The following is a 57,671-nucleotide window of genomic DNA, read 5'->3' as shown; positions in this document are numbered from 1 at the left end:
AAATGACTGATTTCGTAATCAAAGCTGAAGCCCGTACAGACGAAGGGAAAGGTGCGAGCCGCCGCCTGCGTCACGCTGGCATGATCCCTGCCGTTGTATACGGTGGTGCTAAAAACAAGAAGCCTGTTTCCATCACTCTGGAAAACCGTGCTCTGGTTAAGCAGATCGAAGATCCTACTTTCTTCTCTTCTATCCTGACTCTGGACCTGAACGGTAAAGAAGAAAAAGTTATCGTACGTGACTTCCAGCGTCACCCTGCACGTAACACTGTTCTGCACGTTGACTTCCAGCGTATCACCAAGTCCAACAAGATCCAGATCCTGGTTCCTCTGAACTTCACTGGCTTCGCTAAGTCTCCGGCTGGTAAAGCGTCCGGTAAATTCGCTGTTCAGCAAAACACTGTTCAGGTTCTGTGTCTGCCAGACAAACTGCCAGAGTCTCTGGAAGTTGATATGTCCAACGTTGAAATGGGCCAGATCCTGCACCTGTCTGACATCACTATGCCTGCTGGCGTTGAGATTGTTCAGCTGCGTCGCGGCGCTGACCACGATCAGGGCATCGCTCAGACTTACGCACCACGTGGTGCTAAAGCAGCTAAGTAATTTAGCCTGCTAAAGGTACCGGCATGAAAGATCGGATTCAGTTAATTGTTGGCCTGGGTAACCCCGGACAACAGTACGACCAGACCCGTCATAATGCCGGTGCTGATTTTGTCGCTCAGCTCGCTGAGCGACAAATGACCCCTCTTAAGACCGACAATAAATTTCACGGTCTGTACGGGAAAATCACCCTGAACCAGCAACCGGTTCACCTGCTGATCCCGAACACCTTTATGAACCTCAGCGGGCAAGCGGTTGGCGCACTGGCCAACTTCTACAAAATCCCCCCTGAAGGCATATTAGTTGCCCACGATGAACTCGACCTTCCACCCGGTGTAGCCAAGCTCAAACAGGGCGGCGGACACGGTGGCCACAACGGTCTGCGAGACATCATCAGCAAGCTGGGTAACAACAAAAATTTCTACCGTTTACGCTTAGGTATCGGCCATCCCGGCAGTGCCAGCCAGGTCAGCGGATTCGTGCTGAAGAAAGCACCGTCCAGCGAACGCGACCTGACTCAGGCCGCCAGTGATGAAGCCCTGCGGGTACTGGAACAGGCCTGCAGTGGTGACTGGCTGAAAGCGATGAACACTTTGCACTCTTTCAAAGCATAAATCTTTAACTACAGGATACTGTCATGGGTTTCAAATGCGGCATTGTTGGCCTGCCTAACGTCGGCAAATCGACACTATTTAATGCTCTAACGAAAGCCGGTATTGGCGCTGAGAACTTCCCGTTCTGCACCATCGAACCGAACGCAGGCGTTGTACCTATGCCGGACCCGCGTCTGGACGCCCTGGCAGACATTGTTAAGCCGGAACGTGTACTGGCTACCACCATGGAATTCGTTGATATCGCCGGTCTGGTTGCCGGTGCATCAAAAGGCGAAGGTCTGGGTAACAAGTTCCTGCACAACATCCGTGAAACCGATGCAATCGCGCACGTAGTTCGCTGCTTTGAAGATGAAAACGTTATCCACGTTGCCAATAAAATCGACCCGCTGGCCGATATTGAAATCATCAATACCGAACTGGCGCTGGCTGACCTGGAATCTGTTGAGAAACAACTGCAGCGCGTACAGAAGCTGGCCAAAGGCGGCGACAAAGAAGCCGTAAAAGCCAAAGCGCTGCTGGAAAAACTGCAGCCGCATCTGGATGAAGGTCACCCGGTTCGCTCCATGGAGCTGAGCGACGATGAGAAGGTAACCCTGAAAACCTTCCACCTGCTGACCACCAAGCCGACCATGTACATCGCCAACGTTGATGAAGAAGGCTTCGAAAACAACCCGCACCTGGATGCGGTTCGTGAACTGGCTAAATCTGAAAACGCTGAACTGGTTGCGATCTGCAACAAGATGGAAGCGGAAATCTCCGAGCTGGACGATGAAGAGAAGCTGGAATTCCTGCAGGAAATGGGCATGGAAGAACCTGGCCTGGACCGCGTTATCCGCGCCGGTTACGAGCTGCTGGGGCTGCAGACGTACTTCACCGCCGGTGTTAAAGAAGTCCGCGCCTGGACGGTTAAGATCGGTGCGACCGCGCCTGAAGGTGCCGGAGTTATCCACACAGACTTCCAGAAAGGCTTTATCCGCGCTGAAGTCATCAGCTACGACCACTACATCGAATTCAACGGTGAACAGGGTTCTAAAGATGCCGGTAAATGGCGCCTGGAAGGTAAAGACTACATCCTTAAAGATGGCGATGTGATCCACTACCGTTTCAACGTCTGATATCAGAAATACGAAAAAGGCTCCGCGCACTCAGTGCCCGGAGCCTTTTTTTCACCTGTCCGTTACCACTACTTGCTTTCCGGCCACTGGCCCATTAGATTACAGCCATGCCTGATGGCATCCATGTTCGCGGAAAGGGCTGCGCCCAGACTTCACAATTGAATTAATGATCCGAGATCAGCTTTGATCCACCTGTCATGCGGACGCAGGAATAATGCTATTTCGGAGATTTTATGTCAGATCAGAACACCCGGACACTCAACCCGCCGAATGCTCCCCGTGATATTTTTCACGGCAAGCTCAACCTTGAGCAACAAAAGAAGCGCGCTAAAGAACTGTTCAAACAAATTCAGTCAGAAGAGCCAGGCGCACTGCAACGCTTTAAGGTTCACCCCCGATACAACGCACTTAACGGCCACATACAGCTAAGCCATTGTCAGTTAGTAATCGCCCGGGAAAACGGCTTTGACAGCTGGCCCGCCATGAAAGCCCATATCGACAACCTTAAACTGGAACCCCGTACACCGGACACACCAGACACCCTGCACATCCGCTGCGGTCACGATATCGAACACGGTCTGAAACTGGCAGGCTTCTGCGGTGAATATCTGGCCTTCACCGATCCCTTTTGTCAGGGGCCGGTTCAAGACTTGCCTCTGGATCAGCTTATAGCCCTGCGCAGTCAATTTGTCGCTGAAGCCTATTCACTCGACCTCACTGATGCAGCCGCTCAGGCTAACGCCGCTTACGCCCCGTTACGTGCCTTTCAGACCTCATCTGACACTCAGACATGGCAAAAAATCGTACTCTGGTTTGAACACGACAGCTACGACCAGCTCATTCTGGCTTTTTTACTGAGTTACTTTTACCGCCATGCGCCGAATGCACCACTGGAGCTGATCTGTGTTGACCGGGTTCCCGGCGTAAAAGATTTCATTGGTCTGGGCCAGCTGTCTCCTGAACTGTTCCGCTACCTGTGGGATAACCAGCGCACATCGGTCAGCAACGCCCAGCTACAGCTGGGAGAGAACGTCTGGCTGGCACTCTGTACAGAAACGCCCGAAGCCCTGACTAACCTGATCAGTACAGGGACACCGGCACTGCCACTTATGGCCCGGGCCCTGCAACGGCATCTGGCAGAGTTACCGGACCCGCAAACAGGTTTGAGCCTGACTGCCAGCCTCGCTCTGCAACTTCTCAGTGAAGCAGGCCCCCTGACAGCAGGCAAGCTGTTTGGCCGTTACATGCGTGAAAGAGACCCCCTGCCATGGCTCGGCGACCTGATGTTCTGGTCCATTATCCGGGAGCTGATAAACGCTTCAGAACCGCTTATCCAAATCGAGTCTGATCATGCTGAATGGCCCTTAAAGGAACTCTCAATTACCTCTGCGGGCAAACAAGTACTGAAGGGGCAACTGAATGCACTTACACTGATAAAACATCCCCGCTGGGTAGGTGGAATCCGCATCCCCGCCGCAAGCAAAAAGTCCTCCTGAGCCTGATCGGAAACCACGAATTGGCAGCACGAATTTTTCTCATAGAAATTCGTGCTTTTTGCCCTCTAATCAGTTGACAGACATATGAAAAAAGAGAATAATTCGCGACCTCGATAAGTGCTAAGGCAATATAGCTCAGCTGGTTAGAGCATCGCATTCATAATGCGAGGGTCGCAGGTTCGAGTCCCGCTATTGCCACCATGCCCCTATCGTTCTGCTGGGATATCGCCAAGCGGTAAGGCAACGGGTTTTGATCCCGTCATGCGGAGGTTCGAATCCTCCTATCCCAGCCATTCTTTAAGTGGCAACACTTTCTGAATTGGCAATATAGCTCAGTTGGTTAGAGCATCGCATTCATAATGCGAGGGTCGCAGGTTCGAGTCCCGCTATTGCCACCATGTTTATGTAGTTGGGATATCGCCAAGCGGTAAGGCAACGGGTTTTGATCCCGTCATGCGGAGGTTCGAATCCTCCTATCCCAGCCATAAACCTGTTTATGTAAAGGCAACGGGTTTTGATCCACTCCCATCTCACGGCGGAGATTCAAATCCTCCTATACCAGGCATAAACAGAATCCTCCCAGTGTTGGGATATCGCCAAGCGGTAAGGCAACGGGTTTTGATCCCGTCATGCGGAGGTTCGAATCCTCCTATCCCAGCCATCTCTCTCTTTTTACAAACAAATCGGTTTTGATCACTCCCGTTACAGTGACGGAAGCTCTCTCACGTCCGAACACACAACTACTTCCCCTTTTAAAGCACATTTCAGCTTCCGGTTATTTCAGTTACGCCGTCTACAGTTAAAACCCAACTTTATATCCGGATACGAAGCCAGTGGTTTTTCTGTCACAAAGAAGTCATATTCAAACAAATTCAGGGGATTTTTCGGGCTTCAAACAGAATTTTTTTCATCTGTAATGCCTGTCCTTCCGGTTCTGTTAATCAGCCATTCAAACGTGCCTGTTCATTATTACGCCTGCGTATACAGGTACCCGCCTTTCGTTTTGCCAAACAGCTCTGTTGTCTGAATAAGAAAACACCATGGATTTCGGTTATTAAACAGAAAAGCCACTGACAGGCCAAACCAAACGGGCTACACTTGCCTGATAAGAAGATAAAAAACAACAGAAAACCCACTTAAAAACGTAATACTGTGCCCAAAATATGAAAATTGAAAGCAGCCTACCGGAAGCTACAATTCGCCTTGCCATGAACGGCGACCGGCAACGACTACAGCAAAACGTTTATATTTTATTTGTCGGCCTGAGTGAGCAGGAAGTGTCACCTATTCTGGCGATACTTAAACAGGTCAGGCTGATCCCCCGCAGTAAAAATATTCATAACCCCCGCCAGTTTGCCCGCGCCCTTAGCGAACGCTCGTGGGACCTGATCATCAGCCAGCAGAAAGCCAAAGACATCAGCGCCAAACATGTTCAGCAGATGGTCCAGCGCCTGGATAAAGACATTCCAATCATCCAGTTAGTGACGAACAATACCCGCCAGGCCAATATCCTGGGGATTCGTGACGGCATGGCCGCAGTTGCTTCCCTGGCAGAAACAGAACTGCTGCTGTTACAGATCCATCAGCAGCTCAGGCACCTGGACAGCCGTAAGCAGGTCAGACAACTGGAAGCCCTGCTCGCAGAAGCCGAAAAAAATAACCAGAAGCTGGCGGAGAATTCCCGCTCAGCAATCGTTTACCTGAATCTGGTCATGGCGCCGATTTTCAGCAACGATGCCTGCCATGAACTGCTGGCCATCGACAGCGCGAATATTCTTCAGCGCCATGGCCTGCTGAGTTTCATCGCCCCGGATCATCATAATGAGTTCAATAACCTGTTATCCGGCCTGCAGCACCGGGCCGGTGAAGGTGACTCTATTGAACTGACCGCCCGTCGCAGCGATGGCACACAGTTCAAAACCCTGCTGGAAGTAAAACACAGCCGTTTCGAGAATCAGGATTGCATACAGCTGGTCTTTAAACCGGATGGATACGGTGAAACCGAAGCGCCGGAAAATATAGATACAGCCACCCGTCTGCGGGATAAGCACTTCCTGCTTGATAAGCTCGAGATGACCGCCCAGAGAGCCCTTCTGGGGGGCGCTGATGCCAACCTGCTGTACATTCGTCTGGATAACTTCCATGAGCTTCAGGAAGCTTTACAGCAGGGCTCAGACATCATGATGGCGGAACTGGCTACCCTGTTCCGAGACAAGGTAAGCCAGGCCCATACCTGTGCCCGTCTGGAAAAAGACGTCTTTGCCATTCTTTATCAGGACGCCAACCTGGATAAAACCATGCGGATTGCTGAACTGATCCGTAAAGCCATCATGAAAGAAGGCAAGAATATCGCCGGTACCGGACTGAATATTCAGTGCAGCATCGGTATCGCCGGCATCAACGATAACGCACCCCATTATCTGGAACTGATTGACCGGGCAGAAGAAGCCGCAAACGCAGCACTGGATGCCAATAAAAACGGCATCAGTTTTTATCAGGCCCCAGCCAAAGCAACAGAAGACCAGACTGACGAAGCGGTCGACCTGATCCGCGATGCCATGGTTGAAGACAGCTTCAGCCTGCACTTTCAGCCGATTGTGTCTCTGCGGGCCAATAAAGGCATCTGTAACTATGAAGTTCTGCTGCGCCTGCAGGACGAAGATAACGCAGATGCCATCTCCCCAAGCGACTTTATCGCCGGCCTGGATAGCTCCACAACCAGCGTAAGAATCGATAAATGGGTTATCGAACACAGCCTCCGGAAAATCCGGGACGGCCTGAGTAACGAGCTTTCAGTCCGGCTGTTTATCAATTTGACGCTGAGCAGCCTGCAGTCACAACAGATGTTCAACTGGTTCCGGCAAACCCTGGCTGAAGCCAAAGTACCGGCCAAACTGATTTGTCTGCAGGTCAGTGAAGCAGACATTCAGGCCAATCAGGCTGCCGCGACCAAGTTTATCAACGGTGTCCGCAAGATTGGCTGCAAAATCTGTATCAAACATTTCGGACTGTCCGAAGCCTCCGAACAACTGTGCGATAAGAATAAACCTGATCTGGTAAAACTGGATCAGACATATCTGAACGATATCGATCTGGATGGTAAAACAAACCCTGCTTTCACCGACCGGATAAAACAGCTCAACAAAGATAAAATCGCCTGTATAGCTCCCATGGTGGAGGATACCCGCATGCTCAGCCGTCTCTGGCAAGCAGGTGTTCCCTTTATTCAGGGCTACTACCTGCAGCCACCCAAGCCGGAAATGGAATACGACTTCTTTGACTGAGTGAATATCACACAAATAAAAAAGGCTGATTGCATCACAATCAGCCTTTTTTTATTTACCGTAAAGTCTGTTCAGTCAGACGTCTGTCTTTCCTGCAGGGTATCCCGGTCACGGAACCCGATCAGATACAGAATGCCATCCAGCCCCAGTGTGGAAATCGCCTGCTTGGCACTCTGACGGACCAGAGGCTTCGCCCGGAAGGCTATGCCCAGTCCTGCAATTGACAGCATCGGCAAGTCATTGGCACCGTCACCCACCGCAATGGTTTGCTCCAGGCTCACACCTTCACTTGCTGCAATTTCCCGCAATAACTGTGCTTTGCGCTGGCCATCAACCACAGTGCCCACAACATTACCGGTCACTTTACCGTCAACAATTTCCAGCTCGTTAGCATGCACATAATCAAAGCCCATCTTCTGTTGCAGGAAACGGCCAAAATAATTAAACCCGCCGGAGAGAATGGCTGTTTTAAAGCCCAGCGCTTTCAGATTGGCCACCAGCTCTTCAACCCCTTCGGTCAGAGGTAAGCGGGCTGCAACCCGTTCCAGCACAGACTCGTCCAGACCTTTTAGCAATGCCATCCGGCGGGCAAAGCTTTCAGTAAAGTCTATTTCACCACGCATGGCTGATTCAGTGATCGCCGCGACCTGCTCCCCGACTCCGGCTTCTATCGCCAGTTCATCGATAACTTCAGCTTCAATCAGGGTAGAGTCCATATCAAACACCACCAGACGGCGGTTACGGCGGTAGATATCATCTTTCTGAATGGCGATATCGATATCCATTTCCTTTGCCAGCCCCAGAAACGCAGTACGCAGCGCTTCGGTATCCGCTGGCATTCCCCGTACGGAAAACTCCACACAGGCACGGGTTTTCTCTGCCGGATCGGCATCCAGCGCCACCCGTCCGGATAACCGGCTTATGTTATCAATATTCAGACCGTGATCAGCCGCCACCCGGGACAGCTCAGCAATGTGCTCTGCGCTGATTTTGCGCGCCAGCAAAGTAATGATGTGCCGACTCTTACCCTGCTCTTCCACCCACTGGGAATAGGCACTTTCATCCACCGGATCAAAGCTAACCTGAACACCCAGCTCATGGGCTTTAAACAATATATCCCGCAATAACGGTGACGATTCCGCACCGGCCGGCACGCCAATCAGTATTCCCAGCGACAAAGAATCATGAATCACAGCCTGGCCAATATCCAGAATATCCACCGCGTAGCCGGCGAGCATCGCAGTAATGGAAGAAGTTACACCGGGCTTATCAACCCCGGTTATTTTCAGCAACAGAATTTCACTGGCAGACTTGGTGTTCACGGTTTTCTCACTTCTCATCAGACGGCCGGGCACGGCCAGAGGTATTTCAGCGGCTGGGGCATACTTCATCAGCATCACTGTAAGAGGACGCGATTATAACAGATGTCGCTTTTAAGATAATAGCAGTCGCATTAAACCGTAAAATCAGCTGTTATCCGCCAATGCATCCGCGCCGAACTCAACCCGGCAACGTACACCGGCGGCCAGTACCTGATCACTGTTATCCAGCTCAACGGTCACCGCAAAAGTATTACTGGCAGCATCAATCACCGGGTCCAGAATTTTCACTTCACCGGGGAAGGCACCGTCCTTGCCGTCAGCGAACAGGGTAACCGGCATACCACGGGTTACCTGACCGTAATACCGTGCATCAATAACCACTTCAGCATGTAAAGGATTCAGACTGACCACTTTCAGAAACGGCGTATCGTCAACAAATTCACCGGGCTCTTTTAACCGTTCAACAACCACACCGGCAAACGGGCTGCGGGTTTCACGCTGCTTTAACCGCACCTGGGCTTCTTTCGCCAAAAACTGAGCCAGACGCTGCTCAGTCAGCATTTCATCCTGCTCATGATCAGAAATCAGATTCTTACGGTACAGCTCTTCGTTACGTTTCACCTTACGGCGGGCAAAGTCCAGCTTGGCCCGGGCCGTATCCAGCGCGGCTTTTTCAACCGATGAATTCAGCGTCATCAGTACCTGACCTTTCTCCACCACGTCACCGCGCTGTACTTTCAGCTGGCGCATCACGCCGGGCACTTCACTGCTCAGTTCAGCTTCCTTACTGGGTTCAAGCAGACAACTGAGTTGCCCCTGATTCAGAGCATCAGGCTCAGCCTGCACACCGGCAGCCAGCCCCAGCGCTGCCAGTAATATTGCACTTTGTAAGAAGTAACCTTTACCCATGTGTTTAAACCCGTTGATTGGTAAATGAAAGAAGCTCCCGCTGCTGTTCGTCATTTTGCAGCAGTGTCTTACGTAACTGTTCATGATCCTTTTCGAGCCGCCGCTGGCAGTACCGGATAATGGCCAGGGCCAACTTATTCTTCAGCCATCCGGGCAGCGGCAACCGCTGTACATAACCGGACACCGTACCCCAGCGGCTGCTCAGCACACTGTCTTCCAGTGACAGCATAAACTCGTAACTGCCCTGATCTCCCTGACGGGCACAGCGGCCCCGCAGCTGACGGTCCACCCGGGAAGAATCATGCAGCCCGGTGATAATAACATGCAGCCCGCCCTGTGCCTCGACCGTATCACTGAGTTTAATATCCGTGCCCCGGCCCGCCATGCTGGTTGCAATGGTGATTCTTCCGGGCTCGCCAGCGGCCGCAACAATGGCTGCTTCTGCGGCATCCTGCCGGGCATTCAGTAACTGATGTTCTATACCCCCGGCATGTAATTGCTCACTGAGATATTCAGATGCCGCCAGCGACTGGGTACCAATCAGTACCGGACGCCCTTTCGCCTGTAACTCAACAGCCCGCTCCGCCACCGCCTGCCATTTCAAATCATCACTGGCATACACCCGCTGGCTCAATAACTTCCGCCGGGAGTTTTTATGGGTAGGTATGTTCACCACCGGCAGCGCATATACCCGCCAAAGTTCTCCGGTCACTTCTTCTGCGGTACCGGTCATGCCGGACAAATGATGATAATGCCGGAAAAAATTCTGAAAGCTGATACTCGCCAGTGTCTCCCGGGGGGCGCTTAGCTCACAGCCTTCCTTTATCTCGATCAACTGATGCAGCCCTTTTTCCCAGGTTCTGTCGGGCATCATCCGGCCGGTATGTTCATCAATGATGACCACCTTACCTTCATCAATCAGATAATGGCGGTCTTTCTCAAACAGATGCAAAGCCGTCAGCGACTGCCGCAACAATTCAAGCCGCCGTACCCGCCCCTGCCACAGGGGGCCGAGATTGCGGGTTATATACAGCGCCTGCTGCTCACCGTCCGGAGTCATTTCTATCTGACGCTGCTGACGCAGAATCCGGTAATCCTTGCCTTCTTCCAGCTCAGGTAACAGCGCCATGGCCTGCATATACACCTGTTGCTGGGCGTCCTGCGGTACTTCTTCGCCGGAAATAATCAGCGGTGTGCGGGCCTCATCCAGCAGTACACCGTCAGCCTCATCTACCACCGCAAAATGCAGCCCCCGCAGCATCAGTTGCTGTAGCGACGCCTGTTCTGCCGCCCGGTAACCGGGCTGTAAGCGCAGGGCATGTAAATGCAGCGGATGGGCTCTGCCTTTCAGCAGGATACTGTCTTTCAGATAATCAAAAGCCAGTTCATTATTGGTGCAGTACACCACATCACAGGAATACTGTTGCTGACGTTCTTCAACGGACAGCCCCTGAACAATCACGCCGACACTCAGCCCCAGCCGGGCATACACAGGGGTCATCAGTTCCGCATCCCGGGCGGTCAGATAATCATTCACCGTCACCAGATGCACCGGTATACCTGCCAGCCCTGCCGCGGCCACCGGCAGGGTTGCCGTCAGGGTTTTACCTTCCCCGGTCTGCATCTGGCCAATGTTACCGTGCAGAATCGCCAGCCCGCCCAGCAGCTGAACATCGAAGTGCCACATGCCCAGTTCACGTCCGGCGACTTCGCGAATCAGTGCAAAGCTGTGTACCACACCGGTTCCGGTGAGCCCGTCACGCCGTAACGTCTGGCGCAGTTCAGCGATGTAATCATCAAGCTGCCTGTCAGACATTTCAGCAAGATGCCGGGCGCGTTTTTTTATCCGCCATAACAGCGGTTTATACAACCAGCGAGACGCCCGGACAGGCCGGCTGACAAAGGCTGTCAGCCCACGCCACCAGCGCACCATCAGCTGTTGGCGCTGCAAGTCTTTTTGCGGCCGCTCCAGGGTATTCGCGGGTAAACGTCTGGGACGCTTATACATCAAACTGCCTCAGGAATACCCGGCGGATGTCCCGGTACCAGCGCCAGAACACAGGTTCAGGGTCATGCTCAAAGAGCACATACACCCGCTCATCAAAGCGCTGCTTCAGGGCACCTGGAACATCCAGCTCAATGCGAAAATAACTCTGATAGCTTTGCAGCTCCGCTGTGCGTTGCGGGTCGAGCACGATTTGCCCGCCACCTTCAGTGCTCAGCACCGCACTGGGAAGCTGTTGAGTGGAAGCCGGCACCTGCCGCAGGATCTGCCCCCGATAAAGGGTATCCGGATGCGACACAAAGCGCAGCTCCACCCCGCGGGTCTGATGCCGGACCCGGTCAATATCATCTTCTGAGATCATCACCGTCAGGGGCAGGTTCTGATAGTCCACCACGAAGCCAATCATCTCGCCCCGCTGTACAAAGCGCCCTTCAATCCCCTGGATATCCGGTACCACAAACTCACCGGCAAGATTACTGTATACCCGCAGGGACGCCAGACGCTCCCGGGCCCGCTCAAACTCCTGCTCGATAAAACGCAGTTCCTGCAACAGAATTTCTGATCCGCTTCGGTCACGGACACTGGCCTGATAACGGATACGCGCCTCATTCACCTGAGCAGCCAACACTTTAGCCTCAGCCGCCAGATCAGGAGCCCGCATCGTCAGTAACAACTCGTCCGCGGCAACCTGCTGGCCTGAAGGCACTGCCAGCTGTTCTACAAACCCCGACACCGAGGCCCGGACAAATGCTTCCTGGGGGACATACAAAATCCCCTGAGCGTGGGTTTTATAAGGTAGCGGCACGGCCAGCAACATCACCAGCAACGTCCCGATAACCGCTCCTGAGATGGTGACAATCCGGGCACGCCGGCGGCGCAACTGAGGATCAGACATAGGCTTGGTTACCAACTTTGTTATAGGCAGAAATAAACTTGTCCACACCGACCAGATCGCCAGCAGCACACCAATGAAAAAATACTGTGAGGCAACAAACACCGATATTGCCACCATCACAAACAGACGGTAGATATACGCAGCAACGGCATAGCCGGCCAGCCAGGCTGACTCAGAAGCACTCTGCGCCGCCGACTTCAGACCGTTCACCGCGAACAGGTAGCGCTTGACCAGATAGCCCACCTGAGTATTTCCCCGGCTGGCCAGATTAGGGATTTCCAGATAATCCGCCAGCACGTAATAAGCATCAAACCGCAGCAGAGGGTTACCGTTAAACAGCAGGGTTGAAAAGCCGCCGATCAGCATCACGTTAAAGGCCATGGCCCGCACCACGCCGGGCTCTGCGGTTACCCAGATAATCATGGCAATGGCCGACATCAGCAATTCACCGAGAATCCCCACGCCCCCCACCAGCATGCGCTGATACTTATTCCTGAAAGAGGAAGCAGCCGAGGCATCCACATAAGGCACGGGGAAAAGCACCAGCAACATAACCCCCATCTCATGGACTTCACCGCCCCAGCGCTTCACCGCATAGGCATGGCCAAGTTCATGGACCAGCTTCACTAATGGATACACCAGCGCCATCAGCAACAGGTTTTCCAGTGCCAGCAGGCGGTCACTGAGGTTTTCCGTCAGCGCTTCCCAGTTAAGTACCGCCAGCGCGCCCCCTAAAGCAACAATAATCAGCCAGAGCAATGCCCCGAAACCGGTATACATAAAGCGCACCAGCGGCAGAGTCGCGGTCAGAAACTTCTCCGGATCCAGCATGGGTATGCGGATACTCAGTGGCGACTTCAGCTGCTGCATAAACTTACTGCGCACCTGCTCCTGCCGCCGGCGCTGCAGCTGCTCGATATCCGGCAGGGCATCGGTCTGAATAACATTGGCTTTATTCAGCTGCGCAACCAGCTGGATCACTTCGTCCTGGGTGGGTAAATCATCCCCCAGACGTTCACAGGCGGCATCCCAGATCTGCTGCAGGGTTCGCCGGCCATCCATCAGACCGATTAACTGGTATGCCTGTGGCGTAAAACGCTGAAACTGGCCGGTGGCATGGTCCTGTAATACATACCAGATCCTATCCCGGTAAACATGCCGGTGAATGCTGGCATGTTTACGTAACCGTACCCGTAAATAGGCCACCTTGTACCATGAGCTGCTGAACAGCGAGGCTGACATCCGCGATTACCTCAGCCCCACCAGGCCCACAGCCGCAAACGCAGCCATTCAAGGGTTTCCCGGGACCAGATATCAATCAGCTTACGCTCATCAATACTGATTTTAGCGATGCCTTCCATGCCCGGCTGTAACTGATCAGCACCGGAGAGTAACTCCCCTTCCACAATGAAATACGTGGCACCGTCCCGCGCTTCGGTCAGCGGGGTAATCTTACTCAGGGTAAACTCAAACGGCGTTTCCGGTAGGGCCGAAAGGTGCAGGGTGCCACTCTGTTCCAATGCCACGTCGGCAATCCGGCTTTCTTTCACCAGCATATGAATGCGGTAACGGTGTAAAGGTGATACCGCAAGGAGTTCCTCCCCCTTACTTACCGCACTGCCCAGCCGCTGACTCAGGTCTCCGCTGACCACCAGACCGTCAAACGGTGCCGTCAGTTGCGCCCGCGCAAGCTGGCCGGTCACCAGTTCCAGTTGAGCATCCACCTGACTTTGCTGGGCGCTGATAATATTGATCTTGGCCCGGTCACGTACCGACAGCGCTTCCTGATACTGGCGATTCAGCTTGGCTTTTTCGCTCAGCCACTTAAGCCGCTCAAGGCGCAGGTCCCGGTCATCAAGGTGAATCAGAACCTGACCGGCTTCAACCTCATCACCGGCCCGGGCCGTCGCTGACTCAATGTAGCCATCATAGGGAGCCACCACCGCCCGCTGAATAGCACTGTTAATCCGTGCTTCTGCAGATAACCGGTAAGGCCCGGTCGCCGTATACAGAAACGCAGTCAGCGCCAGTAAACCAAGCACAATTAACTTACGGCCCAGATACCCAGCCCCCAGTAACCGGCTTAGCTGAAGGCCTGCAGAATCGGCACACTTGCGCCATAACGGCCGGTCATTTAAACGTTTATCTTCCAGTGCCGGCATCACCAGGCTGGCAATGCTCTGGCACAGTTCTGCCTGTTCATCCGTAAAAGGAACATCCGGGTTGCCTTCCAGCACCAGCGCCCCGTGAGCTTCACCGTGAAGATAAAGCGGAATCGACAGCACACAGGCATCCCCCTGCTGCTCCGAGAGATTACGGTGTGCCAGCACCACTTCACCGGCCGTCGCATCCGGCTGAGGGAAACGGATACTCTGGCCCTGATCCAGGGATTCATCCATCACCTGTTCAATACAGCGCACCAGGTTCATACGCTTACCAAACTGAGTGCTGTGGGATAAGTGCTTCAGGCGGGAACGGTTATGTTTGTACTCACCCAGGCTCACCCGGTCACAGTTAAACAGTACCGCCAGTTCGGTTACCAACCGCACCGCCGCACTGGGATAATCCGGCTCAGCCATCACCCGCGCAAGAATATCCACCCGTTCAGCAATGCCGTGCTGATCCTGGCTGAGCTGCTGCAACCGGTGCTGATAATCCACCACTTCAATCCCGGCCACACTCCACTGCAATACCGCCAGAGCCCGGTGCAGATCCTGTTCACGGCTGACCCCTACGGCCATCGCAATCAGTGCAATCATCTCGCTGTTGGTATCCCGTAACGGATATACCAGGGCAAATACTTCACCCTGCTCGCTGCTGCCCAGGCTGGCAACCTGAGGCTGGTCACTGTCAACCTGCTCCAGCGCAATGTCCATCAGCTGATAAAAATACTGTGAGGTGTTTTCCAGGGTGGCGGCCTGCACCAGCGTGCCTTCAACCGGTACCAGAATCAGCGCAGACAGCAGACCATCAATCAGATGATCCTGACCGGCCAGCCAGTCGCCGTAATATTCTTCCTGTACTGTATTAATCTGGCCCTGCCCGGCAACGCCGGCGGTCAGTGGATGTGATTCAGTCGGACTGATCTGTTCATTCATAAAGACAGTATTACTCTGCTAAAAAGCGCATAAACCCCGATAAACAAAAGGCAAAGCGCGGTTACGCTTTGCCTTTGTAGATTACCCTGTGCCACAGGACGAGACCAGTGCTTATGCACCGGCCTGCGTACTTACTCCTGGTCCCAGCCATCCTTATTACGGGGCTGCTTCGAAGACGACTTACCGGCTTTCATCACCGCCCAGCCACTGAAGCCGGCCAGCGCCGCTTCCAGATTAATGCCAGAGGTATTTTCTGCGGTAGTGGCACTGCCAGTATCACCGGCAGCGTCTGCCTGCTCAGCGGCTTCAGACTGCTCTGCTGCTTCAGTTTCAACAGCCTCTGCATCAGCCCCTTCTTCAACGGCTTCACAGAAACCGTCTTCGTTTTCAACACAGGCTTCTGCTTCTTCAGTTGCTTCAGCGCCTTCTGCTTCAGCCCCTTCGCCCTCTGCCGGAATACCCGCAGCGGTCGGTGCTGTCGGCAGCACAATGTCCACGCCCGGTCCTGAACCGGAACTGCCCTGCACCAGTGCCAGCAGTCGGCCCAGTGCTTCCTCGGCACCATTACTGAACTCAGTAACCACCGCAGTACGGCTTCGTGCCACTTCACCCAGAGCAGACTGCTCGAACACCTCTTTTGAGAAGTTACTGATCAGTTCTTCCAGAGAACCACGGATCAAATCCAGTCCGCCCTGTGCCAGGGTCGTAATCGATGTCGCTTCTTCATTCGCTGCATCAGCCGAGAATACGAAACGACCGTATTCGCCCACGAAGACATCTTCAGTGAAACTTGCATAGAAGAAATCGCTGCCGAAATGCCCCTGCAGACGGTCCAGTCCGCTGCCACCGATCAGAACATCATCCCCACCGGTAAACAGGTCGACAGAGTTAAACACTATAGACTCTGAGGTCCGCTCAACCAGGCTGCCGTCACCGCCGATAAGATCATTACCTGCGGCACCGTCGATCCGGTCATTGCCGAAGCCACCCAGGAGGATATCCCGGTCGGAACCACCGGTCAGGGTATCGTTACCGCCAATTGAGGTATTGCCGGTCCGGGCAGTCAGGTAGCGGCCGGCAGTATCACTGCTGATACGGCCGTCATCACCGATTACCACGGTTTCGCCGGAATCATTGGTCACAGTGTCATTGCCGACACCGGCAATCAGCTGATCTTCACCACTGCCCAGGCTGACTGTGTCATTACCGCCAGTAGCATTGGTGGTATCCGTACTGAAGACTTCACTGCGAATACCGTTCAGCAGGTTAACCTGACCGTTGTCACCGATAACCGTATCGTCCCCGGCACCGGTGGTCAGCGTGTCGCCGGCATAACCGCCCAGTACGATATCGTTACCGGCACCGGAATCGATGGTATCCGCATCACCCAGAGACGGATCAGTAGTAAACGCCGCAGTCAGAACACCGCTGGCTGAATAGCTCAGCGTACCGTTGTCGCCAATAATGTTGTCATTGCCGTTACCGGTCGTCACCGTATCTTTACCCACACCGGCAATCACCTGATTGTGACCGCCCGTCAGGGTAATGGTGTCATCACCGCCGGTTGCGTTGGTGGTATCCGTACTGTCGATGCTGGTGACAATGCCATTGGTCCGCTCAATCCGGCCGTTATCACCGATAACCCGGTCATTGCCCGTACCGGCAGTCACTTCATCATTACCGAAACCGGCCAGGATCAGGTTATCGCCATTGCCCGCATCGATAATGTCCCGTGCACCCAGATCATGCTCGGATGTTTCAGCAGACTCCAGAATACCTGTACTGGTATAGCGCAGTGTTCCGTTATCGCCGATAACATTGTCATTACCGTTGCCCGTGGTCACGGTATCCGTACCTACCCCGGCAACGACCTGGTTATTACCACCGGTCAGGGTGATGGTGTCATCACCGCCGGTTGCATTAGTGGTATCCGTACTGTCGATGCTGGTAAGAATGCCATTGGTCAGCTCGACCCGGCCGTTATCGCCGATAACCCAGTCATTACCTGTACCGGCAGTCACTTCATCATTACCGAAACCGGCCAGGATCAGGTTATCGCCGTTACCACCATCAATGATATCCCGCGCACCCAGATCATGTTCCCGGGTCTCAGCAGACTCCAGAATACCGGCTCCGGTATAGGTCAGGATGCCGTTATCACCGATGATGTCATCATTATCACCGGCACCTTTAAGGGTGTCGGTTCCCAGACCGCCGAGAATGCTGTCGTAGCCTTCACCGCCATCAATGGTGTCATCACCGGTAGCATGGGCAGTACCGGTAACAGTGGTAATGACCTGAGCATTATTGCGCAGATCCACATCACCGAAGTCGCCAAGAATAATGTCGTTTCCGGCATTACCCTGTACCTGATCATCACCGGCACCGGCCAAAATGATGTCGCCGCCTTCGTTACCTTCGATCTCATCCCGCTTACCGGTATTGGTATTCAGGCTGGTAACCAGTACGGCATTATTTCCGGACAGGGTCACCTTACCCAGATCACCGATCAGGATGTCGTTATCAGCCACACTCAACGCCGTGTTGCCCACACCGTTGCCACCGTAAAGCTTATCGCTGTCGGCACCGCCGATAACGATGTCATTACCGCCGTTACCGTAAAGGGTATCGGTGCCGCCAACAGCCGCATCCAGAGTCACAATGCTGTCCAGCGTGCTGATATCGGTATCGCCGTCGGTGTAATCCAGCTTACCGCTGTCACCCAGCAGGATGTCATTATCCGCGCCGCCGTCGATCCGGTCCGCGCCAAAGCCACCGATGATAATGTCATTACCGGCATTACCCCGCAGGATGTCATCGCCACCGTTGTCACGGTTAGTATTGGCAATGCTGACAACCGCGCCGGTGGTCAGAATACGGTTGGTACCGCTTACCTGAGTAATCTCACCTTTATCACCGAAGATAATGTCTTTGCCTTCGCCGCCATCAACGGTGTCTTTAGCCGCTGTCAGGGTGTCTGCTGTCTCCAGGTTATCCGTGCTGCTGATTGCTGTATTCACAACACTCAGCACCTGTGTGGACAGGTTCAGGCGGGTCGTGATGTCCAGATTAAACCCGGCATCACCATAAATGTGATCATCGCCGCCCAGGCCTTTAATAATGTCTTCACCGGAACCACCGGCGATGTGATCACCGTGCTCACTGCCGGTCAGAGTATCGTTCCCCTGACCGCCGTAAATCACTACTGAACCGCCAGCACCGCTGGCATCGATAATGTCGTTGCCCGGGGTGGTAAATTCACGGCCTTTATCGGTCTTCTCCAGCGAGGTCGCATTGTAGGACGAACCGTCCTGCACGGAATCACCCAGCAGTACCAGCGCGCCATCTGCGTCACTGCCGGTCACGGTAATGGTGTCATTTCCACCACCGCCGTGAACCACGGTAATCGCACCTTTAGCGGTACCGGTTACCGTAAAGGTATCGTTACCGCTGCCCAGCAGGGTATCAATCACTTCAACGTCACGGTATTCGATGCCCTTACCGGCAGTCATCCCCAGACCGGTGATGCTGTTCGCTGACAGGGCACCGGTATCATTTTCGATACTGCCGTCATTGAAGATATTCAGGGTATCGGTTTGCTGGGTTTCATCCAGGCTGATATTGACGATTGGCAGCTCACCATCGGTTTCTGTCGGCAGCATAACTGCCTTCGCCAGATCGCGGGACTTACCGTCAGGCACGCCCCCTTCAATGATCAGCTTGCCGCGGATATCCGTCAGGGTATGAGGCTGCAACGGCGGGTTCTGTACCGGCTGGCTGTTGGTATCCGGTACATAATCCGGGTTCACCGCCACCGCAATGGTAATTGGCTGGTTCCAGTCACCGTCGGTAATGCCAAAGGTCACGGTATTATCCGCCGCATTGAAACGCGGGTCAGTACTGCTGAACAGGGTTTGTCCGTCATTCAGCAGGCTCACTGTTACCGGCGCAGTAGGCTGTTTACTCAGCACCAGAGTGTAATCATCACCGGCAGTATCGCTCACCAGTGTAGAACCACCACTCTGGGTCACCACGACTGCACCGCTGTCGTTATCCACCACATCAATGCTGATATCTGCAGCCGCCACAGACTTGTATGCAGAGCCCGCCAGGCTGCTGTCAGAGGTCAGGGTAATACCTGCCCGGTAAAGGTTTTCCACCGCGCTGTCATCGGTCGCCAGCACTGTAAAGCTCTGCAGCTTATCCCAGTTGCTGTGATCGAATGTCAGGGTTGCATCGCTGAGGGTCAACTGGCTGCTCAGTCCCACCGGAATCACTTCGTTCAGTGACACGGTAACGGTTTCACCGACCGTCGGCCGGGTTGCCAGACGCACATTAAAGGTTTCCGCAACACCGCCTTCCAGCACCTGCGGATTAACGCCGCTAGTCACGATAATGTCTGCCTGATCGTTATCGTTTACGGTAACTTCAACGTTGTTGATATCCAGACCGTCGAAGTCCGGGTTGTCACTGCGCACGCTGTGGCTGATCACATAGTCACGCTGACCTTCAGCACCGCTGTCGTCCACCGCTTTCACATAGATTGTCTGGGTATCATCCCAGTTGCTGGCTGAATCATAGGTCAGTACCAGCGACTCGTAGAAGTTAATGCCGTCAGTTGAGATCAGCACACTGTCTGCAGCATTCGCCGTGCTGTCTTTGTCACTGGACGATGCCCGTGCCGCTGATACAGTCACATAGGCAACCGTTGCCACGCTTGGCTGCGGCACACTCAGAGACACTTCATAGCTGTCAGTCAGGCCGTCTTCATCCACCAGCATCTGACCGTCAACGGTATCCACAGCAACGGCACCGTTGGACTTGTTAGCCACGTTCAGTGCCACACCGTCCACGAAAATGCCGTTATACGCCGCATCTTCACTCAGGGCGCTGTGGTTAATGAAGCTGCTGCGACCTTCAACCGAGTAAGACACAATTGGCTTGGTCACATCACCGGCAACATTGAAGGTGTCTGATCCCAGACCACCGATCACCGTGGTTTCAACGTCCGGGCTGGTGCTCAGGATATAGAAGGTATCGTTGCCTTCCAGACCGTCCACTTCAGCCTTCTCAACCCCTTCAAAACCGACATTCAGACCGGCACCGAAGATGCCGTTCTCAGTGATCATGAAGTTATCATCCGCTTCGGTACCCAGTACTACAACGGAGTCTGTACCGGCACCACCGTCGATTTTCAGCGGTGAGTTGATGCTGTACTGAATGTCATCCGCACCGGCACCGCCATACAGTTCAACATCACCTCCACCGGCGGTCAGGCTGCTGCCTTTCTTCAGGAAGGCCCGGACAATGAAGCTGTCATCGCCGTCTTCACCGTACAGTTTGGTAATGGCCTTGTTGGAGTACACCTTGATCTGGTCTTTACCGTCACCGCCGTACACCACCATTGGCAGGCTGTTACCCTTACTCAGGAAGCCCAGTGTGGTTTCAGTGGTTTCAATGTCATCACCCAGCGCCACGGTGCCCAGAGACGACTTACGGTCTTCACCGAACAGCTGACCGATCTGGAAGTTATCGTTACCGGCACCGCCATCCAGCGTCGTAATACTGCTGTTGTCATCGCTGAAGAAGCTGTCGTTACCGGCATGACCACTTAGGGTCAGACGGGCATTGATGTTACGGTCATAGTTAACCCGTTCCACCGCATTCACGTAACCGCCGGCACCGTCGGTATGCATCGCAGCAACAAAGTTTGCCCGCAGCAGGAAGGTATCATCCTGCGCAGTACCGTTAATGGTCAGGGTATCAGCACCGTCAGCAGGTGCACCGCTGTCGGTGACATCAATCACGTAGTCCGCGTCATTACCGGTACGGTTGATGATGTAAGTATCAGTTCCGCCTTCACCGTCCAGTACCAGCTGATCAGCACGGCTGTGCAGGGTATTCACGGTCAGGGTATCGTTGCCGGTACCGCCCTTCACGGTGACATCACCGTCAATTTGCTGAACGTCAATCAGTACTTCATCGTTACCCGCGGCCGTATCAATCGTAATGGTCTGGGCCTGCAGGGTACCGTTCAGGGTCACCTTATCGCCGTCACCGTTACCGGTAATGCTGATATTCTGAACCGCCTTCACTGTACCCTGGATCAGAACATCGGCACCCGCCGCATCCTGATTGCCGGTAGAACCGTTATCCACCTGAATGCTGACGTTTGTGGCAGCATCCAGCACGGCACCGCTTTGCAGCGTAAAGCCGTCGCCGGAATCGATGTTAATCGCACCGCCGTTCGAGGTCAGGGTAATGCCGCTGTTGATAACAATGTTGTCATCCGCAGAGTTATCCGCAGAAATCAGATCGATATCACCTGCAGCCGTAATATCCTGGCTGATCACCATCGGGCTCTGGGTTGTCAGGGTCACGCTGCCACCGGCAGTAAAGCCGCTGGTCACACCGCTGACAACACCGCCCACATCCAGCTCACCGGTATTCACAATGTAAGTGCTGCCGGTGGTGGACTGACCCTGAATGTTACCCACCCGGGTAGTCAGAGCATTGGTTGAGGTACCGATATCCTTCGCGGCAAACAGGTAGGTCTTACCGGAAACAACGTTATCATCACCGCTGTTATCGTTCAGAATCCGTCCGGTAGGCGAAGCGATAAAGGCAATGGCTGCCGCACCGGTGGCAACCTGTTTCAGGAACAGGTCGCCCTGGGCTTCAACAATGTGGCTGTTGTTACGGCTGCTGACGGTGAGGTTATCCCCTGCCTGGGAACCAGTATCGATCTCCAGGTCATCCGCAATGGCGCCCACGGTATCAAAACGGGAAATCAGGGTCAGGCTGGCACCCACCACGTCCGCCACTTCCGCAGCGATATCATCCACCGCATCGATAATGGCCAGATGCGCCTGCAGGGTGACATCTCCCTGGGTGGATTCAACATGGTCAACATCCATATTGCCGATGGATTCATTCAGGCCGATATCGTTCCGGGCAGTCGCCGTCAGCAGACCGCCGGTCAGATCGATATCCAGCAGATCACCGGCTTCACCGATACTGCCAGCCAGTGCCGTCAGCACAATGTTCTGCGCCCGGATATTTTCGTAGTCGTGATTCAGGCCATCGACAATGGAACCGCTGACCGCATTCAGATCAACCGTACCGCCACTGGAGTAAATGGTGGCGACGTTCAGATCAGAATTGACCTCGGTAATGTAGATATCCCCACGGGCCCGGGCAGTCAGGGTAGCTGAAGCGCCCAGATCAATGGTCATCCGGTCACTGCTGCTACCGATTGCGCCGGTACCTGCTTCCAGTATCAGGCTGGAAGTGGCGCTGACTGCAGGGCTGCTCGCCGCAGAGGCGTCCACCAGTGATTCTTTACTCTTAACCCGGACATTATCACCGGAGATATTCTTCAGATTCAGGGTCTTCTCTGAGCCCAGATACAGGTCACCACCGGCACGCATATCCAGTGCCTGAGTGGTCAGCACATCAATATCTTCACGCTGATCAATCACTACCCGGGTCAGAGTAGCTGTACGGTAATGGCTGCTATTCAGTGCCACCGCAGAGGAACCGTCCGGCAGCTTCTCCACTTCATCCAGATCAACCACCTGACCGGCCACCCGCTGTACCTGATACAGCTTACCGCCGGCCTCTACAAAACCGTCCTGAGTGACGCCCAGCGCCGCCCAGTTCTGACCATTGGTGTTAATAAGGGTTGCCAGATCCGGGCTGCTGCTGATAGCTGCAACATCCAGCGTCACTGCATTTTCCGGCGTCATAGCCGTGCTGGTAAATATCAGTGTGGTTGCGCTGACAGAGGCGATTTCATAGAAGCTGCCTTCATCGTTGGCATTGGCGCTGGCCCCGGCAATGCGGATCTGCATGCCGGCAACAAAACCGTCATCCACCCAGCTGCCGCTGCTGCGAACCAGAGCGTCACCGCCCGACTGATCAACAACATTCACCGTTACCGTGCTGCGTTCGTTCAGCAGGAAGTACACATCGTTCCGTTCTGCGGCTGCCAGATTCACCCGCTCTTCAGCGGTATAGCTGCCATCCAGTTCGATTTCCACGCTGCCATTTGCCGAACCGATATCCTGCGCCGTAGTGACGGTAATCGTACCGGAGGCATCTATGTTGGCATCTTCAATGCTGGCCTGAGTGTTGGTCACAGGCTTCAGCAGGCTGCCACTGATCAGGTTCAGCAGTTCGCTTTCAGTCCAGGTGTGTACGCTGGCGGTCAGATCAGTTCTTTCCTGATCCGTCAGGGTATAGGTGTAATCATCCTGGAAAGTACCGGCACCGTATTGCTGGTGCAATGCATGGTACTCCGCAGTACGTTTGTTATTCAGGGTCTGAATTGCATTATCTACGAAGGTCGTCAGGGCAGTGCCCGTCAGGCCATCTTCAGTGCCCTGTGTTTCATAAACAGTGCGGTAGTAAGCTTCTTCATTCGCAGACAACTCAGGCGTCTGGCTGGCATCATAATCGCCCTGGAACTCGCCGTTACGGATCGCCCAGTATTGGCTATATTCACGCTCACGGGCATTGGTATAGCTGTCCAGCACATCATCCAGCTTATCCTGAGCTGCGGTGCTGCCGGTGATCAGACCCATGTCCTGCCACAGGCCGGTGCTCAGTTCCGCATAAGTACGCTCATCACGGACGGCACTGCTGTTGGCATCAATCAGCGAACCGTGAGCAACGGTTACCGTCACGTCACCGGCGCTGGTGTTAATTTCTTTAAGGCGCAGATTACCGTCGGACTCACTGACAAAGACATCATTCACCGCGCTGATCGCCACGTAATCTTTGTTATCCACACCGCTGTCGACAGCCAGCGCCTGAGAGGCACTGCCCACATGGGCTTCAGAGCTGATATTAATAATACCGCCACGGACCACACCACTGGTGCCGGACGCCGCTTCAATACCGCCCACCGCGGACAGGAAGACCTTACCGCCGGTATCCTGTCCCAGATCACGGGCAGAAGCTGAAGTGATATCTTTCACCACCAGCGGACCATCCGTTTCGGTCAGGTTGATCAGGCCACCCTGGGTACGGGCTTCAATGCTGGCACCGCTGACATTGCTCAGGTTTGTGCGCAGAGCCGTTGAGGCCGCATCATAGCTGCCATCCGCATTGATGGCCGGTGCATAACCGATCTGGCCGGCATTCAGGTAGATGTTCTTACCGCCCACCTTGCTGAAGCTTGTGCCATAAATCGCCGCATTGGTCACAATCCGGGTGGTACCGTTGGTGTTACTGATATTGCCCTGAACAATGACATCGCCGCCATTATTGGAGGTCACATTCACCGCCCCGGCATCCTTACCGGTAAACTTAATGTCGATACCGTAATCAGCTTTCACCGAGTGGATCGACACATCACGCACTTTGGACTCTTCCACAAACTGTGCGTAGTAGGTTTTCTTGCCGTACCAGGTACTGGTGGTCCACTTCTTAACCAGCGATTTTTCGCTGTTCAGCACAGTGTGTTCAGTATCGTAAATGTACGCATCAGAAGCAGATGCCGGTACATATTCAAAATACGCACCTTCACCCCGCAGGGCCGGTGTACCGATCTTCTCCGCCGGGCCGTCAAAGTTAACGGTGTCCGGGTCACTGGCAAAGGCATCAATGCCTAACCAGGCAGACGTACCCTTGGTGGTATAACGGCGTTCAAAGCTCTCCTGACCCATGGCCCAGGAATAACGCCAGCCCGCTTTAGGGTCATAGGTCATATTATTACTGCCGGCAGTGGTGCTGCTGTCGGTAATAATACGCACACCATTTTCGTCTTTCTTATAAATGGTTTCCTGCGGATTCGCGCTGGTGCCCTTCGCTTTATCACGAATGATCAGGGTACCTTCACCGCGCTGGGACGCATCCAGCCCCAGGATTTTCACATCCAGGCTGGTGTTGTTCACCACATTGATCTCACCATAGCCGCCTAACAATTCGATCTGGGAATTGTTATTGGTGTTCAGAATATGGCCTTCCAGCTTGATGTAGCCACCGGTAACACGCATATCACCGACCACAATCTGGTCATTGGCTACGTCGTAGAAAACAGAGAAGTCTTCGTTACCGGTATCCAGACGCACCAGCCCGGACGCGCCAGAGGCACGCAGGCCGGCAATGGTGTTTTCCATCGCCGCATCAATGGTCAGGGTGAAGGTTTCTTTACCGCTCTGGATCTTACCGTTGATGTTGATGTACTCAGCATCAATGGAAATATTATCGGCATAGATACTCGGCCCGGTTACCGTACGGTTCACCTGATTGTTAACAACCGTCGAGCTGGCTTCACCCAGACCGTTATTACCAATGGCCGCATTCCACTTGGCGTATTCAGCGCCGTCGGCAGAGTACGTTGACCCCGGCGGCAGGCTGACCACCAGTGTTCCCTTAGTGGCAATGGTCTGATCCTTAACATCAATGTTGGCCTGAATGTTGATATTACCCTGCCCCAGCACATCCGTGCCGCCAACAGGGGTCGTACCACTCAGGCTCTTAATGGTCAGGTCACCGGAGCGGTTGGTGATATCACCGTTTACCGTAATCGACGGCCAGGTCAGTGTCGGCGCGCTGCCCGGGAAGCGAATCGCGGCTTCAGCCTGTGCCAGTGCCAAATCCACATCATTAACAATCGTAATACTCGGATCAGCACCGGAAGCGGTTCCCTGACGTTCACCGTTCAGGTAAGTGCCGCCGTTTTCCTGTGGAATGGTAATCTTATTCACCACCAGCGAAGCGGTGGTGTGGTTAGTAATATTAACCGAAGCATCACCCGGCGCGGTTACCGTACCCTGGTTGGTAAAGGTGTCGGAACGGACGTCTACCCGGCCCGCTTCCGCATAAATATCATTTACGGTAATTACCGGCGTGAACACCTGATTCTGAACAAACACACCCGGGCGCACTTCTTCCAGCAGGCCTTCAGCTTTCAGCAGCTGCTGTAAGCGGCTGATTTCAGATTTGTAGAAAGCCTCGATATCGCTGTCAGTGGCTTTACCGTCATTGAAGATATTTAACTGGTCTTCAGCGTTCTGCAGATCATCAAACAGGCTGGAGTTCAGAGCAGAAACCGTTGTGCTGAAGGTCACACCGTCAGTCGCGGTATAGCTGTCCACCGCACCGGCGTTAGTCAGGCTGTCAAAGACGATGGACTGATTACGGCGAATACCGGTTTCCAGGGTACCTTTATTCAGAACAGTACCGGTTGCACCGCTGGTGACATCGCCGCCCAGATCCGCCGTACCGCCCAGCGCAGACGCCCAGTTAACTGTCTTAGTCTGAGCATCCATGTCCGCAAAGCCGAAACGTTCCGCATGCAGGTTCATCTGCCGGGCGGTTTTAACATGGGCACCGGTTTCTACAGTAATGGTATTGGTCTGCTTCAGGTTCGCCTTGGCCGTCGCCGCTTCAATTGGAATGGCACTGGCCGCAAAGCTGTCCAGTAAGGCATGAACCTTGTAATCATCCCGGTTAAAGTTGGTATCAGTACCGGCAGAAATATTCATATTGCCGATGGCTGTGAGTGTGGCATTCTGATCGATCAGCACCACATTTTCCGGGGTGATATCCACATCCGTAGTACCCACGGCAACCGTCACCAGACCGCCGGAATCGGTCTGTACTTCACCGACAATATTACCGGTTCCCCGGGCAGCCAGCTGGATATCACCGGAACTGGTCAGCGTGGCAGCATTACCGATACGTACCTTGGCCAGGTTCTCGGAATCCTTAATTTTCACGGTGGCAACCGTCACACCCAGTGCACCGGCTGCATTCAGGCCAACCTTGTCATGAATCTGCAGATCATTCAGTGCATTCAGGGCAATGCCGTCGGTCGCTGTTGCACTGTCGGCGGTCAGGGTGGCGTTATTGGCAACATCCACCTGGGTATTGAAATCAATCGTGGTGATACTGGTCGCACCGGCACCGCCAGCCAGACCGGCACCCACCGCCCGGATATTACCGCCGTCCGGCTTCTGTTCTTTCTTCGCCCGGTTAATGGCATCGGCGTTAATATCTTTGGCGCGGATAACCACATCATCAGCGGAAGACTGGTTATCCCCAAGGGCCACCAGTACGTCTGACGTAATATTGTGTTTAACTTCACCACCGGCACCGGATAAAAAACCACCTGCGGCAGCAATTAACTGGGAATCAAACTTAGCAATATGCTCGGCTTTGGCATCGAAAACACCGCTGCCTCCCAGCACACCCAGGGTAATATCACTTTCATCCGTGACGGTTACCTTAGTTGACCCCTTACTGGTTGTGTTTGCCGCCGCACCGGCGCCGGCCAGAACACCACCACTGCCGGCAACCGCTTTGGCATAATTATCATCATTACCAAGCGCTGCCAGTGTCAGGTTATGGCCATTAAAGGTTACCTTGGCGAAATCCACCGTGGTATTGATATAAGTTTCCAGATCCGCCAGCACCACACCGGCAGCAATCAGACCCAATGAAGTCCCGTAGGCTTCGGTACGCTGCTTGGAATTCGACTGAGCTTTAACCGTTGCATTACCGGTAACCGTCAGTGAAGAGTTCCGCACTTCAGCATTGATATTGCCGTTAACCTTACTGTCCACATCCACACCGGCGCCAGCCAGGCCAACCCCCAGTGCAACCGCCGTGGCAACACCGGTAGTGGTGACATCATCATTGGCATCCGCCTCAACCGTCAGGGCACCGTTGCTGGTGATGGTTGAGTTACGGATATCGCTGTCCATGTTGATATCGACCAGGTTGCTGATCTTGGACACCGCAATCGACGCGGTAAAACCGATCGGCGCAAAGCTGGCAGACAGAGAAGCCGCACCGGCCGTCGCCTTGATAACCGACTTGCTGTAAGCCTTAACCGCAATGCCCGCTGCAGTTATCTGAGTACTGTTCGCAATGTAGCTGTCGACATCGCCGTAAACTTTGTTGTTCACGCTGACACCTGAACCGGACAGGCTCAGACCACCGGCACCGGCCGCAATGGCCATGCTGCCCGCACCAACGCCGGCAGTGATGTTCATGGTGGATCTGGCATCAGTCGTCAGTGTGCCGGAAGAATAAATCTCACTGTTATCCACATAGCTACGGACAATCAGCCGGTCACCACTGGTACCGATGTTGTTATAGGCAAATGCGGCCCCCACAGAGATACCCACACCGCCACCGGCACCGCCGCCTACTGCGGCAGATACTGCTGCGACAGTCGCCTCTGCCGAAGACGTGTTGCTAGCCTTAACATCCACCTGGCCAACTGTGCTGGCACTGGTACCCAGGGTACTGCTGTTAATATACGCCGCGGCTGTTCCGGTAATTTCGTTATTGGCCTCAGCACCGGCACCGCTCAGGCTGATGCCACCACCGGCACCGCCGGCTGCTGCGACAGATGCCGCAACAGAAACCGCTTTTACCGTATTATCTGTCGCCGCATTCAGGCTCACAGCACCACTGCTGATCTGACTAACCTGATTAATATAAGCGCGGGTATCGTTATCCACCGTGTTCCGCGCCAGCGAAACACCGACACTGCCGGAAATACCACCACCGGCACCAAAGCCCGCAGCCAGGGATGCAGCACCGGCATCTGCAGTAATCTTGGACGTATTCGAACTGCTCAGGGTAATGCTGGCGGCGCTGACTGCTTTCGAGCTGTCACCGCTGTTATCCAGATAGGTATCAACATCACCGTAGATCTTATTGGTCGCATTCACCCCGGAACCCGACAGGGAAATACCGCCACCGGCACCGCCGGTACCGGCCATCGCACCGGCACCCACACCGGTATCAATGGTCATGTTATTGGTGGCAGTCAGCTTCAGGTCACCGGTAGTGGTGACACCGCTGTCTTTCACAAAGGCCCGGGTTGCCGTCCGGTTGGAGCTGCTGCCAATGGTGTTACTGGCAAATGCCGCACCCAGCGCGATACCGATACCGCCACCGGCACCGCCGGCAACTGAAAGGGAGGCTGAAGCTACGGTTGAATCAATGGTCGACGTATTCGATGCGCCAGCCTCAACCTTCGCCGCTGAATTAATCTGGCTGGATTCAATATACGCATCCGTATTGCCATAAATCTCATTAGTGGCTTTCGCACCGGCACCGCTGATGCTGAATCCGCCACCGGCACCGCCGGCAATGGAAGACGTCGCCGCAAAGGCCGTTGCTTTAATCGTATTATTGGACGTCGCCGTCAGGGTCAGATTGCCATTGCTGTTGTAGGAAGACAGGCCTTTCAGATAGGCGCTGGTATCCACATCAACGGTATTAGCCGCCAGGGAAACGCCCACACTGATGGATACACCGCCACCGGCACCGCCGGCCAGCGCCAGGGATACTGATCCGGCAGTCGCTGTAATCTTGGATGTATTATTGCTGGTAACGCTCAGGCTACCCACTGACAGTACTTTGGCAGAGGCACCGGAATTATCCACATAGCTGCGGATGTCACCGTATACCTTGTTAGTTGTGCTCACTCCGGAACCGGCACCGGCACCGCCGCCACCTGCACCGCCGGCAACCCCCAGGCTGCCTGCGCCAACGCCTGCTTCAATGGTCATGTTGCCGGTTGCATTCAGGCTCGCGACACCGCTGGCGGTGATGGCCGTATTTTTCAGATATGCCTGTACTTTCAGACGGTTTGAAGATGTACCCAGATTATTCTGGGCAACCGCCGCACCGATGGCACCGCTGATGCCACCACCCGCACCGCCGGAGCCACCAATGGCTACACCGGTAATGGTCGCTTTAATCTTCGACGTATTCTCAGCATCCAGCGCCACATCGCCGGCCGATACCACGGTGCTGCCATCCATATAGGCTGCAGTTTCACCGCTGATGGTGTTATTCGCATCAGCACCTGCACCGGCAAGACTCAGGCCGCCGCCGGCACCACCGGATACCGCCAGTGTTGCTGCAACGGATATCGCTTCAATGGTGTTATTGGCAGTAGCATCCAGGGCAATTTTGCCTGTGCCAGTCCCCACATTATCCGCATTACGGATGTAGGCCCGGGTATTGTTATCCAGTTCATTCTTCGCCAGCGCCACCCCGATGGTCACTGATACGCCGCCACCGGCACCGAAGCTGGCACCGATAGATGCAGAACCGGCGTTGCTGGTGATGCTGGAGGTATTCGTCGCCGTCAGCGTCAGGCTGGCAGCCCGGACGGATTTATTCACATTGCCGGTGTTATCGATGAAGCTGTCCACATCGGTGAACATTTTATTCACGGCCTGTACGCCGGAACCGGCAAGACTTGCGCCACCACCGGCACCGCCGCTGAGCGCCATTCCCCCGGCGCCTACGCCGGCGGTAATGGTCATATTGCCATTAGCCATCAGGCTCACCGCACCGCTTGCGTTCACCGTGCTGTTACTGATGTAGGCCTGAACCCGTGCCCGGTCACCTGAAGTACCCACTTTATTGGTCGTGGTCGCAGCACCAATGGACAAACCGATACCGCCGGATGAACCACCCGCGCCGGATACCGTAACGGCAGCCGTGGTCGCGGTGATTTTAGACGTATTCGCAGCATCCGCGCTGATCACACCGGCGGTAATAACATTTGTCCCGCTCAGGTAGGCAACCGTATCCCCGGTGATTTCGTTGGTCGCATCAGCGCCCGCCCCGGTGAGGCTGATACCGCCACCGGAATTCAGCGAGACACCGACAGAGGCAGCAACAGAAGTCGCCTTAATCGTATTGTTACCGGTGGCATTCAGATCCAGCGTGCCGGTACCCAGCTCAGGAGCCGCGTTATTCACATAGGCAGCGGTATCGGAATCGATGGTGTTTTTCGCCAGGGCAACCGATAAGGTCGCCGCAACAGAGCCGGTGGTACCGAAGCCGATTGCCAGAGACGCCGAACCGGCTTCAGCGGTAATCTTGGATGTATTAGTAGCCGTCAGCGTCAGCGAAGCCGCTTTGAACGTCAGCGTCGGATCGTTTGTGTTATCCACAAAACTGTTCACACTGGCGTAAATGTCATTGGTGGTATTCACACCGGATCCGGAGCCGGCAAAACCGCCACTGCTGCTGCCACCGGCAATCGCCATGCTGCCGGCACCCACACCGGCTTCTACGGTCAGGTTACCGGTCGCCTGAACAGTGACTGCACCGCTGGTATCCACCAGGGTGTTCTTCAGTGCAGCATTGACCGTCAGGCGATTCGATGCACTGCCGCCAATTTTGTTATCTGCCAGTGCGGCACCGATGGAAATACCCAGCCCGCCACTGCTGCCAATGCCCACAGACGTAGCCACGGCCGCGACTGTTGATTTCACGGTTGAGGTATTCGTCGCAGTGACACCCAGTGCACCGGAGCTGCGCACCTGCGCATTATTCATCAGTGCTTCTGTGCTGCCCTTAACGGTGTTACTGGCATGGGCACCGGCACCGCTCAACGCAACACCGGCAGATCCGCTGCTGAAGCCCAGCGCCAGAGACGCCGCCACAGAGGTTGCTGTAATCGTTGCCTGAGAATCCGCCAGCAGGGTAACGTTGCCAATGGAACGGGTTGCCGATCCCAACGCAGCGCTGTCCACCAGCGCCTGTGTATTCGTGGTGATATCATTTTCCGCCAGCGATACACCGATGCTCAGGGTGCCACCGGTCGAGGTCGCAGAATAACTGCCGGAAATCGCTGCGCCCACCACGGTTGAAGTAATGGTGGAGCGGTCTTTAGCCTGTACATTCAGGGAATCCGCCAGAATGGATTTACCTGTCACGTTCGCCGTAATACCGGACGTAATATCAACTGTCACAGTATTCTTGGTGCTGGCCCCGACACCGGTCAGCGCACCGGCCGTACCGGCCTCGGACTTGGCAATACCAACCGCAGCCGCAACCACTGCGGACGTGATATTCTGAGTGCTTTGCGCCCTTGTATCCACCGCGCCGCTGATGTCTACATCAGAGTTATTAATCAGTGCACGAACGGCATTTGCGTTACCGCTATCACCGCCAACCTTATTTTCTGCCAGCGCTACCCCGATGCCACCGGAAATTCCGGTGCCGGTGGTTGAACCTGCATAGGCCACGCTCGGCGCAACTACCGTGGCAGTAATGTTGCCGCTGGCGGTTGCATTCAGGTAAGTACCGGTAGCTGCAGAGGATTTCGCATTGGCAGTGCTGGTCTGGTTAACAGTGGAGCCGTCAATCAGCGCTTCCGTATCGCCATACACTTCGTTGGTAATATCAGCACCGGCACCGCTCAGGCTCACGGTGGTTGTTGAACCACTTTGTAAACCAACTGAAGCCGCAACCACCACACCAACAATATCGGTGTTATTGCTGGCATTCACATCCAGACGGGCTTCCGCCAGATCATGGGTCGGCAGCGTAATGGTACTGTTATTGGCGATCTTGGCCCGGGTATTCATCCGCACCAGATTCTTGCCGATTGCCGCACCAACGGCCACGCCAACCTTGGTATCAAAGTCAGGAGTTGTCTCTTTGCTGATCCCCGCGCCCAGTGCGACGGAAATAATGTCGGCATCACCGGTCGCCTGATGGCGGATCTTACCGGTCTGTGAGGTCAGGCTGGTATTACTGATCAGGGCGTTAATGTTGCTGTTGATGTTATTTTCAGCATAGGTCACACCCACCGCGCCATTGCCCGCATAAGCAACACCCAGTGCGACCGCATAAATTTCTGACTCATCGGTGGCATCAATCTTAACCGCCAGCCCGTCACCGTCTTTACCGGATACGATCAGGCTGTTGATGTCATTCAGATAGGCATCTACATTCGCGGTAACATTGTTAATGGAAACGTTACCGGCCAGGGCAATACTGCTGCTGGCACCGACAGAGGTTTCCGCCAGACTGGACAGGGCCGCCGAAATAGACGTGGTGATTACCGTGCTCTTGTTCTTCGCATCAACTACCAGCTCCTGCAACGTAAAAGTAGTGACATCAGATGCGCCGGCACTGACGTTAAAGGTTGCGTCATTGCGCAGGCCAATACCGGCTGCGGCCAGTGAAAACTTCTGCGCAGAGGACTGGGCAAACGCAATCGGGAACGCGTAAACGCCGCTGTTTTCATGGGCCCGCAGGGTCAGCTTATCCGCATCAAACTGGCTGTAGCTCAGCAGGCCGGATTTAACCGTGCTGTTCACCTTATTGAAAATAAACGCACCGGATACACTGATACCGTAAGAACTGTTCTCTACCGGAGGCTCTTCACCACCGGACGGCGCAACTTTACCGGTCGCCCAGGAAGCACTCACAGCGGTACCGATAATGAAACCGTCACTGGCGGCTTCAACTCGGGCATCACCGTCAACCGTGATGCTGCCTGCCGGGGTAACACTGTCACCTTCAGTTCCCACCAGCGCCTTACTGACCTTGGTGATGTCATTCACCGCAGAGGATGCACCGACACCAATAGCACCGCCGGCAGCACTGGCACCGGCAGCCACAATCAGATCCGCACGGTTATCCGCAGTAACCGTTAAGCGTTCCACCGTACCCGGGCTCGCCAGCCGGGAACCGATGTCCGCCGTTACACCGGACTCGACCTGGGCAATGGAGGTTGTATCCATGGTGGTCTGCATATACAGACCGGAAATGCCCAGCGTGCCGTTACCGGAGCCGGAGGAATAACCTGAATTAATCGCAAAGGCATGGGTATCCGCATTCACCGACAGTTTGTCGGCATAAATCTTCGCGCCGTTTTCGATGATCGCTTTACTGCTGGTCGTCACCTTATTCAGGTATACACTGGCGCCGACACCGTTCAGGCTGTCTGCGGAACCGTTAAACTGGTAATACTGTTTCAGCAGTGGATAGGTCGATGAAGTAGCGGTCTTATTGCCCACCCAGTCAACGGACTTATTCACCGTATCCGCATTCAGGCTCAGGCTGCGGTCGCCCACCGTCAGCGGATTTGCCAGCAGGGTCGCTGCTTCAGCAAAGGCTTTGGCTTCGGTTGTGCTGTCGAAACTGTTTGCCAGCGCAGTTCGCTGGTTAATCTGCACATTACCTTTCACCCGGGCATCTGCGGTCTGGGTTGAATCCATCAGCGAGAAGTTCAGCGACAGGGAAACCTTGGCACCGGCTGCCGTGGATTTAATCGAGTTATCCAGCAGGTAGATGTCTGAATCGCCGCCCAGTAACTGGCTTGGCAAACTGGTGAACTGATCCCCCAGTAACTCCCAGTTATTGCCATCACTGAAGTCGGTGCTGTCCAGCCGCATGGTGGTGGTATCTGCCCCCAAATACTTATACACAGCACCGAACAGGCCGATCTCCGGCCGTTCAGCGGCCTGCGACTGCTGCCAGCTATAGTTGCTGTCATCAAAACGGATCAGGTCACCGGTTTTAAGAGTGTAATCGGTATTAATCTGATTCGAACTGATCAGCGCAGGCTTCACGTATTTAAAGGTGGTATCAGTACTGATCAGGCCGGTCAGGTTTTCTGCTTTGGCATCCACACTGATTTTACCCAGCGCGTCTATCTGGGTATTGCCCTGCATAACCGCCTGAGCATCGTTATTCAGGCTGGCAATAGCAACTGAAACTGCAGCCCCGAAAGGCACCTGCTGGAAGCCGGTACCATCTGTGCCGGTACCGGCTGCACCGGCAACACCTTTCAGCTGTGACGGCGTACTTGAAACCGACTCAACAGAGGTCAGTAAACGGCTGTCCGCGCTGGCGGTATGGGTAAGCGTGCCGCCAATCTGGAGGTCTGTCGCCGCACTGCTGCTGCCAATATAGGATTTAACCCGGTTCACATCATCGGCATACAGCACGGCAATACCGGCGGTAAACTTGGTCGGCGCCAGACGGTTTTTCGCTTTCAGAATAGTGTTAAGCACCGGCAGGGAGCCGACAGCAGTACCCGCGGCTTTTTGCCGGTACTGATCTTTATACTTATCCAGCACACCCAGGGTACGGTCTACCACTGCATGGGCCAGAGTGCCCCAGTCGCCATCGATCCGGCCCTGAGTCTGGGACGCATCCACGGTAACATTGCCCTGAATCAGCGCGTCGCCGGACAGGGTTGCAACAGTATCCGAGCGTTCAATATGTACCGCAACACTGGCCGCCAGCTTACCGTCTTCACGGGCATCACTTTCCGCGCCCACATAGCTGTAATCGAAGCTGCTGGCCTGAACATTCACGTTGCCGCCGGCAACAATGTTCGCATTACCGGAAACATTCGTGGTGGTTGTGGAGTCCAGCAGACCTACCGCCACACTGGCCGCAAAGCCGCCAATGCCGCCGCCAATACCGAACAGCGGTGCCGCAACCACCCGCAGATAGTTATCACTCTGGCTGCTGATATCCACATTGCCGGCTGCCAGAATAGTACCGTCCATCTGCACATCGGCGGTGGACTTCAGGCTGCCGATGGCCACAGACAGCGCGATAGAAATCGGTTCAGAGACCACCCGGGCGATTGAACGGGCCTTGATAGTAACGTTGTCCCCTTCAATCACGGCGCCGGACGCCACGGTGATCTTGGTATCTACCTCAGACTGTGAGTAACCGGAAAACAGGCTCTGCTGCTCAAGGTCATTTTTGATGTTGCCAAAGTCGACACTCAGATCCAACTGACCACCGCCGCTGGATACCGTAATATCCGGGTTAGATTCAGCACGGGCCTGAATATCAATGTCTTTACCCTGAATGGTCGCCGCATTAATGGTGACCGTCGCACTGACCTTGTCGTAGTTATAAAAACCCAGACCGGTAATTTCGTTGCGGGAATCCGACGCATACAGGGTGATATCACCACTGTTTGCCAGGCTGTTACCCTGGGCAGACACGGTTACCCCGTTGGCAACCACGATATGCCGGGAGTTCAGGGTAATATCCCCCGCAGTGCCGCTGGCGTCATCGGTTTTCAGGTCAGCATTGACGTTAATGGTGCCGCTGCCGGTGCGGAATTCAACTGACTGACCGGTAAGCAGAACGTTATTGCTGATGGTCAGATTACCGCTGGCCTCGCTGACCAGGGTGTAGTTATTGCCGGTCACATTTGCCCAGCTAAAGTCGCCGGTACTGAACACACCGGTGCCGCCGTAAAACACCAGATCATTGCCCGTGGCGGCATCCTGCACGGTTACATCAACCGCCTGGGTCCGGTTATTAATATCGATGCGCAGTTCGTTAGTGCCGGTACCGCCTTTCAGTGCCGCCGTGGTATTTGCAGCATCCAGCACCTGAGTCAGGCTGGCAGCGCTGCCATCCAGTGCAGTTGCACCGGTAGCCGCGGTTAACTCAGCGGCTTCAACACCGGTCAGGGTCACAGATGTATCGGTCTGACCAGTGCCTTTCCAGGTCAGGGAACTGTCCTGCAGTACAAGTTCGGTATAGCTGGCAGTGGTATCTGCGGCAACCGTGTCAGTGCCGGTACCGCCGCTAACGGAAATATCGCCAAGACCAATGCTGAAACGGTCTTTGCCTTTAGAACCGACATAAGTGTCGTTACCGCCATTACCTTTCTGGCTGGTCAGCTGTACCGAGGCCAGCAGACTCAGGCTCAGGCCGCTGATGACCGAGCCAGTCACACTGCCCGGCGTCAGCCCCAGCACCGTCAGGATGCTCTGATCCGTACCGGCAACCGTCAGGTTATTCAGCCCGGTTAAATCAACCGCACCGTTCTGCTGGTTAAAGCTGGCGGTAAGTGCACCGCTGGTACGGGTATCTGCCGCATTGATCAGCGCTAGTAACTCATCCAGAGTGGAGGCGGCCGTGGCATCCACATCAATGACCGTATCGTTACCGTCATCCAGCGTGAAGCGCAGGGTATGTTCTGTCAGCGCATCCCAGCCAGTAATATTTTTAAGCTCTGTGGTGGATGAGACACCGTGGAAAGCGCTGGCATCAAAGGTGTCATTCAGGTCTGCACCAATCAGATCAGCAGACTCAATCCCCTGCAGTGTAATCAGGGCGCTGTTAATGGCTAACTGATGGTTTGCCAGAGTAAAGCTGTGGGCAGTACCGGTCTGACTGCTCAGGTCAGCAACCAGAGTGTCATCACCGCTGCCGGCATCCACCTGATCGTTACTGTTACCGTTGACATAGATCGTGTCATCACCGGCACCGGAAGAAATAACGTTAGTACCCTGTGCCCCTTTAATGACATCGCTGCCACCAAATGTGGTGATGCTGGCATGACCGGCAAAGGCACTCAGGTCGACCTTATCGGCGGTGGCGCTGCCGGATACTGAAATGGTATCGGCGGCGGAAAAGCCAATAAGGGTATCCGAAATCGCAGCGCCGGCCTGGGCAATGGCGGCGGTCACACCGTTACTGGCAGACAGGGTTGTCGCCACCGCCTGCCCCGCGTACAGGCCATTGAAATCAATCTGCCACTGGCTGCCACTCTGGGCAATGCTCAGCTGGCCGTAATTCAGGTTCAGGGCTTTTTCGATGGCCCGGGTAATATCCCGGCCAGTGCTGCCCCAGGCAATTTCATCGGTGGTATGGGTGCCGCTGGCATCGGTGATAGTCAGCACGAAGCCACTGCCGGAGGTTACCGTAGGAATATCCAGCGTCCACTGTTCGGTGGTGCCCTGTGCCAGATCCAGTGCATGGTTAGCACCGGAAACGCTGATATTCGCGCGGCCGGTAAAGTTTTCGCTCAGGGTATCAGCCCCGGCGCCGGCAGTAATCGTATCCGCACCGCCGTTACCGGTCAGGGTATCGCCGTGATCAGACGCATACAGGGTATCCGCCAGATCAGTACCTTCCAGCGTGATGCTGTAGGCATCTGCGCCACGGGCATCCAGGGTTTTACCGGTGGTATCACCACTCTCAGTAAGAGCCCGCAGGTAGACACTTTCAACCCCTGTGAGGGTATCTTCACCGTCAGTGCCAACCCGCAGCTTGTTGGTCGTCAGGCGGAAATCTGCCGCCCGTACCTCAATCACTTCGTCAGTACCGGCACCGCCGGTCAGCTGGTCTGTCCCCAGCCCACCAATCAGAACGTCATCGCCGCTGCCTGCCAGCAGGGTATCATCACCGGCACCACCATCCAGATGAACTGAGACATCCGCCGCCGCGAAGTCGAAATAGTTATCCCCGCTGCCCCCCTGAGCCGCCAGTAAATCAACATTCTTGGCGACCATCGTCTGGCCGTCAGCAGTAAAAGCTGAGCCGTCCCAGCTGCCGCGGGCATAGGTAAAGTCAGAACCGGCTTTATCCACAGACACCTGCAGATCTTCACCAGCCGTACCGGCTTCCCGGTACATGACTGAGTCAAAACCGCTGTTACCGTCAACGGTATCACCCAGGCCAGCCACGAAAAGGTTATTGTTGGTATCACCGGTTAAGGTATCCGCCTGTGCGGAACCGATCACCACATTCACACCGGTTACAGCGTCGAATCCGGTGGCGGTTTCAGCATCCAGATCAACGGTTACCCCGCTGCCGTACTGGGAATAATCCAGATAATCGGTACCGCTGCCGCCCAGGGTATCGAAGCCACTGAACTCAACGGAGGTGGTGGTTTTATCCTGCAGAATACTGCCGGCAACATTCTCCAGTGTGCTGAGAATGCCATTACCGTCAGCATTGATCTGCCAGTTATAACTGTTATTAATGGCGGAAAGGGTATGGTTGGAATTGGAGCTGTTCGTCGCACTCAGCTTTTCAGTATTGAGGAATTCGACGATGCCATTGGTGCCCATTCCACCGGAGTTATTACCGCTGATCTGCCAGTCACTGGTAGTAACGGTACTACCGGCTTTCACTTCATCGCTGCCGCCCTGGCCGTCGAACTGAACCACGAAAGGCCGCTCACCCAGATCAAGGAAAGACTTATCCACCGTCAGGGTGTCATTACCGGAAGAGCCGGTAATTGTAATCACACTGTTGGCGGCAATGTCTGCAATCTTACGTTCGCCCAGTACAGCACCGTTACCGCCGGCACTGCTGTCGATCAGCTGGATAAACTGCTCAGAGGCAGCATTGCTGACCACCTGCAGAGTTACGTCAGAGGAAGCTGCCAGCGCCGCCAGCGGGTCCGCAGATAACAATAAACGGGGTTCAAGCTGCTCCAGCTTGAAGGTGTTCATCTGTTCAGAGGCCGAAGGGCGTAACGCCTTCGACATTTCGTTAAACAGCTTATTCAACCGAGGAGTACGACCCGTATCCGGCTTATCCTGCTTTCCGGCGTTACGGTTTTTTCTGTCGTTCTGGTTATAAGTAGCCATAGCCTTGAACCCATTGTCAGCCCCTTCCGAAAGGGCTCTCGTTTATCGTTATATGCTGCCGTCTCCGTGGCAATGCACGCCCCTGCGTGCTTAATAAATCCGGGTGCAGTTACTCCGTTGCACCACTGTCTGAATCAGCTGATTCAGTGCTGAACATCTGCCTCGGCAGACGCAGCTGTGTCCGCAGCCGCCGGCTGAGGCATGTTCTGCAGAACCTTGTTCAGGTTGCGCATAGACTGCAGGTGCAGGTAAATCAGCTCCAGACCGTCATTGGCCATCAGTGCTGCCAGCTCTTCCTGCGGCATCGCTTTCAGCTTGTCACGGCTGATCACTTTAAAGCCTGTCAGGGTGCGTTCTTCACCGGACGGTAAGGTGAACTTAGCGCCCATATCTTCGAACAGATCCAGCTCATTAAGCTTCTGGCAGAACGCCTGGGTGCGCTGATAGTGGCTCTGATAATCCTGCAGGAAGTCCACTACTTTGGTCAGGTACTGGGTTTGCTCACCGTCAGCATCGAACAGACGCTCACCGCGGCCTTCCTGATTACAGCCTTCATAGTTTTCATCCAGACACAAGGTCAGGGTGTTGCCGTCATCACTGCTGGCGAAAACAAACGGATAACGACGGATAAACGCCGGTACATAGTTAGCGTTCCAGCTGCCATCTTCGGCGACATACAGGTTTTCGTCTTCACGAACGCCCATTACAACCACCGGCAGCACTTCATCACCGTTACCGGCAAATACAATACTGTAATCTTCAGCGGCATTCGGGAATTCCACAGCCATCAGAGGGACTGAATTAACCTGCCGGGCAAAGCTGTAGTTATTTCCGGCTTTAATTGACCAGTCAACATGGCGCTGTTTATTTACTGCTTCTACCTGTCCGTAAATCAATAATTGCGTTGCCACTTGTATATCCTCTTTTTTCTCCCGCCATCAGACAGCGGTTAACAAAACTTATACTGCTTCCGGCGCCTGTTCAGTGACGCCGAAATACAAGGTAAAAAATACCTGCCCGTCCCGGCCGGTACCTGCTGATACATGGCCCAGTACTTTATCGCCATGGGTTTGCAAAAATGTTTCCACCGGCTGGTTATCCGGTTGCTGCAACTGCCAGGTTTGCCGGATCAGATCCGCCCACTGCGTGACTGTCTGCTCCAGGTCGTACAGGTTCAGATCGAACGACTGCCGAACACTGCCAGCTTCTTCCACTTCCAGCATCAGCAACTGCTTTGCAGGCAGAACCTGCAGCGCCCGCTCCAGATAAGCCAGTGCCAGTTGGCAGGCCTCACTGCCAGGCGCCTGAAAACAGGCTTCAATGGTTCGCCGCAGTTCAGTTTCTGTCTGTTCCGGCCGGCACATATACCGGCTGCTGACAGGGCTAAGTTCAGTTCCCCATTTCAGGGCATCATAAACCAGGAGTCTTGCCTGCGGGTCATACTTAAGACCAGCGTAAAAATCACCGGCACGTTCCAGATAAATCTTCAGCACCGGGCTGGCTGCCGGTTCAAAACCAAAGTGCAGCAGGTCCGCCCGGGGCAGCCCCTCTTCCAGCCACTGCCATACCGGTGTCGGTATCGCCTGACAGGGCTCTTCCGGCAAAAAATGCTTCAGCCCTTTTGAGGCAAAAGCATCTTTATGGGTGCTGATCAGGAAGCGGTCATTTAATGCCTTTCCCGGCACCAGCTTGCAGGAAGTCTCGTAGCCGAACGGCACACCGGTTGCCGCGAACGCTGCCTTAAAAGCAGATGCCAGTTCAGCAACCTGCATTAAGCACCGCTGCCCGGCTGACGGTACAAATCCTGCAGCGTTGAAACGTTACGGACCCAGATTCCCTTTTGCACCGCCACCGGCATTTCTGCCACTGCGGCTTTGGCATCGGCAACTGTGCTGAACGGTGACGTAATCAGTACAAACACCACCTGCCCTGACTCCCGCTCGGTACGGTAATAAGCTGCCTGATCTTCCAGCCCGTGACGGCGAACAAACTTCTGAATACCTTTTTCATTCGCACCTTTAGCCAGCTGCACCACAAAGGCGTCATTCGGTAACTGATTCAGCCAGCCATCGGCCTGCATCTCAGTGCCGCTGACGGCTGCAGCGGCTTTAGGAGAGACAAAGGAAACCGCTGAAGACATATCTGAAGCTGCCGTATCAGTAGTGACAAGGGCATCGCTTTCAACCGGCGACACCTCAGCCAGCAGCTCATCGCTATAAACAGAAGCGCTTTCTTCATTCAGAAAAACCACACTGCGCACCTGAACGCTGGACTGCACGCCAGACTGTACGTCAGCTGCCGCTAAAGACTCCGCCCCGACTGAACCGGACGTCAGCACCGCTGCATTGTCCTGCGCCTGCATGGCATCAACATCTGTCGTCACTTCTGTTCCCTGAAGCTCGGCATTGATTCGCTCAAGATCCTGCACACCCAGGGTGCCGGCCGCACGTTTCAGCCGCAGGGTATTTAACAGATATTCATAACGGGCTGCGGAAAAATCACTGCGGGCAATGAACAGATCCCGCTCTGCATCCAGCACACTGACGCTGGAAATCAGACCGGATTCGAATGAAGTACGCTTGGCATCCACCGCCAGCTCATAGGCATCAACCGAACGCTGCAGGGCATTAACCTTGGTGATCGCACCGGCAACACCGCTGAAAGCAGCCCGGGTTTCACGGCCGGCTTTGCGCCATTCCTGTTCCAGCTCATCTTTGGCTTTATTATGCAGATTGATGGTTTCACGCACTTTGGAGGAGACAGCACCGCCGGAATAAATCGGCAGGGTAAACTTCAGCAGGATGTCCTGGGTTTCAACTTCGTTGCCACCGCCGAACAATGAACCGCCGTTATCCACATTCTGATGGGTCACCACCAGATCCAGTGTCGGGTAATGTCCGCCCTTCTGAAGGCGTGCTTCCTGCCAGGCAACTGCCAGGGCACTTTGCTTAGCCAGCAACATCGGGTTCTGTTTCTGAGCACTCTCAACCCAGGTCTGTACATCAAGTGGCTCAGGGCTCACCAGTTCCAGTCCGTCACCCAGGGTAACCAGGGAATCAGGCAGCGTGCCGGTCAGTTCCCGCAGCCCCTGAATGGCATCCCGCAAGTCATTACTGATTTCAACCTGACGGGCCTGCGCCTGCATATAACGGGCCTGCGAATCCAGCAGGTCGGTCATTCTTGCCAGACCTTCCTCACGCTGGTTCTGTACCAGTTCATAGTGCTTTTCCAGCGCAGTCACTTCGGCGGTCACCGCCAGATAACTGTCACGTTCTTTAAGTGCTGTGAAATAAGCTTCCGCCACACGCATCACCAGATCCTGACGAACATCCTCCAGTTCGGCAGCGACACGTTTAACGTCTTCTTTGGATTTCTTGAAGCCAGCCCAGTTGGCAAAGCTGTATACGGACTGGGTGATCGACAGACTGTACTCGTCGATCGGATAGGACGTACTGCCGGAACCGAAAACAGGGTTTTCGCTGCTGACAATGTCCTGCGACCTTTCAGTATGGGAAATATCAAACTTAATATTCGGCAACAATAATGCCAGTGCCTGATCATAGACTTCTTTAGATGCCTCATGATCATGAAACCCTGCCAGATAGACAGGATCGTTTTCCCGTGCCTGCTGGTAGACCTCCAGCAGATTTTCGGCCTGTACGGACGCCGGCAAAACTGCCGTCCACAGTAAAGTAGCGCCCACGCGAGAGCGAAGCTGTTTCAGCTTAGCCATGCACCATATCCCCCGATATTTTTAGAATTATATTCTGGTGCTGCAGTTAATCAGCTTTCAGCAGTAAAACGCATCTAGCAAGTTATGATTTCCTTATCTTGCTGAAAACATTTGCTTTCTTTGCAGCTAATTAAACATTGGTGTCAATAGTAGCACACTTGTTTCCCTTACTCTCCCCTGAACAGCATTTTCAAAACAGGTAGTTTAAATACATAAATAGCGGGCCACATAAATCCGTTCACAACCCAAAACGCAGAACTTGACCATCCGCGACCTTTCCCGGTAACCACCAGGAATAGATTTGACATCGGATCAAAAAATCGCCAAAGTTATTTTTAATTAAATGAACGATTAATAAAAAATCTAAGCCATCGGCCACCGCTGCTTTACCTCGCGAAACCGATTGCTCACAGGGTACACAGACTATGCAACACGCCTTATACATCCACGGCCGTTATCAGGACGCCACCTCCGGTGAAACCTTTATTACCCGTAACCCGGCAACCGGTGAAGCCATCGGCGAGATCCAGCAGGCCTCACTGGCAGACGTTGATGCTGCAGTAGAAAGTGCCAAGAAAGGCTTCGCTGAATGGTCAGCAATGTCCGGTGCGGAACGTGGCCGCATTATGATGAAAGCCGTTGCTATCCTGCGTGAACGTAACGATGAGCTGGCGGCACTGGAAGTACTGGACACCGGTAAGCCAATGCAGGAAGCCAACTGCGTTGATATCGCAACCGGTGCCGATGTAGTGGAATTCTTCGCAGGTCTGGCCGGTACAATTCACGGTCAGCAACAGGATCTGGGCGGTAGCAACTTCTTCTACAGCCGCCGCGAACCGCTGGGCGTATGTGCCGGTATCGGTGCATGGAACTACCCGATTCAGATCGCCATGTGGAAATCAGGCCCGTGTCTGGCTGCCGGTAACGCACTGGTATTCAAACCGTCTGAAGAAACTCCGCTGTCTGTTCTGAAACTGGCTGAAATCTACACCGAAGCTGGCATGCCGGATGGCGTATTCAACGTTGTACAGGGTGACTACCGTGTCGGTCAGGCCCTGTCCCGTCACCCGGAAATTGAAAAAGTATCCTTCACCGGTGAATGCGGTACCGGTAAGAAAGTCATGGCAGATGCAGCTGGCTCTCTGAAAGATGTAACTATGGAACTGGGCGGAAAATCACCGCTGGTTGTGTTTGAAGACGCCGATCTGAAAAACGCTGTATCCGGCGCGATGCTGGCCAACTTCTACACCCAGGGCGAAGTCTGCACCAACGGTACCCGGGTATTCGTTCACGACAGCATCTATGACGAATTCGTTTCTCAGATTGCTGAGCGCACCGGCCGCATGATTGTGGGCGATCCAACTGATCTGGATACCCAGGTTGGCGCTCTGATCTCTGAAAAGCACATGCACAAGGTACTGGAATACATCGATGCCGCTAAAGACGCCGGCGCCCGCCTTGTTTGCGGTGGTAACCGTGTCACTGAAAACGGTCTGGATAAAGGCTACTTTGTTGCCCCGACTGTATTTGCTGACTGCACCGACGACATGCCAAACGTAAAAGATGAAATCTTTGGCCCTGTAATGTCCATCCTGCGCTTCAGCGACGAAGAAGAAGTGATCCGCCGCGCCAACGATACTGACTTCGGTCTGGCGGCCGGTGTATTCACCAAAGACTTCTCCCGTGCCCACCGTGTAATTGCCCGCCTGCAGGCCGGTATTTGCTGGATCAACAACTGGGGCGCTTCTCCTGCTGAAATGCCTGTTGGCGGTTACAAGCAGTCCGGTATCGGCCGTGAAAACGGTATCGAAACCCTGAACCACTATACCCAGGTGAAGAGCGTTTTCGTTGAGCTGGGCGACATCGACTGCCCTTATAGCTGAGGTTAACTGATGAGCAATACTGAATTTGATTACATTGTTGTCGGGGCAGGTTCTGCCGGCTGTGTACTGGCGAACCGCCTGTCAGAAGACAGCAACAACAAGGTACTGCTGCTGGAAGCCGGTGGCAGCGACAAGAGCATTTTCATCCAGATGCCGACTGCCCTGTCGTATCCGATGAACACTGAAAAATATGCCTGGCAGTTCCACACGGATAAAGAACCGTATCTGGACAACCGGGAAATGCACTGCCCGCGCGGTAAAGTACTGGGCGGCGGCTCTTCCATTAACGGCATGGTATACGTACGTGGCCACGCCTGTGACTTTGATGAATGGGAAGAACACGGTGCCAAAGGCTGGGGTTACCAGCAGTGTGTACCTTACTTCAAGAAAGCAGAAACCTGGTACAAGGGCGAAGATGAATACCGTGGCGGCAGCGGCCCTGTTGGCACCTGCAACGGTAATGAAATGAAGCTCAACCCGCTGTATCAGGCATTCATCGATGCCGGTGAAGAAGCAGGTTACCCGACTACTGACGATTACAACGGTTACCGTCAGGAAGGTTTCGGCCCAATGCACATGACCGTCGACGGCGGTGTGCGTGCCTCTACCTCAAATGCACACCTGCGTCCGGCACTGAAGCGCCCGAACCTGACCCTGATGAAAGGTGTACTGACACGCAAGGTTCTGCTGGACGGCAAGAAAGCTACCGGCATTGAATACCAGCAGGGTGGCAGCATTAAAACGGCCACAGCCCGTAAAGAAGTGATTCTGAGCGCCGGCTCTATCGGCTCTCCGCAACTGCTGCAACTGTCCGGCATTGGCCCTGCCAAAGTCCTGCAGGACGCCGGTGTTGAAGTGGTACAGGATCTGCCAGGTGTTGGCGAAAACCTGCAGGATCACCTGGAAGTTTACTTCCAGTATCACTGTAAGCAGCCTATCTCACTGAACAGCAAACTGGGCCTGATCAGCAAAGGCATGATCGGTACCCGCTGGATTCTGTTTAAAGACGGTCTGGGTGCCACCAACCACTTTGAATCCTGTGCATTTATCCGTTCCCGTGAAGGTCTGAAGTGGCCGAATATTCAGTACCACTTCCTGCCGGCGGCCATGCGCTACGACGGCCAGGCAGCATTTGACGGTCACGGCTTCCAGGTTCACGTTGGCCCGAACAAGCCGGAAAGCCGCGGTAAAGTCTGGATCACCAGCAATGATCCTGCCGCCAAGCCACGGATTATCTTCAACTACATCAGCACCGAGCAGGACAAACAGGACTGGCGCGATACCATTCGCCTGAGCCGTGAAATCCTCAACCAGCCGGCGATGGATGAATACCGCGGTGAAGAAATTCAGCCGGGTATCAACATCACCTCTGATGAAGATATCGACCGCTGGGTACGTGAAAATGTAGAAAGTGCTTACCATCCTTCATGCACCTGTAAACTGGGTGCGGATGATGATCCGATGGCGGTACTGGATAACGAATGTAAGGTCCGGGGGATTGAATCCCTGCGGGTGGTGGATTCTTCCATCTTCCCGACTATCCCGAACGGCAACCTGAATGCGCCGAGCATCATGGTGGCAGAAAAAGCCGCCGACATGATTCTGGGCAAACCTGCCCTGCCGGATGCCAACGTTGATGTCTGGATCGACGAGCAATGGCAGGAACGTCAGCGCATCGGCGCGCCAAAACGGGAAATTTAAGCCACACTGTCCCCTGCCGGGTAACACGCTGATACACAGTGGTTACCCGGCAGGGGCAAACTGTTTTACGAATCCGGTAACTGCCGAGCAGTCTGTTACCGGATTCAGGTTAAAGGACTAACCAAAGGGCGTCAGCCCGCTGAGCCGTTACCATAAGACTCATTCCGGGATTTGTAGCCGGGCTCATTTCTGGCTACAGACCCTGTAAGCAAGGGGAGATACTCTGCTTTGACAGAGTATCCTGAGAGAAGACAACAACAATAAAGGTAAAAAACTCATGAAGACTCGACAGCAAACCCGTAAAACACAGAACTTCCTGCGCGGGTTAACCGTCGCAATGGGCCTATCTGCGTCCATGGCATTTGCCGCTTCCTGTGATGATGTGCGTTTCTCCGATGTGGGCTGGACCGACATTACCGCCACCACTGCAGTAACCAGTGAAGTTGTATCTGCGCTGGGCTACAAGCCAAGCACTCAGCTGCTTTCCGTACCTGTTACCTACACCTCTCTGGCGAATAACGACATCGACGTATTCCTGGGTAACTGGATGCCAACCATGGAAGCGGATATTGCTAAATACCGCGAAGCCGGCACGGTTGAAACCGTTCGTGCGAACCTGGAAGGCGCCAAGTACACCCTGGCTGTACCTAAGTACGCTTACGATGCCGGCCTGAAGAGCTTTGCCGACATTGCTAAATTCAAAGACAAGCTGAAAGGCCGCATCTACGGTATTGAGCCGGGTAACGACGGTAACCGTCTGATTCAGGACATGATCGATAAAGACGCTTTTGATCTGGAAGGTTTCAAGCTGGTTGAATCGTCTGAAGCAGGCATGATCTCTCAGGTATCCCGTGCAGCCAAGCGTGACCAGTGGGTTGTCTTCCTGGGCTGGGCACCACACCCGATGAATGCCAATATCGAAATGGAATACCTGGACGGCGGTGACGACTACTTCGGTCCGAACTACGGCGGTGCTAACGTTTACACCAACGTACGTCAGAACTACACCACAGACTGCCCGAACATGGGTAAGCTGCTGCAAAATCTGGAATTCAGCCTGGCAATGGAAAACGAAGTCATGGGCGCGATTCTGGACGACGGCAAAAAGCCTGAAGTTGCAGCCAAAGAATGGCTGAAAGCCAACCCTCAGGTACTGGATGCATGGCTGGCCGGCGTAACCACTAAAGACGGTGGCGACGCAATGGCAGCAGTTAAAGGCCAATTAGGCCTGTAACAGTCCTGAAAAGTCTGCGGACTTAATCAGACCTGTGCCGGTCATGCGCTGCATACCGACACTCTGTCAGACCACCACAGCGGGTAACCGCTGTGGCCGGTCGACCGTTTCACACAATATCTGACAGTGTAAGAGTTTAGCCGGCTGACGCTCAGTGCCCGGCTGCCTAAACGCTTACATTGGCGACCTGGATAAAACGCCGGAAAGCGGTAGCACGGGCAGGCTCCGCTTTGAGATTAACTCTTCCGGCCCACAAAAACCGTCTGTACATACAGGCAAACAATAATAAACAGAGCGCCCGCCGAAAGGGGCCACTCTGAATATAAAAGGTTTTTTCTGATGAACTGGATAACCGACAACAAAATCCCGCTGGGTGACTGGATGGAATCATTCGTCGACTGGCTCACCTTCAATGCGGCCGGATTATTCGACGCCATCTCGATCTCTCTGGAATGGCTGATTTTGTCGATGGTAGACATCTTCCAGATGTTCCCGCCGTTTGTACCAATGGCAATGACCGCTGCACTGGCCTGGTTCCTGCACCGCAGTATTCCGCTGGTAATCTTTGTCGTGGCCGCACTGGTACTGATCCTCAACCTGGGCTACTGGCAGGAAATGCTGGAAACCTTCGTACTGGTTCTGGCAGCCACTACCCTGTCGGTCATCATGGGCATCCCGGTGGGTATCCTGGCGGCACACAAGCCATGGGTATACACCATATTGCGTCCGATTCTTGACCTGATGCAGACCATCCCGACCTTCGTTTACCTGATTCCGACTCTGGTACTGTTCGGCTTGGGTGTGGTACCGGGTCTGATTTCCACCATTATTTTTGCCATCGCCGCCCCGATCCGTCTGACCTACCTGGGCATCAGCCGGGTACCGGAAGACCTGATCGAAGCAGGCAAGGCGTTTGGCGCAACCCCGTTCAAGCTGCTATACAAAGTTGAGCTGCCAGCGGCAATGCCAAACATCATGGCCGGTATCACCCAGTGCATCATGCTGTCACTGTCGATGGTAGTAATTGCTGCGCTGGTAGGTGCCGACGGTCTGGGTAAGCCGGTTATCCGCGCCCTGAACACCGTAAACATCTCTCAGGGTTTTGAAGCCGGTCTGGCGATTGTACTGGTTGCGATTATTCTCGACCGTATCTGTAAAGCACCTGGCGCGAAGGAGGAAGGTTAATCATGACTTCACTGACTTCAGCCTCAACCACTCAGGCAACTGATATGCAGGAACAAGTAAGCGCTATCAGCATCCGTAATCTGGATGTTATTTTCGGCAACTGGTCACACGACAGCCTGCGAATGCTTGATGCGGGAAAAACCCGCCAGGAAATTATCGAAACCACCGGCGATGTGGTCGGCGTGAAAAACGCCAGCATCGAAGTTAAACAGGGCGAAATCTGCGTACTGATGGGCCTGTCCGGCTCCGGTAAATCCAGTCTGCTGCGCGCGGTTAACGGCCTTAACAAGGTCAGCCGCGGTGAGCTACTGGTCCGCGACGGCGAGCGCATGGTGAATATTGCCGAATGTGACGCCAACACCCTGCGCCACATGCGCAGCAAGCGGGTCTCCATGGTATTCCAGAAGTTCGCGCTGATGCCTTGGTTAACCGTTCTGGATAACGTTGCTTTTGGTCTGGAAATGCAGGGGATCGATAAAGCGACCCGCCGCCAGATGGCAATGGAAAAACTGAAAATGGTCGGGCTGGATGAATGGCACGACAAATATCCCCACGAACTTTCCGGGGGGATGCAGCAACGGGTTGGACTTGCGAGAGCGTTCGCTATTGATAGCGACATATTGCTCATGGACGAGCCTTTTTCGGCACTTGATCCACTGATTCGTAGCCAGCTGCAGGACGAACTGATCGAGCTGCAAAAGCGCCTGAACAAAACCATTCTGTTCGTTAGCCACGATCTGGATGAAGCACTGAAAATCGGCACCAACATTGCCATCATGGAATCTGCTGAGATCATCCAGCACGGCAAGCCGGAAGACATCGTTCTGAACCCGAGCAACGCTTACGTACAGGACTTCGTTGCCCACACCAACCCGCTGAACGTACTGCGTGGCCGGGCACTGATGACCGACATCAGCGACCTGGAACGCCGTGATGATGCACTGGTACTGGACCGCCACACTGATACTCTGGTGACCCTGAATGCTGACGGCACCCCGGCCAGCGCAAGCCGTAACGGCCAGTCACTCAGCCTGCAACAGTGGACAGAAGGTCAGGATCTCGATCTAATTCAGCCGGATCAGCTGATGGTAGCCACGCCGGATATCTCCATGCGTGACGCCATCGAAATCCGTCACCGGACCAGCTTACCGGTGCTGCTGTGTGAAGATGACAAATGTACCGGCATGCTGGAAGATGATGACTTCTACCATGCACTGCTGGGTAAGCACTTCAACAAGGAAACCGAGTAAACCGATAAAGGTTTAACCACGGCTAACAATCAAAAGCAGGCTCAATCAGCCTGCTTTTTTTGTATGCCGGAAAATCACCGCAAAACGGGCATTTATGGATAGCACAGATAAAACACTGCTCATAGAATACAGAGCGTAACTCTTTGTTTAACAGACAGCCTGTGCCAAAACCATGCTAAAACTGCCTGACTACATGTGTCATAACGCGATATTACGCAGCTATGGCCAGATCTTTCTGCAACCCAGCAGCCGGGCCGGCAGTCTGTTCATACTGGCCATTGCCGTCAATTCCCTGAGCCAGGCGTTTATTGCCCTGGCAGCCATACTGACAAGCCTGTTAACCGCCCGTTTGCTGAAAGTAACTCCGGCAGATGTCAGCCAGGGACTGTACGGTTTTAACGCCGCCCTGCTGGCACTGGCCATCAGCAATAGCTTAGCGGTCACATCGGTATCACTGCTGCTGATCATTGCCGGCAGCGCCCTCACCGCCCTGCTGCTGCAACAATTTCAGCAGCGCAGCACTTTGCCAGCGTTTACCGCCCCGTATATTGTCACCGGCTGGATCATTTTACTGATCGCCGGCGGCTTACAGCTCAGCCCGCCTCCGCTGCTGGCAGGCACGGAAATCGATGAGTTCTATACCGCGGTTGCCAGAGGTATCGGTCAGGTAGTCTTTCAGGATAATGCCCTGAGTGGCATTCTGAGCTTCGCAGGCCTGCTCTGTTACTCACGGCCGGCAGCCATGTGGGCACTGATTGCCAGCGCCACCGGAGTATTCCTCGCCGGTATTCTCAGCTTCCCCGACGCCCTGATTAATAATGGCAGCTACAGCTACAACGCAGTGCTGGCAGGCATTGCGCTGGGTGCACATTTTCCACGCCGGTTTGTCCTGCACTGCTGGGTATTGTTATCAGTATTTTACTGATGCGGGGATTTCAGCTGGCGGAGATAACCGCCTTCACAGCACCTTTCGTGCTGGCCAGCTGGCTGATCATCGTTATTGCTGCGCGTAAAAAACAGCGGAAAAGTTAGCACTCTAAAGAATCCGCCAGGCTGAAATTATTCTTACCGGCCTGCTTAACCTGATACATCGCCTGATCCGCCTGACAGAACAACTCTTTGGCGTTAGTGGCATAATCAGGAAACACCGAGATACCGATACTGACACCCACATCCAGCATCAGGTCTGCGCCGCACTCACTGACCACATGAAACGGCTCGGCAAAGATCTGCAGGATTTCCCGGGCAATCACCACCGCCACCTCCTGACAGCTGATATGTTCCAGCAAGATAATAAACTCATCGCCACCGATACGGCCGACGGTATCGCTCTCCCGGACAATGCCGGAGAGACGCTTAGCAATCACTTTTAACAAATCGTCGCCAGTCAGGTGACCATAGGTATCGTTAATCGCCTTAAAGCCATCCAGATCCAGAAACATCAGTGCAAAACGGTGATCATTCTCTCTGGCTGTATCCACCGCCCGGTCAATCCGCTGTTTACACAGCCGCACACCGGGCAAGTTCGTCAGGGCATCATAGTTGGCGAGTTTTTTAAGTTCGTCTTTTGCCAGCTCAGCTTCCTGCAATGCATTGTGCAAAGCGGTCACATCGTATTCAGAGACCAGCATCAGATATTCACCGGTCAGGGGATGCCGGCTGCTGCGAATATCCACTGTATGCCGCTGCACACCGTGCCGGGTAACCATCAGATGGGTGTGCCGGCTGTCTTCTCCTTTACGGCCTTTCTCAAGTCGTTCCCGGGCTTCCTGCGGATCAGAAAAACGGCTTTCAAATAACGAGATATTTTCCGGTAAGTTCTCACGCCGGTCATAACCGTACAGGTTGGCTGAAGCCGGGTTTTCAAATAACAGGTCACCGTCCAGTGTATAACTGGTTACAGCCACCGAGGCATAGCGGGTGGCTTCGGCAAACAACAGTTGCTCCGCTTCACCCAGCTGATGCTCTTCCAGCACAAAGCCGATAATGCCCCGGTGCCGCTGTGGCCCCAGTAATACAGCCTTGTGACGGATCAGTACGGTGGTGGCTTCACCGTTGGGATAGGTGGTCCAGGGGTCGGAGGTCATCCCCTCCTGCGAGGCTTTTTCGAAAATACCGCGAATCCGGTTACGGGCACCGTCGGTATCAGAGGAAAGGTCTTTATCCACCAGCTGCTGATAATGCTCCAGCCCCCAGTATTCAACCGCACGGGCATTGCCCCACCAGAACCCGTAGGCATCCACATCAAACACCCAGACAGGGTCCGGCATTACATCAAATGCACTCAGTTGCTCAACCGATTCAAAGACGGTCAGATGGGCAAAATTTACATCAGTACTCACGTGGTTCCCCCGAACACATAGCCAACAATATGTAATCCGCAGTGATTACTTGGGAGATCCTTTCCGACAGTTCTGAGGCTGCGGGCTACTGCAATCCTGGCACCGCCTGCACCAAACGATGCCGACAGGTCTGTTCAGACTACGCCAAGCCACCGACGAAACAAGTGAAAACAGGCAAATTCTGCGGGCGAACCAACCATTTCGGGTATTTCCCTCTGTTAAACCGGAAGGCTCTGCCGACCAAAGCATGAACATCCCCTTCAGCCAGGCACAAAAAAACCGGCACTCCGGCCGGTTAAAGCAGCCACCGGTGACGGCGGCTCGCAAGGGTAAGTATTACTTAATTGCCAGGTGTTGCTGTACCGCTTCCAGGCCGGAGTTGCCCTGCAAGTCAGTTACACCTTCCAGCCAGCTGTCCAGCACCTGTGGGTTCTTCTGCAGCCACTGTTTAGCCGCATCGGCAGGCTGCTGACCATCATCCAAAATGTGTCCCATCATCTGGTTTTCCATGGTCAGAGTGAACTTCAGGTTATCCAGCAGACGGCCAACATTCGGGCATGCATCACGGTAGCCTTTACGGGTCAGGGTCTGAATCGTGGCACCACCAAAGTTAGCACCGAAATACTTATCACCGCCGGTGAGGTATTTCAGATCAAAATTGGTGTTCATCGGATGCGGTTCCCAGGCCAGGAAGGCGATGAACTCATCACGCTTAACACTGCGCTTAACCTGACTCATTACGCCCTGCTCGCCAGACTCAACCAGACGCCATTTCTGCAGGCCGAAATCGCCGCTGTCGATCATCTTCTGCAGCAACTGGTTTGCCGGCGCACCAGCTTCAATACCGTAGATACGCTTACGGAACTTATCTTCCGCTTTGATCAGGTCCGCAAAATCATGAATACCGGCGTTATACACATACTCCGGCACCGCCAGGGTGAACTTGGCACCGCTCAGGTTAGTTCCCACGACATCGATGTCACCGGGTGTGGCGTATTTATCGATGAATTTCTGCTGAGCCGGCATCCAGTTACCCAGAAACACGTCGATCTCGCTGCTCTTCAGGCCTTCAAAGCCGATTGGCACCGCCAGGGTGCTGATCTCGGTGTTGTAGCCCAGCCCCTGAAGTACTGTACTGGCCAGCGCATTGGTGGAGTTAATATCGGTCCAGCCCGGATCGGTAAAACGTACAGTCTGGCAAGAAGCAGGATCGCTGGCCTGCGCAACGCCGGCACTCATTAACGCAGCACTGAACAGTAAAGTTTTGGTCGTTTTCATATTTCACTTACTTATTGTTATTCACAGAAATGACTGGCGGACAGCGTCAGACACTGCCCGCCCCCGATAAGACGCCCTTAAGATGCTTTATCAGCAATGCGCGGGAAACGGGCTTTCGCCTCCAGATCATCCAGATCCACGTTGTTACGCATATACATGGTGCTGGAATCAAAAATTGGCTGATGATCCCAGATTGGCTCTTTACCCTGTTTATGGGCTTCAGCCACCAGACGGCGACGCTTCTGGCTGATGATGACATCGCGGGTAATCGCATCGCTGTCCCAGCGCTCTGCAGCTTCCGCCCGGAATGCCGCCAGCAGCTCAGCATGCTCTTCCAGCTCCGCCAGATTGATACGCTCCTGCGGATCAGTTTCCAGATTGAACAGCTGATCAGGGTCCGGGGCTGAACAGATATATTTGTAAGCACCGCGACGAATCATGAACATTGGCGCAACCACACCTTCACCCATGTATTCACCGATTACCTCGTCGTGCGCTTCACCGTTACCGGTCAGGTGCGGCATTAGACTGCGGCCGTCAATTGGCATGGCGTATTCAGGCGCCTGACCACCGTTGGCCAGCTCGGCAAAGGTGGGCAGTAAATCCATGGTAGAAACCGATTCTTTCACCCGCTGCGGGCTGAAATGCTTCGGCGCGTATACCAGCATCGGTACCCGTGCTGACCACTCGAAGTAGCTCATCTTGTACCACAGGCCACGCTCACCCAGCATGTCGCCGTGATCGCCGGAGAACACCACGATGGTGTCGTCTGCCATACCGGAGTCTTCCAGTGCTTTCAGCAGCACACCGATCTGATCATCTACGTAGCTGCAGGAACCGTAATAAGCACGGCGGGCGTTACGGATCTGCTGATCAGTAATATTCTTACGGTCCATCTGATAAACGTGCAGCAAGCGCTTGGAGTGCGGGTCCTGTTCGTCGTCCGCCAGTTCGAAAGACGGTAATTCAATCTCTTCATCGCTGTAACGGTTCCAGTATTCTTCAGGAATCGCGTACGGGTCGTGAGGGTGGGTCATAGAAACCGTCAGGCAGAATGGCCGCTCACCCGGGTTACGGGCACGTTCAAACAGGTAACGCTTGGCGTGGAACACCACCTCGTCATCAAAATCCAGCTGGTTGGTCCGGATCGTCGGGCCAGCCTGGGTTACAGACGACATGTTGTGGTACCAGGTCGGACGCTTGTCGAAGTTTTCCCAGTCCGGGAACCAACCGTAGTCAGCCGGGTAAATATCGGTGGTCAGACGCTCTTCAAAACCGTGCAACTGATCCGGGCCGCAGAAATGCATTTTGCCGGACAGCGCCGTCTGATAACCCGCATGACGCAGGTAGTGGGCAAAGGTCGGAATGTCCGCCGGGAACTCAGCGGCATTGTCCCAGGCACCGATCTTGCTCGGTAACTGACCGCTCATCAGCACATAGCGGCTCGGGGCACACAGAGGACTGTTACAGTAGGCAGATTCAAAAACCACACCGGCAGCCGCCATTTTATCCAGATTCGGCGTTTTGGCAGTTTTGCCACCATAGGTTTTCAGTACCGGCGCGGCCATCTGATCCGCCATGATGAACAGAATATTGGGTTGCTTGGCAGCATCACTCATAACATTCTCCAAACTAATATCTCTAGTCATTTATACTTATTCTGATTACGCCCACCGGGCAGTGGTTTGGCGTACAATTAACCCGCTTTCACATAACAACGTGGATACAGCGAGTATTTATTATTTCTGTCGACGCTGTAAACTCACTGAAAACTAATCACTAAAGTAAGTTGAACTTATGTTATTAAAGGATAGGTTACCGTCACCGCAGAGCTTGCTGGTGTTCGAAGCTGCAGCACGACATTTAAGCTTTACTGCCGCCGCCCGGGAGCTCAGCTCCACCCAGTCAGCGGTAAGCCAGCTAATGCGCGGCCTGGAAGCACAGCTGGAGCTGCAGCTGTTCCGCAGAATCTACCGGGGGGTCGAGCTGACTGAAGCCGGCGAGCAGCTGTTTGAGGTATGCCAGAAAGGGTTTAACGACATCGCCGGGCGAATCGAAAAGTTGCAGAACGCAGAACGGCATCCTCATATAAATGTCGCCACCGACTTCGCATTTGCCGCTTACTGGCTATTACCCCGGCTGCCGGCCTTCCGGGAATTACACCCGGATACCGAGGTCAGAATCATCACCTCTCAGGGCAGCCATGAAGTGCGCAGCCAGGATGCCGATGTCGCCATCCGCTTTGCCAGCCAGCCTTCTGCCGACAGCATCCCACTGTTTGCTGAAGAAGTATTTCCGATATGCAGCCCCGGCTTTCTTGCCAAACACGGCCCGATAACCAGCCATAAAAAACTCGCCAGCTTGCCACTGCTGAAGCTCGGTGCGGATGCCGGTGAAGGCTGGATGGACTGGCCGGGGTATTTCAGTGGCCGGCGCAGCCAGATTCAGCCGGGAGAACCGGTACTGACATTCAACAATTACACCCTGCTGATACAGGCAGCTATTGCCGGTCAGGGGGTAGGAATCGGCTGGGGAACACTGGTGGATGAGCTGATCGAGTCAAAGGTACTGACTGGCCTTAAGGACTTCAGCCTGAGCTCAAAGGGAGGGTATTTCATCAGCGCGACACAGACACCTCGCCAGCCGGATATTTGCCAGCAGTTTATAGAATGGTTACAAGAGGCGTGAAAACTGTCAGGAATACTTTTTCAGTACTTCCGGTGGTAACTGACGTTCAAGATAATCGGTGATGATCCGCTGTGCCAGATCACTGTCAATGCCGGACGGTGCCAGTGCACCCCGCAGCCAGATACCATCGATCAGGGCGGCAATGCTTTGCGCGACGAAGACCGCCTGTTCTTTCGGCAACACCCGCTTCAGTTCATGTTTGAGATGTGACAACAGACGCTGTTCATTGACCCGCTGTAAACGGTACAGAGATGGCTCATGCATCGCCTGTGACCAGAAGGCCAGCCAGGTTTTAACCACCTTGGAATCCAGCTGGCGGGGGTCAAAGTTACCGCCAACAATGGCTTTAACCCGGGCGATAACATCATCGGAATCGGTTTCATCCAGCCGCTGACGTACCCCTTCAGAAAGCTGCTGAAGTACCGACCGCATGGTCGCTTCAAGCAGGCTGTTTTTACCGCCAAAATAATGATTAATGATCGCCGGAGAAACACCGGCATAACGGCTGATCATCGCAACGCTGGCCTTCTGCAGCCCGACCTCGTTAATCGCTTCCATAGTTGCGTCGATTAACTGGGGCTTTCTGATGGCAGGCATTCCGACTTTAGGCATGGATAGGTAACTCGCTGTGCTTTTATTATTCTATGGCCTGATTAACCACAATTTTTAAACAGGCATTCAACAAAAACTGCCTGTTTCTTAGCCGGGAGTCAAGTCTGTTAATAAAATCAATCACTTTGCGTCGCACACAGGCAGCTTTTACACTGCCTGTGCCCGCATTTGCAGCAGTTACCGCTACTTAGCGGCTTTCTGACGCAGTTTTTTCAACTTACGTTTTTTAGCCCGGTTACTTAACCCTTTCGACTGTTTTTTCGAAAGCGTCATCATTTC

General features: G+C 54.2%; 26 protein-coding genes and 5 tRNA genes (1 of these 31 only partly in view). 17 read left to right on the top strand and 14 right to left on the bottom strand.

Annotated features, from left to right (window positions below):
* Positions 1-2: 2 nt before the first annotated feature.
* The 10 genes from JYB63_RS10460 to JYB63_RS10415 all read left to right on the top strand — a co-directional run bounded on the left by JYB63_RS10460 (position 3) and on the right by JYB63_RS10415 (position 7,108).
* The gene (locus tag JYB63_RS10460; RefSeq protein ID WP_205657822.1) at positions 3-602 is read left to right on the top strand and encodes a 50S ribosomal protein L25/general stress protein Ctc; all 600 of its coding nucleotides are present in this window, start codon (positions 3-5) and stop codon (positions 600-602) included.
* Between the two features lie 23 nt (positions 603-625).
* Entirely contained in the window at positions 626-1,213 is a 588-nt protein-coding gene (gene pth, locus JYB63_RS10455; protein ID WP_205657821.1) for an aminoacyl-tRNA hydrolase, read from the top strand.
* A 23-nt stretch (positions 1,214-1,236) separates the two neighbouring features.
* Positions 1,237-2,328: a redox-regulated ATPase YchF gene (gene ychF / locus JYB63_RS10450; RefSeq protein WP_205657820.1), complete on the top strand. Its 1,092-nt coding sequence runs from the start codon at positions 1,237-1,239 to the stop codon at positions 2,326-2,328.
* Between the two features lie 233 nt (positions 2,329-2,561).
* Positions 2,562-3,824 (top strand): DUF1835 domain-containing protein, encoded by a 1,263-nt coding sequence (locus JYB63_RS10445; RefSeq protein WP_205657819.1) that lies wholly within the window; start codon positions 2,562-2,564, stop codon positions 3,822-3,824.
* 124 nt (positions 3,825-3,948) lie between these two features.
* Positions 3,949-4,025 (top strand) — tRNA-Met (locus tag JYB63_RS10440).
* Between the two features lie 17 nt (positions 4,026-4,042).
* Positions 4,043-4,117: transfer RNA gene (locus JYB63_RS10435), tRNA-Gln, on the top strand.
* Positions 4,118-4,145: 28 nt separating this feature from the next.
* A tRNA-Met gene (locus JYB63_RS10430) sits at positions 4,146-4,222 on the top strand.
* Positions 4,223-4,234: 12 nt separating this feature from the next.
* Positions 4,235-4,309: transfer RNA gene (locus JYB63_RS10425), tRNA-Gln, on the top strand.
* A 101-nt stretch (positions 4,310-4,410) separates the two neighbouring features.
* A tRNA-Gln gene (locus JYB63_RS10420) sits at positions 4,411-4,485 on the top strand.
* Positions 4,486-4,987: 502 nt separating this feature from the next.
* On the top strand, positions 4,988-7,108 hold the full coding sequence (locus JYB63_RS10415) for an EAL domain-containing protein (protein WP_205657818.1): 2,121 nt from the start codon (positions 4,988-4,990) through the stop codon (positions 7,106-7,108).
* 71 nt (positions 7,109-7,179) lie between these two features.
* Here the strand turns inward: JYB63_RS10415 and serB are convergent, their stop codons facing one another.
* The 9 genes from serB to JYB63_RS10370 form a co-directional block, all read right to left on the bottom strand.
* Positions 7,180-8,448 (bottom strand): phosphoserine phosphatase SerB, encoded by a 1,269-nt coding sequence (gene serB, locus JYB63_RS10410; protein ID WP_205658354.1) that lies wholly within the window; start codon positions 8,446-8,448, stop codon positions 7,180-7,182.
* A gap of 126 nt (positions 8,449-8,574) precedes the next feature.
* Positions 8,575-9,339, bottom strand: coding sequence for an efflux RND transporter periplasmic adaptor subunit (locus JYB63_RS10405; RefSeq protein ID WP_205657817.1), 765 nt, complete (start codon positions 9,337-9,339; stop codon positions 8,575-8,577).
* A 4-nt stretch (positions 9,340-9,343) separates the two neighbouring features.
* Positions 9,344-11,347 (bottom strand): preprotein translocase subunit SecA, encoded by a 2,004-nt coding sequence (locus JYB63_RS10400; RefSeq protein ID WP_205657816.1) that lies wholly within the window; start codon positions 11,345-11,347, stop codon positions 9,344-9,346.
* Complete coding sequence (locus JYB63_RS10395) at positions 11,340-13,481, bottom strand: PqqD family peptide modification chaperone (protein ID WP_205657815.1); 2,142 nt, start codon at positions 13,479-13,481, stop codon at positions 11,340-11,342. The genes JYB63_RS10400 and JYB63_RS10395 overlap by 8 nt, the downstream gene beginning before the upstream one ends.
* A gap of 11 nt (positions 13,482-13,492) precedes the next feature.
* A complete protein-coding gene (locus JYB63_RS10390; protein ID WP_205657814.1) occupies positions 13,493-15,337 on the bottom strand; it encodes a GAF domain-containing protein in 1,845 nt (614 codons plus the stop codon).
* A 131-nt stretch (positions 15,338-15,468) separates the two neighbouring features.
* On the bottom strand, positions 15,469-39,486 hold the full coding sequence (locus JYB63_RS10385; protein WP_205657813.1) for an LEPR-XLL domain-containing protein: 24,018 nt from the start codon (positions 39,484-39,486) through the stop codon (positions 15,469-15,471).
* Between the two features lie 143 nt (positions 39,487-39,629).
* The gene (locus tag JYB63_RS10380; RefSeq protein WP_205657812.1) at positions 39,630-40,397 is read right to left on the bottom strand and encodes a SapC family protein; all 768 of its coding nucleotides are present in this window, start codon (positions 40,395-40,397) and stop codon (positions 39,630-39,632) included.
* Positions 40,398-40,445: 48 nt separating this feature from the next.
* Positions 40,446-41,258 carry a hypothetical protein gene (locus JYB63_RS10375; RefSeq protein WP_205657811.1) on the bottom strand — a complete coding sequence of 271 codons (813 nt, stop codon included), beginning with the start codon at positions 41,256-41,258 and terminating at the stop codon, positions 40,446-40,448.
* A complete protein-coding gene (locus tag JYB63_RS10370; RefSeq protein WP_205657810.1) occupies positions 41,258-43,219 on the bottom strand; it encodes a TolC family outer membrane protein in 1,962 nt (653 codons plus the stop codon). Before JYB63_RS10370 ends, JYB63_RS10375 begins: the two co-directional genes overlap by 1 nt.
* A gap of 425 nt (positions 43,220-43,644) precedes the next feature.
* On the opposite strand from JYB63_RS10370, the gene betB reads away from it, so the two are divergent.
* The 6 genes from betB (at position 43,645) to JYB63_RS10340 (ending at position 51,397) form a co-directional block, all read left to right on the top strand.
* Positions 43,645-45,102, top strand: coding sequence for a betaine-aldehyde dehydrogenase (betB, locus tag JYB63_RS10365; protein WP_205657809.1), 1,458 nt, complete (start codon positions 43,645-43,647; stop codon positions 45,100-45,102).
* A 9-nt stretch (positions 45,103-45,111) separates the two neighbouring features.
* Complete coding sequence (gene betA / locus JYB63_RS10360; protein WP_205657808.1) at positions 45,112-46,803, top strand: choline dehydrogenase; 1,692 nt, start codon at positions 45,112-45,114, stop codon at positions 46,801-46,803.
* Positions 46,804-47,140: 337 nt separating this feature from the next.
* Entirely contained in the window at positions 47,141-48,037 is an 897-nt protein-coding gene (locus tag JYB63_RS10355; protein ID WP_374730436.1) for a choline ABC transporter substrate-binding protein, read from the top strand.
* A gap of 339 nt (positions 48,038-48,376) precedes the next feature.
* Positions 48,377-49,222, top strand: coding sequence for a choline ABC transporter permease subunit (gene choW, locus JYB63_RS10350; RefSeq protein ID WP_205657806.1), 846 nt, complete (start codon positions 48,377-48,379; stop codon positions 49,220-49,222).
* 2 nt (positions 49,223-49,224) lie between these two features.
* Positions 49,225-50,472 (top strand): choline ABC transporter ATP-binding protein, encoded by a 1,248-nt coding sequence (gene choV / locus JYB63_RS10345; protein ID WP_243431929.1) that lies wholly within the window; start codon positions 49,225-49,227, stop codon positions 50,470-50,472.
* Between the two features lie 172 nt (positions 50,473-50,644).
* Positions 50,645-51,397, top strand: a complete 753-nt coding sequence (locus JYB63_RS10340; RefSeq protein ID WP_205657805.1) for an urea transporter — start codon at positions 50,645-50,647, stop codon at positions 51,395-51,397.
* A gap of 103 nt (positions 51,398-51,500) precedes the next feature.
* On the opposite strand, the gene JYB63_RS10335 is transcribed toward JYB63_RS10340, so the two are convergent.
* The 3 genes from JYB63_RS10335 to betC all read right to left on the bottom strand — a co-directional run bounded on the left by JYB63_RS10335 (position 51,501) and on the right by betC (position 55,741).
* Positions 51,501-52,814 (bottom strand): diguanylate cyclase domain-containing protein, encoded by a 1,314-nt coding sequence (locus JYB63_RS10335; protein WP_205657804.1) that lies wholly within the window; start codon positions 52,812-52,814, stop codon positions 51,501-51,503.
* 336 nt (positions 52,815-53,150) lie between these two features.
* Positions 53,151-54,092: a choline ABC transporter substrate-binding protein gene (locus JYB63_RS10330; RefSeq protein ID WP_205657803.1), complete on the bottom strand. Its 942-nt coding sequence runs from the start codon at positions 54,090-54,092 to the stop codon at positions 53,151-53,153.
* Between the two features lie 77 nt (positions 54,093-54,169).
* Complete coding sequence (gene betC, locus JYB63_RS10325) at positions 54,170-55,741, bottom strand: choline-sulfatase (protein ID WP_243431928.1); 1,572 nt, start codon at positions 55,739-55,741, stop codon at positions 54,170-54,172.
* A gap of 148 nt (positions 55,742-55,889) precedes the next feature.
* Between betC and JYB63_RS10320 the strand changes: the two genes are divergently transcribed.
* Complete coding sequence (locus tag JYB63_RS10320) at positions 55,890-56,780, top strand: LysR substrate-binding domain-containing protein (protein WP_205657802.1); 891 nt, start codon at positions 55,890-55,892, stop codon at positions 56,778-56,780.
* Positions 56,781-56,786: 6 nt separating this feature from the next.
* Here JYB63_RS10320 and betI read toward each other — a convergent pair whose 3' ends face one another.
* Positions 56,787-57,392: a transcriptional regulator BetI gene (betI, locus tag JYB63_RS10315; protein ID WP_205657801.1), complete on the bottom strand. Its 606-nt coding sequence runs from the start codon at positions 57,390-57,392 to the stop codon at positions 56,787-56,789.
* Positions 57,393-57,575: 183 nt separating this feature from the next.
* Positions 57,576-57,671, bottom strand: the 3' portion of a protein-coding gene (gene rnr / locus JYB63_RS10310; RefSeq protein WP_205657800.1) for a ribonuclease R. 2,595 nt of this gene lie beyond the right edge of the window; the window shows 96 of its 2,691 coding nt (coding positions 2,596-2,691); its start codon lies off the right edge, out of view — the gene reads right to left on this strand; its stop codon occupies positions 57,576-57,578.

It is taken from the genome of Aliamphritea spongicola (assembly GCF_017051665.1).
Taxonomy (GTDB): Bacteria; Pseudomonadota; Gammaproteobacteria; order Pseudomonadales; family Balneatricaceae; genus Amphritea; species Amphritea spongicola.
The sequence above is the reverse complement of the archived record's forward strand: the minus strand, read 5'-3'. Positions and strand labels throughout refer to the sequence as shown.

Bases quoted from the DNA above. Each gene is read 5' to 3' on its own strand.
- JYB63_RS10460 (WP_205657822.1), top strand. From the start codon at position 3: ATGACTGATTTCGTAATCAAAGCTGAAGCCCGTACAGACGAAGGGAAA.
- JYB63_RS10445 (WP_205657819.1), top strand. From the start codon at position 2,562: ATGTCAGATCAGAACACCCGGACACTCAACCCGCCGAATGCTCCCCGT.
- choV (WP_243431929.1), top strand. From the start codon at position 49,225: ATGACTTCACTGACTTCAGCCTCAACCACTCAGGCAACTGATATGCAG.
- JYB63_RS10405 (WP_205657817.1), bottom strand. From the start codon at position 9,339: ATGGGTAAAGGTTACTTCTTACAAAGTGCAATATTACTGGCAGCGCTG.
- serB (WP_205658354.1), bottom strand. From the start codon at position 8,448: ATGAGAAGTGAGAAAACCGTGAACACCAAGTCTGCCAGTGAAATTCTG.
- ychF (WP_205657820.1), top strand. From the start codon at position 1,237: ATGGGTTTCAAATGCGGCATTGTTGGCCTGCCTAACGTCGGCAAATCG.
- JYB63_RS10320 (WP_205657802.1), top strand. From the start codon at position 55,890: ATGTTATTAAAGGATAGGTTACCGTCACCGCAGAGCTTGCTGGTGTTC.
- pth (WP_205657821.1), top strand. From the start codon at position 626: ATGAAAGATCGGATTCAGTTAATTGTTGGCCTGGGTAACCCCGGACAA.
- JYB63_RS10400 (WP_205657816.1), bottom strand. From the start codon at position 11,347: ATGTATAAGCGTCCCAGACGTTTACCCGCGAATACCCTGGAGCGGCCG.
- betA (WP_205657808.1), top strand. From the start codon at position 45,112: ATGAGCAATACTGAATTTGATTACATTGTTGTCGGGGCAGGTTCTGCC.
- betB (WP_205657809.1), top strand. From the start codon at position 43,645: ATGCAACACGCCTTATACATCCACGGCCGTTATCAGGACGCCACCTCC.
- JYB63_RS10415 (WP_205657818.1), top strand. From the start codon at position 4,988: ATGAAAATTGAAAGCAGCCTACCGGAAGCTACAATTCGCCTTGCCATG.
- JYB63_RS10330 (WP_205657803.1), bottom strand. From the start codon at position 54,092: ATGAAAACGACCAAAACTTTACTGTTCAGTGCTGCGTTAATGAGTGCC.
- JYB63_RS10355 (WP_374730436.1), top strand. From the start codon at position 47,141: ATGGGCCTATCTGCGTCCATGGCATTTGCCGCTTCCTGTGATGATGTG.
- JYB63_RS10390 (WP_205657814.1), bottom strand. From the start codon at position 15,337: ATGAATGAACAGATCAGTCCGACTGAATCACATCCACTGACCGCCGGC.
- betI (WP_205657801.1), bottom strand. From the start codon at position 57,392: ATGCCTAAAGTCGGAATGCCTGCCATCAGAAAGCCCCAGTTAATCGAC.
- JYB63_RS10395 (WP_205657815.1), bottom strand. From the start codon at position 13,481: ATGTCAGCCTCGCTGTTCAGCAGCTCATGGTACAAGGTGGCCTATTTA.
- JYB63_RS10340 (WP_205657805.1), top strand. From the start codon at position 50,645: ATGCTAAAACTGCCTGACTACATGTGTCATAACGCGATATTACGCAGC.
- JYB63_RS10385 (WP_205657813.1), bottom strand. From the start codon at position 39,486: ATGGCTACTTATAACCAGAACGACAGAAAAAACCGTAACGCCGGAAAG.
- JYB63_RS10370 (WP_205657810.1), bottom strand. From the start codon at position 43,219: ATGGCTAAGCTGAAACAGCTTCGCTCTCGCGTGGGCGCTACTTTACTG.
- betC (WP_243431928.1), bottom strand. From the start codon at position 55,741: ATGACTAGAGATATTAGTTTGGAGAATGTTATGAGTGATGCTGCCAAG.
- choW (WP_205657806.1), top strand. From the start codon at position 48,377: ATGAACTGGATAACCGACAACAAAATCCCGCTGGGTGACTGGATGGAA.
- JYB63_RS10375 (WP_205657811.1), bottom strand. From the start codon at position 41,258: ATGCAGGTTGCTGAACTGGCATCTGCTTTTAAGGCAGCGTTCGCGGCA.